This is a genomic window from Thermomonas sp., assembly GCF_047606765.1.
In the GTDB taxonomy this organism is placed as follows: domain Bacteria; phylum Pseudomonadota; class Gammaproteobacteria; order Xanthomonadales; family Xanthomonadaceae; genus Thermomonas.
The window spans coordinates 1-56,767 of sequence record NZ_JASGED010000012.1 but is presented as its reverse complement, the minus strand read 5'-3'; the positions used below and the strand labels follow the sequence as shown (position 1 = coordinate 56,767).

Sequence of the window (56,767 nt, the reverse complement as noted above, 5' to 3'; positions counted from 1 at the left end):
CGCTTCGGCGTGCTGGCGGGCTCGCCCGCGCTGGAAGGCCGCGACCTGCCGCTGGGCCCGCACGCGCTGTGCCGCGCGCTGGCCAGTGCGATGGATACGCTGGAAGTGTCGCAGCAGGCGCGCAGCGAACTGCTGCGGCAGTTCGAAAAAATGCTGATGACCGCCTACCCGGCGATCCTCGACGCATTGAACGTGACGCTGGTGCAGGAAGGCATCCTGCCGCACCTGAGCTTCGTGCCGTACCGGTTGCGGCAGCCTTCGGCGCATGTCGCGCCGGGTCAGGGCACACCGGGCGCAGCCACCGGTGCGGCGGGAACCCCGGGCGCAGTGGGCGTACCGATTGCCGGCGTTGCCGGTGTTGCCGGCACGGGGACCATGGTCGCCGGTGTGCCGATGGTGGGTGGTGTTGCGGGCGGCGTGGGCATGCCCGGCGGCGTCGGTGTCGGCATTCCCGGTGGTGTTGGCGGCATTGGCATTGCGGGTGCCGGCGGCGGTGTGGGTGGCATCGGCATCGCTGGCGGCGTTGGCGGCGTCGGAATTGGTGGTGGTGGTGGTGGTGGTGCCGGTGGTGGCGGTGGCGTGGGCGGCATCGGGATTGGTGGTGGCGACGGCGGCGCTGGCGGCATCGGCATCGCAGGTGGCGTGCCCGGCGCGGGTGGTGGTGGCAGCGCCGATCAGGTGGTCACCCTCGTCTTCACCATGCTGCAGCAGTTGCTGCGGCGGCGCGGCAAGCTGCTCACCAAGCTGCGCCAGCCGGGTCAGGGCGAAAACCTGCCGCCCAGCCTGGTCGGCAAGGATGAGCGCAAGCGCGAAATACTGGATCGCGAGGAAGTGCTGACCACGCTGCGCCGCATGCGCAGCACCGCCACCCGCGCCGACACCATCGCCGGTTATCGGCAGATCCTGCTGGCGCAGGCTCGCCAGTTGCACGGCCGCGGCGTGGCGCTGTCGGAAGCCGACAACGACATCTTCGAACTGCTGGCCCTGTTCCTGTCGCAATTGCAGCGCGAAATGCGCAAGCCCAGTCCGGGCGACGCGATGGTCGATCACCTGCGCCTGCCGCTGCTGCAGATCGCCCTGCGCGACCAGCGCTTCTTCGAGGATGCACGCCATCCGGCGCGCCAGTTGCTGGCCGCGGTCTCGCTGGCGGGTGCGCGCTGGCTGCCGGAAGATGACCTTGATCCGCAGTGGTTAGGCCTGCTGCAACGCGCCGTGGCCGGCATCCAGGAAGACAACGAAAGCAATCTGGACAGCTTCATCGAAGCCAACCACGCGCTGCAGTCCGGCCTGCAAGCGCTGCTGCGCAAGGCCGAGATGGCCGAGCGCCGGCAGGTGGACGCTGCGCGCGGCCGCGACAAGCTGGAAATCGCCCGCCAGCGCGCCGCCGCCGAAATCAAGCGTCTGCACAAGGGCCGTGAACTGCCGCGCTTCCAGAAAATCCTGCTGGAGCAGGCCTGGGCCGATGTGCTGTCGCTGACTTTCCTGCGCAACGGCGAGCAATCCGATGCGTGGCAGGACGCACTGGATGCAACGGCGCGCATCGTCGATGCCAGCACCGGCAACGCGCAGAAGGCTGCATACGCCGGCTTCATCGCGCGCCTGCAGGCATCGCTGGAGCAGGTGGGCTACCACGCCGACGATGCGCTGGCGATCGCCCGGCAGCTGGCCAACGGCAATGCCGAAGACGCCGGGCTGGCATCGCGCACCGAACTGCTGATGCAGCTGCGCGCCCGCGCGCGGCTGGGCGAAGGCAATGCCGCAGGTGCCGGCGCAAGTGCGTGGCGTGCGCGCACGCAGCCGGAACAGGACGCGCGTGATCGTCTGGTCGCCCTGCAGGATGCCGTCTGGGTTGACCTGCATGACGAAGCCGGCAAGCCAGTGCGGCGGCGTCTGGCCTGGGTCAGCCCGCACACCGGGCAGGCGCTGCTGGTCAACCGGCGCGGCATCCGCATTGCCGGCGATGATCTGGATGGACTGGCGCGCAGGCTGGCCGAGGGCCGCATGCAATTGCTGGATGACGACACCTCGCCCGCCGAAACCGCGTGGCAGGCCACCACCGTCAACCTGCAACGCACCGCCGATGAAGCGGAAGCGCCGCCGGAACAGGCCGAAGCCGGCACGCAGCCACCGGCTGCAACCGACGCACCGGCAACCCAGGCACCCGCAGAACAGCAGGCACAGCAACAGGATCAGGCGGAGAACGGCAATGGGGATTGAAGCGCGCCGCCAGCCACGCCGTGCCGTGCCCGGCATGGTGGACGTGTTCGACACCATCACCGAGCAGACCGTCGGCTACCTCGGCAACCTGTCGGTGGGTGGCATGCTGCTGATCGCCAACCGCGCGCTGGTCGATGACGCGCTGTACCAGTTCCGCTTCATCCTGCCGGACGAAGTCGGCGCAGCGCAGCCGCTGGAAACCGGCGCGCACGTGCTGTGGCAGGACGCCGCCGGCGCACCCGGCCAGCACTGGATCGGCCTGCGCTTCCTTGGCCTGTCGGCGGACGCCACCGGTCGCCTGCGTCGCTGGGCGGAACAGGCACCGAACGAGCCCGCATCCAACAAGGAAGACTGACAGGGCTTCCGGCACCTGCGGTGGTGGCGGTGCTGGGCGACAATTGCGGCTTCGCCACCAGACCATCGGGCCCGCCGCCATGCTTCCATCCCTCGCCAGCCTCTACCCGCAACACCTCGACACCCTGCAGGCGCGCACCGCCGAAGCCCTGCGGCGCGGCGGCTTCGACCACCTCGTCGTCCCCAGCGGCAGCTTGCACTACCAGTTTTTCGACGACCGCGACTATCCCTATGCGGTGAACCCGCAGTTCAAGGCCTGGCTGCCGCTGACGCGCGCACCGGGAAGCTGGCTGGTCATCACTCCCGGCGCCAAGCCAAAATTGCTGTTCCTGCAGCCGCACGACTACTGGCATGTGGTGCCGGCAGCGCCCAGCGGCTACTGGGTGGAGCAGTTCGACATCATCGTCATCCGCACGCCGGAAGAGGCCGCGCAGCACCTGCCGGATGCCGCACGCTGCGCCATCCTTGGCGAGCCGCAGAGCGCGCTGGGTGGCTACGCGCCGAACAATCCCGCGCCGGTGGTGCAGTACCTCGAATACCACCGCGCGTACAAGACGCCGTATGAAGTGGCGATGATGCGCGAAGCCAGCCGCATCGGCGCGCGCGCGCATCGCGCCGCCGAGCGCGCCTTCCGCGCGGGCAGCAGCGAGTTCGGCATCCATCTGGCCTATTGCCAGGCCGCAGGACAGGACGCCAACTACCTGCCCTACGGCAACATCGTCTGCCTCAACGAACACGGCGCGGTGCTGCATTACACCGACCGCGACCGCGTGCCGCCCAAGCCGGTGCGCAGCTTCCTGATCGACGCCGGTGCCAGTTTCGGCGGCTATGCCTGCGACATCACCCGCACCTATTCGGCACAGGACGACGAGTTCGCGGCGATGATCGCGGCGCTGGATGCCGCGCAGCTGAAGATGTGCGATGCGGTGCGCGCCGGCTTCGATTACAAGCAGTTGCACATTGATGCGCACATCGCGCTGGCAGCGATCCTGCGCGACTTCGGCGTCATCAAGGTGTCGCCGGAAGACGCGCTGGCAAGCGGCGTGAGCAGCGCGTTCTTCCCGCATGGCATCGGCCACGGCATCGGCCTGCAGGTACACGACGTAGCCGGTTTCGCCGCCTCCGATGCAGGCGGCACCATCGCGAAACCCGAAGGCCATCCCTACCTGCGGCTGACCCGCGTGCTGGAACCGGGCATGGTCGTCACCATCGAACCTGGCATCTACTTCATCGACATGCTGCTGGACGAGTTGAAGCAGAAGGGTTTGAGCGATGCCGTTGACTGGGATCGCGTCGAGGCGTTCAAGCCCTATGGCGGCATCCGCATCGAGGACGATGTGGTCTGCACCGAAGGCGAACCGCTCAACCTGACGCGCGAGGCGTTTGCGGCATAGCCGGGCGTTTCTCCTCCCCCTGCCTGCAGGGGGAGGCCGGGAGGGGGTTCGCACGTCGCAGCAAATCAACCCCACCCCAACCCTCCCCTTCAAGAAGGGGAGGAAGTTGGTCACCCCGCCATCAACGCTTCCACTTCATCCGCACCGCGCTCCAGCGCATCGGTCAGCACGCGGTGGCCAGCTGCGGTGATGAGGACGTCGTCCTCGATACGGATGCCGATGCCCCGCCACTTGGCAGGCACGCTGGCATCACCTGCTGGCACGTAAAGACCCGGCTCGATGGTGAACACCATGCCGGGTTCGAGCAGGCGCGATTCACCGTCGATGCGGTATTCGCCAACGTCGTGTACATCCAGCCCCAGCCAGTGCCCGGTCTTGTGGCGGTAATAGCGCTTGTAGTCACCACTGCCCAGCGCCGCCTTCAGCGTGCCTTTCAGCAGGCCCAGTGACAGCAGGCCTTCGGTGAGCGTGGCCACCGCCGCTTCGTGGCCGGCTTCATAGCGAACACCGGGCCGTGCCTGCGCCAGTGCAGCGGCCTGCGCCGCGCAGACCAGATCGTGCAGGGCGCGCTGCTCCTTGCTGAAACGGCCGTTGACCGGGAAGCAGCGGGTGATGTCGGCGGCGTAGCCGCGAAACTCCGCGCCGGCATCAATGAGGACAAGATCACCATCGCGTGACTTCGCCCGGTTGGCCTTGTAGTGCAGCACGCAGGCGTTGGCACCGCTCCCTACGATGCTGCCGTAGGCCGGCTGTGCATCGTGCATGCGGAACACGTGCTCGATCTGTGCCTGCAGTTCGTATTCGTGGATGCCGGGACGCGCCGCGCGCATCGCCGCCCGGTGCGCGGCCACGCTGATGTCGGCGGCCTGCTGCATCAGCTTCACTTCTTCCGCCGACTTGAACAGGCGCATCTCGTCCAGCAGATGCCCCAGTTCCAGGAACTCCTGCGGCGGCTGCGCACCCTGCCGCGCCTGCGCACGCACGCGGTTGAGCCAGCCGATCAGCTTGAGGTCGAAGTCGGCATCGCGGCCCAGGTGGTAATGCACGCGGCGGCGGCCTTCCAGCAGGCCAGGCAGGATGTCGTCGATGTCCGACACCGGATAGGCATCGTCCACGCCCAGCACATCGACCACACCTTCCGGGCCAAGGCGCGGGCCGTCCCAGCCTTCGCGCTCCGGGTCGCGCTCGCGGCAGAACAGGATGGATTCGCCGTGACGACGGCCCGGCACCAGCACCAGTACGGCCTCGGGTTCGTCGAAGCCGGTCAGGTACCAGAAATCGGAATCCTGCCGATACGGGTAATGGGTGTCATGGCTGCGGATGCGTTCCGGCGCGGCGGGCAGGATCAGGATCGCGCCGTCGCCTGCAGCCTGCATCAACTGCCTGCGCCTGCGCGCCAGCAGCTTGCGCCAGGTGGCGGTCATCGGCTGCATGCAGCGCGCTCAGTGCAGGCGCTGGCGGCTGCGCGGCCCCAGCGCGCAATCGGCGTGCAGCAGCAAGACCGCCACCCGCAGGTATTCCTCGATCTCGGCCAGCGATTCCTCGTCACTTTCCGGATCCACCTCGTCCACCTGCGCAGCGGCCAGATTGGCAAGGTCACCCAGCGCCTCCTGCCCTTCCTCTGACAGCGGCTTGTCGCCCACCGCCAGCCCGAAGCCGCCCAGGAACGCCCGGCACCACGCAAACAGCGCGCCGGCCCGCGCCGTCACGTCGGCATCGTCCGGCAGCAGCATCTGGAAGCCGAAATCAGGGTCGGAGAGCTGCGCGGCGGTCACGCTGCGCAGGCGGTCCAGCGCATCGCCCTGTACTGGCTGCGGCAGCGCCGGGTCGGCCAGCACCTGCGCCAGCCAGCCGGCCACGTCCTCGCCGCCCGCCGCCAGCCAGCCGCACAGCGCGCCGTGCAACTCGGCGGGGCTGCTGGCAAGGGTCAGCGCATCAGAGGCAGCCGCTACCTCGGCCCACTGCGGCAGGTCGGTTTCACTCATTGCGAAGGTATTCGTGCAGGCGGGGTGCCAGTTTACGCGCGCGGCGGGTTGTTGCGCTTGCCAGCCCGCGCCTACACTGCACGGCGATGAAGACTCACGCCATGCCTGCCCGCCGCCTTGCGCGCGTCGGACTTTCTGCGCCGGCATTGCCTGCATCGGCCTCGGTGCCGGACATCAACTCCAGCTACGTTCTGGTGATGCTGGTGGCGCTGCTGGTGCTGGCACTGGCATGGCTGGCCATCGCCACCCACCGCAGGCGCGAACGCGAGCAGCGCGAACACATGGAAGCGCTGCGCAGGCGCGAACATCACCTGCACCTGGCGCTGTGGGCCTCCGGCGAGCTGTACTGGCAGTACGACCTGGAAAAACACGAACTGGAACGCACCCTGGTGGCACCGGGCAGCAGCGATGAGCTGACCGTGCTGGTGGACCTGGACAAGGATCACGAGATCCACCCGGACGACATGCCGCTTGTTATCGAGCGGCTGCGCGACTACGTGCGCGGCAAGACGTCGATCTTCCTGTCCGAGCATCGCATCCGCGACAACGAAGGTGAATGGCTGTGGATGCGCGCACGCGGGCGCGCCGTCATGCGCAGCGCCGAGGGCCGCGTGGTGCGCATGGCCGGCACTGCCCGCAACGTCACCAACATCCGGGCGAAGGAACGCGAGCGCCGCATTGCCGGCGAGGTCATGCGCAACATGGCCGAAGGCGTGGTGGTGGTCGATGCCGATTTCCGCTTCGTCGCGGTCAACCCCGCCTTCACCCGGATCAGCGGCTACGAGGAAGCCGACGTGATCGGCAAGGACGCCTCCCTGCTGAACAGCGACCGCCACTCGCCCGAGTTCTACGCCCAGTCACGCGGGCAGATAGAAGCCAACGAGCACTGGGCCTGCGAGATGTGGCAGCGGCGCAAGGACGGCCACGAGTTCCTGTGCGCGATGCAGGCCAACGCGCTGCTGGAACCGGGCACGGGTCGCCGCCTGTACGTGCTGGTTGCCGCCGACATCACCGAGCGCCGGCGGATCGAGCACGAGCTGCGCTATCTGGCCAACTACGACACCCTCACCAGCCTGCCCAACCGCACCCTGCTGTCCGAACGTCTGTCGCGCGCCATCGTCCGGGCGCGCCGGCAGAACGCGCGGATGGCGCTGCTGTTCCTTGACCTGGATCGCTTCAAGGATGTCAACGACTCGCTGGGCCATGCCATCGGCGACCGCATCCTGCGCGCAGCGGCGCAGCGCCTACTGGACGTGGTGGGGCCATCGCACACCATCGCCCGGCTTGGCGGCGACGAGTTCACCGTGATCCTGGAGGACATTGCCGACTATAGCGAAGCCGAAGACTGCGCGCAGCGCATCATCGACGCCTTCGACGCGCCACTGGAACTGGACAACCGCCACGAAATCCCGATCACGCCCTCGATCGGCATCAGCCTGTTCCCCGAACACGCGCAGGTGCCCACCGACATGCTCAAGCATGCCGACACCGCGATGTACCAGGCCAAGGCCGCAGGCCGGCGCACCTACCTGCGCTATGCCGACACCATGGACGGCGACATCCGCCGCCGCGCCAGCCTGGTCGCCTCGCTGCGCAAGGTGGTGGAGCGCGGCGAACTGCATCTTGTCTATCAGCCGCAACTGGCACTGCGCGAAGGCCGCATCTGCGCAGTGGAAGCCCTGCTGCGCTGGAACAGCCCGGAACATGGCGAAGTATCGCCAGCCAGCTTCATCCCGCTGGCCGAGGAAAGCGGGCTGATCGTCTCCATCGGCGAATGGGTGCTGCAACAGGCCTGCCGCACGCTGGCGCAGTGGCGACGCGACGGCCTGCGCGAGCTGGTGGTCTCCGTCAACGTGTCTGCCGTGCAACTGCTGCACAGCGACCTGCTGGGCACGGTGCGCAAGGCGCTGGACGAAAACGGCCTGCCGCCTTCGGCGCTGGAACTGGAACTGACCGAAAGCGTGCTGATGGCGAATGCGGAACTCGCCACCGCGCGCCTGCAGGCATTCCGCGAGCTGGGCGTGTCCATCGCGATGGACGATTTCGGCACCGGCTATTCCTCGCTGGCCTACCTGCGCAAGCTGCCGATCAACACCCTGAAGATCGACAAGGCCTTCATCGACGATGTTGACAGCGCCGGCGACAGCGACGACGCGGCGATCACCGCCACCATCGTCGCCATGGCCCATTCGCTGGAACTGAAGGTCATCGCCGAAGGCGTGGAAAGCGCCGAGCAACTCGCCTTCCTGCGCCAGCACCATTGCGACACGGTGCAGGGCTACTGGCTGGCGCGGCCGCTGGACGATGCCGCATGCCTGGGCTTCATCCGTGGCTGGCAGGCTGACCCGGTGGCAGCCGCCGCACGGCTTGACCCCACTTCCACGCCTGCCTAAGGTGCGCGCATGAGCAACCGCGACCTGCAAGGTGAACTGCACAAGCTGCTGGCGCGGATCGACCTGCTCGCCACCCGCATGCAGCGCCTGAACGACGAGAACCGCAGCCTGCGCCATCAGATCGAACAGATGGCCGGCGAACGCGCGCAACTGCTCGCAAAACAGGAACAGGCGCGCAGCCGCGTCGAAGCCATGATCAGCCGGCTGAAATCGCTGGAGCAGCACACATGAGCGAGCCGGTCACCGTCCGCATCCTCGACCGCGAATACACCGTGGGCGTGGAAGAATCCGAACGCGCCAGCCTGACCACCGCCGCGCGCCTGCTGGACTCGCGCATGCGCGAACTGCGTGGCGGCAACAAGCTGGTCGCGCCCGACCGTCTGGCGGTGCTGACCGCGCTCAATCTTGCGCATGAGCTGCAACAGGTGAAGGACACCGGCGGCGGGCACGGCGCAGGCGTGTTTGGATTGATCGACGAAGCCAATCGCAAGCTCGACGCGCTGCTGACGCCGTAAGCACTTCCGCTTTTGCCCGTCATCCCCGCGAAGGCGGGTATCGTTCCGCAGACCTTGTGTCTGCGTATCCATGGACTTTGTTTTTCCAAAGCTCAACGTCCTTGGATTCCCGCCTGCGCGGGAATGACGGACGGATTCCGACATTACCCAAGACGCCATGTTGTGTATTCACCTGAATCGCATCCGACAAACGGGCGTTGCCTTTGCGCGATGCGCGCCTATACTGGCCGCGTCCTCTGCTGTGTGCGACGGCGTGCGCAACATTCGCCTTGTCCCTTAATGACGACTGCGGGGGCGTACTGGAGGCCGGGAGTGCAAGTCCGCCACGAGCGGGAAGCCCGAAGGCCACCACGCGCTCCCACTTGAACCCCGGGTTCAAGGTCGTTTCGCATGCATCGCCACGGCGGAGACATTTTTCCCACACGATGCGCATCGCGTGATTGCACAGATGGATCGACACGCCTTGCGCCGTGAGCTGCGCCAGCGCCGCCGCGCACTTCCCGCCGCCGCCCGCATCGCCGCCGCCGAAGCGCTGGCAACTCGCCTGCTCGCCCTGCCCTTCCTGCCTGCATCCGGCTACGTCGCCGGCTATTGGGCGATGGATGGCGAAATCGGCCTGCATGTTTTGCAGATGCGCCTGCCGGCATCGCTGGTCTATTGCCTGCCGATGCTGCACGCGGACGGCAGCCTGCGCTTCGCGCCTTGGCGCGCGGGCGATCCGCTGGTGACCAACCGCTACGGCATCCCCGAGCCGGACATCGCTCCCGATGCCGCGCTGACTGCCGCCGACATGGCCCTGATCGTGCTGCCGCTGGTCGGCTTCGACGCAGCCTGCCACCGGCTGGGCATGGGAGGCGGCTGGTACGATCGCAGCCTCGCCTTCCGCAGTCATCAGCCCGCACCGCCTTGGCTGGTAGGTGCCGCGTTCGAGGCCCAGCACCTCGACGCCATCGCCACGGAACACTGGGACGTGCGGCTGGACGCGGTCTGCAGCGAACATGCCACCTACGAGCAGGCCACTTACATCGCCGGGAACATGGAATGAGCACGCGCAAGCGCTACTGGATGATGAAGTCCGAACCGGACGCCTTCTCCATCGACGACCTGCAGCGGGTCGGCACCGAGCCGTGGAATGGCGTGCGCAACTATCAGGCGCGCAACTTCATGCGCGACGGCATGCGCGTTGGCGACGTGGTGATGCTCTACCACTCCAACTGCAAGGTGCCCGGCATCGCCGGGCTTGCCAGCGTTGCCAGTGCGGCCTATCCGGACAGCACCCAGTTCGATCCGAAATCGCATTACTTCGACCCCAAAGCCACGCCGGAACAACCGCGCTGGTTTCTGGTCGATGTCGCCTTCGAGCGCAAGCTCAAGCGGGTGATCCCGCTGGAGGAAATCCGCCAGCACGCCGATGCACTCGGCGAAGGTTTCGCGCTGACCGCGCGCGGCAGCCGGCTGTCGGTGTTCCCGGTCACCGCTGCGCAATGGAAACTCCTGCTCTCACTGGAATGAACACATGAGCGAAGCCAAGAAACTCGCCGCCGAAAAGGCCATCGACTACGTCGAGGACGGCATGATCGTCGGCGTCGGCACCGGCTCCACCGTCGCCTACTTCATCGACGCGCTGGCAGCGTGGAAAGACCGCATCCAGGGCACGGTGTCCAGTTCCGAACAGAGCACCGCACGGCTGAAGGCGCACGGCATCGACGTGATCGACCTCAACGCCGCAGGCCCGTTGTCGCTGTACGTCGATGGCGCGGACGAATGCGACCCGCGCAAGCATCTCATCAAGGGTGGCGGCGCAGCGCTCACCCGCGAGAAGATCATCGCCGAGGCCAGCGAAAAGTTCGTCTGCATCATCGATCCCAGCAAGCAGGTGCCGGTGCTGGGCAGGTTCCCGCTGCCGGTGGAAGTGATCCCGATGGCGCGCAGCCTGGTCGCCCGCGAAATCCTGCGCATCACGGGTGGCCAGCCGGTCTGGCGCGATGGCGTGGTCACCGACAACGGCAACGTCATCCTCGACGTACACAACCTGTCCATCGTCGATCCGGTGGCGATGGAACGCGAACTCAACCAGATTCCCGGCGTGGTCAGCGTGGGCCTGTTCGCGCGCCGCCCGGCGGACGTGGTCATCATCGGCGGGGAGCCGCCACGGGTGTTGTAACCGCACGCGCCGTCTCCGGATACGAGACGGCAGGCTGGCATCGTTAGTCGAATCGTGAAGCCTCGCAGCATGCGCTGCGACGGCGTGATCCGATACTGACCGCCCTGCGTGGAGCGATGCCGTGACCCTGCGTTGCCTGTTCGTCGATTTCGATTCCTTCTTCGCCTCGGTGGAGCAGCACGACGACCCGCGCCTGCGCGGCAGGCCGGTGGCGGTGATCCCGGTTGCCAGCACCACCACCTGCTGCATCGCCGCCAGCCGTGAGGCCAAGCGCGACTTCGGCATCAAGACCGGCACGGGGGTTGCGGACGCGCTGGAACGCTGCCCGCACATCGCCCTGCAGGTCGCAAGGCCTGCACGCTATGTGCAGATCCATCACCAGTTCCTGGAGACCATCGCCACCTGCATCCCGCATGGCACGCCGGCTTCGGTCGATGAAGTGCCGTGCTGGCTGATCGGGCGCGAACAGCAACGCGGCAATGCCGAAGCCATCGCCCGCAACATCAAGCAGGCGCTGCGCAAACGCTTTGGCGAAGCGCTGACCTGCTCGATTGGCATTGCCCCCAACAAGTTCCTCGCCAAGACCGCGTCCGACATGAACAAGCCGGACGGGCTGACCGTGATCGAACAGGACGATCTGCCGCATGCCTTGCACGCGCTGGCACTGCGCGACCTGTGCGGGATCGGGCCGTCGATGGAAGCACGCCTGCGCCGCGCCGGCATCGATACCGTGGCGCAGCTGTGCGCCGCTTCGCGCGACCAGTTGAAGCGGGCCTGGGGCAGCATCGAAGGCGAACGCTTCTGGCTGCAACTGCGCGGCTTTGAATTGCCGGAACGCAAATCGGTGCGCGCCTCGATGGGGCATTCGCATGTGCTGGCGCCGGAACTGCGCGACGTGGCCGGCATGCGCTCGGTGCTGTGCAAGCTGCTGGCGAAGGCCGCGATGCGGCTGCGCGATGAAGGATTGCAGGCCGGCGGCATGGCGATCCGCATCCGCTTTGTCGGCCATGACCGACGCTTCGAAAAAGACCTGCGTTTCGCGCCTCTGGATGATTCCCCGGCATTGCTGCGCATGCTTGCCGATGCGCTTGCACCGCTGGAACGCGCCGCCCAGCGCGGGCGCTGGAACCCGAAGCGGCACCCGCCGCTGTCGGTCGCGGTGACGCTGGTGGACCTGTCCGAACGCGGCATCGCCTGCGGCCAGCTGATGGCAGGCCGTGAACGCGCGCAAGCCGCCAGCCGGCTGCTGGACAAGGTCAACCGCCGCTACGGCAACAGCGCGCTCTACCTCGGCTCGATGGCGGCGGCGGTGAAGCTGGGTGCCGCGCCGATGCGCATTCCGTTCCAGGCCATTCCCGATCCGGCGCGCGACGAGGAAACCGGGCTGCACGGCATCGACCAGCAACCGATCAACGCCGCCGACCTGCTGCAGGTGCGGATGAACCAGTTCAAGGTGCTGGCCGAGAAGACCCATCGCGGGCAGTCCGCGCCGCATCGCCCCTCCGGCGCGGGCGGCTGGCATGCAGGCACGCCGGAAGAACCGGCATCGCCGCAGGCATCGCTGTTCTGAGGTTGCGCTAACCGCTGCGCCGGTGGAACAGCAACCAGGACACCGCCAGCATGATGAGCGGCGGCATCGCGTAGGCGATGCGGTAATCGAAATCGAACACGCCGGCCATCTGGGTGGACATCTTCTGCAGCAGGAAGAAGCCCAGCGCATACACGATGCCGATGAAGATGCGCTTGCCCTGCCCGCCACTGCGCAGCGAGCCGAACGCGAATGGCACCGCGGCCAGGCACAGCGCCAGCACGTTCAACGGATAGAACCAGCGGCTCCAATAGACGTTCTCGAAGTCGCTTGCCTGCAGGCCGTTGCGCTTGCGGTATTCGATGCTGGAACGCAGCGCGGCGCTGTGCATGTGGCGCGGCTTGGTCACGCTGGAGGCCAGCGCGGTTTCGTCCAGCTGCGAATCCCAGCGCTCTTCGGCCACCTTCTGGCGGCTTACCGACTTGGCGCCGAAGGTGGTGCGTTCGACATTGCGCAGCAGCCAACCGCCGGGGCGGTGTTCGGCCATCTCGACGCTGGCAATCGACTTCAGCCGGCCATCGTCCTCGAACTGGAACAGGCGCACGCCGCGCAATTCCAGCCATCTGTCGTCACCGCGCTGCTTCTGCTCGCCGCTGCGCGCATTGAGGAACATGTCGCCTTCGCGCGCCCACAGGCCGCTGTACTGCGCCATCACCATGTTGGTATTGCGCACCGAGCGGATCGCCTGCGCGCGTTCCTCGCCCCAGGGCGCAAGGGTTTCGCCATTGACCGCCATCAGCGCCGTCAGCAGCGCCAGGGCCAGCGCCACTGACACGCTCAGGCGCAGGCGCGACAGGCCCAGCGCACGCAGCGCGGTCAGCTCGGACGATGCCGCAAGCTGGCCCAGCCCAAGCAGCGAACCGATCACCGCCGCAGTCGGGAACAGGTTGTAGGCGCGCCACGGGATGCTCAGGCCCACGGCGGCGATGGCGTGGTTGGCGGTGTACGCGCCCTTGCCGATGTCGTCCAGTTCGTCGGGGAAGGCCAGCACCACGTCCAGCCCCAGCAGCACCGCCCAGGCCAGCAGCACGCTGGTCACCACCGCGCGCGCGATGTAGCTGTCATGCAATCTCGGCCAGTGCTTCATCGACGCCACCATGCACGGGCCACGCGGCCATCACGCGCGTACAGCCAGATGCCAAGTGCCAGCAGTGGCAGCAGCAGCCACCACAGGCCTGCGGCAATCGGCAGCTTGCCGGTGGCTAACCACTGGGTGCCCAGCAGCATCATGAACACACCGACCAGATAGGCAAGGAAGGCCAGCAGCACCGAGCCGTAGCGCGCCTGCCGAGGCGAGCTGCGCGCCAGCGGCACCGCGATCAAGGCGAACGCCAGCGCCAGCAGCGGCGGCGCGATGCGCCCGTGCAGCTCGGCGCGGGCGGGCGCACTGGCATCGCGCAGCAGTTCCGGGGTTGGCTTGAACACGGGGTCTTCCAGCTTGCGCTGGTCGTCGGCCTGCGGCAGTTGCAGCTCGTTGCGGGCATAGCGCATCAGCCGGAAATCCAGATCGCCGCCGCTGGCCGGGCCTTCCACCCGGAAGCCATCCAGCAGCGCCAGCATGCGCGCGCCCTGCTCGCGGTACAGCTCGCCGCTGCGGGCGGTGGCCACGTCCATGCGGTCGTCCTGCTCGCGGAAGATGAAGATGCGCGACAGCTTGGTGCCATCGGCAGACATCTCGCCGGCATAGGCCACGCCACCACCCGACATCGGGGTGAAGCGGCCCGGCTCCAGCCCCGCCACCAGCAGGTTCTTGTTGGCTTCGATCACCATGCCCTGCGCCATGCGGTCGGCCCACGGCCCCAGCCACAGCGAACAGGCGGCGATCACCGCCAGCACCGGTGCCACCACCAGCAGCAGCGGCCGCAACAGCCGGCGCGGCCCGACACCCGCCGCCGCCAGCACGTGCATTTCCGAATCGCGGTACAGCCGGCCCGTTGCCAGCAGCAGGCCCAGCAGCAGGCCCAGCGGCAGGATCAGCGGCAGGTAGCGCAGCAGGCGCAGGCCCAGCTGTGACAGCAGCAGGCCGGGCGGCACCTTGCCGCGCGCCATGTCGCCCAGCAGGTCGGCGAATACCCCGCCCAGGCTGACCATGCCCAGCACGACCAGCGCGGCAAACACCGCGCGGGCAAACTCGGTACTGAGGTAACGGTCCAGCTTCGGCATCGGGCCTGCTTGCTTTAGAATTGGGGGTTCATTTCGCGCCGTGACCATGCCGGTCGCAGCTGCGCATTGTAAGCGACGCCAACCCTGAGACCGCCGGCAACCGCTGCGGTCGCCCGCCCGTCTTCGGACACACCGTACCGGACACTAGCCCGATGAGCCTCGAACTGCGCCTGAACTCCGTTTCTCCCGTTGCCGCCAGCGTTGATTGCGTGGTCGTTGGCGCCTTCGCCGACGGCAGCCTGACCCCGGCAGCAGCGGCCATCGACACCGCCAGCGGCGGCAGGCTGAAGGCGCTGGCCGAACGCGGCGACGTGTCCGGCAAGAGCGGCAAGACCGCCCTGCTGCACGACCTGCCGGGCGTGACCGCGCCGCGCGTACTGGTGATCGGGCTGGGCGATGCCGACAAGTTCGGCGTGCCGCAATACATCAAGGCGGTGGGCGATGCCGCACGCACGCTGAAGACCGGCCCGGTCAGCTCGGCGCTGTTCACCCTTGCCGAAGTCGCGGTCAAGGGCCGCGATGCCGCATGGAACATCCGCCAGGCCGCGATCGCCGCCGATCACGCCTGCTACCGCTACGTCGCCACCCTGGGCGAGAAGAACAAGAAGCGCGAAGAGAAAGGTCTTGCACGCTTCGAAATCAGTGGCAGTGACGAAGCCGCATTGACGCAAGGTGTAGCGATTGCCGCCGGCGTCGCCTTCACCCGCGAGCTGGGCAACCTGCCGCCGAACATCTGCAACCCGGCCTACCTCGCCGAGCAGGCGCAGCAGTTCGCCGCGCGCAGCGAAGGCGTGCAATGCGAGGTGCTGGACGAAGCCGCGATGCAGGAACTCGGCATGGGCTCGCTGCTGGCCGTGGCGCGCGGCTCCGCCAACCGCCCGCGTCTGGTGGTGCTGAAGTACAACAACGGCGGCGATGCCAAGCCTTATGTGCTGGTCGGCAAGGGCATCACCTTCGACACCGGCGGCGTCAACCTGAAGACGCAGGGCGGCATCGAGGAAATGAAATACGACATGTGCGGCGCGGGCACCGTGCTTGGCACCTTCGTCGCCGCCGTCGGCATGCGCCTGCCGGTGAATCTGGTGTGCATCGCCGCTGCGGTGGAAAACGCCATCGACGGCAATGCCTACCGCCCCAGCGACATCATCACCAGCATGAGCGGCAAGACCATCGAGGTCGGCAACACCGATGCCGAAGGCCGCCTGATCCTGTGCGATGCGCTGACCTATGCGCAGCGCTTCGAGCCGGCTGCGCTGGTCGATGTCGCCACCCTGACCGGCGCCTGCGTGGTCGCGCTGGGCAAATACGCCACCGGCGTGATGACCAAGGAGCACGACGACCTTGCGCGCGAGCTGATCGACGCCGGCGAAACCGTGTTCGACCGCGCATGGCAGCTGCCGCTGTGGGACGAATACCAGGGCCAGCTGCAGTCCGCCTTCGCCGACGTCTACAACATCGGTGGCCGCTGGGCCGGCGCGATCACCGCCGGCTGCTTCCTGTCGCGCTTCACCGAAGGCCAGCGCTGGGCGCACATGGACATCGCCGGTGTGTCCAACGGCGACGGCAAGCTGGGCATGGCCACCGGTCGCCCGGTTGGCCTGTTGAGCCAGTGGCTGCTGGATCGGGTTGCGTGATATCCCTGTAGGAGCGCCGCTTCGGCGCGACCCGGTCGCGGCAAAGTGCCGCTCCTGCAACAACCCATCTCCATGCCTAGAGCCGACTTCTACCTGATCGACAAACCCCGCTTCCGCGAGGAGCCGCTGCTGCTCGTTTGCGAGCTGGCGAAGAAAGCCCTTGCCGCCAACCTGCCGACGCTGATCCTCGCCCGCGATGCGGCGCAGGCCGAAGCGCTGGACGACTTGCTGTGGTCATTCGATCCCGACGAATACCTGCCGCACCAGATCGCAGGCATGGATGAGGACGAGGACGAGGCGCCGATCCTGATCGCCACGCCCGACGCCGACGTGCCCACCCGCCCGCTGCTCATCAACCTGCGCGATGAGGTGCCGGGCGGCAGCTTCGAGCGTGTGCTGGAAGTGGTGCCTGCCGACCCGGCCGCGCGCGACCCGCTGCGTGAGCGCTGGAAGCATTACCAGTCGCTCGGCTTCGAGTTGAAGAAATACGATATGTAGTGGCTGTCATTCCGGCGAAAGCCGGAATCCAGCTTTTGTCTTGGAAGAAATGGATTCCGGCTTTCGCCGGAATGACGAGCAGAAAGCATGACCACCCTCGCCTCCGGCTTCGACCCAAAATCCTTCGAATCCCGCCTGTACGCCCAGTGGGAAGCCAGCGGCGCATTCGCGCCCAGCGGCGACGGCCCGGCCTACACCATCCTGCTGCCGCCGCCGAACGTCACCGGCACGCTGCACATGGGCCACGCCTTCCAGCACACGCTGCAGGACGCGCTGATCCGCTACCACCGCATGCGCGGCTACCGCACGCTGTGGCAGATGGGCACCGACCACGCCGGCATCGCCACCGAGATGGTGGTGAGCCGCAACCTTGCCATCGAGGGCAAGGGCGAGACCCGCGACTCGCTGGGCCGCGATGCCTTCATCGGCAAGGTCTGGGAATGGAAGCAGCAATCCGGCGACACCATCGAGCGGCAGATGCGCCGCCTTGGCGCGTCCGGCGACTGGTCGCGCAGCGTGTTCACCATGGACCCGATGGCGTCGAAGGCGATCACCGAAGCCTTCGTGCGCCTGCATGAGCAAGGGCTGATCTATCGCGGCCAGCGGCTGGTCAACTGGGACCCGGTGCTGAAGACCGCGATCTCCGATCTCGAAGTGGCGAGCGAGGAAGAAAACGGCCATCTGTGGTCGATCCGCTATCCGTTGGCCGACGGTGCCAGCTACGAGCATGTCGAGGTCGATGCCGACGGTAACGAGACCCTGCGCGAAACCCGCAACTATCTGGTCGTCGCCACCACCCGCCCGGAAACCATGCTGGGCGATACCGCCGCGATGGTGCATCCGGAAGACCCGCGCTACGTCGCGCTGCACGGCAAGTATGTCGATCTGCCGCTCACCGGCCGCCGCATCCCGGTCATCACCGATGACTACGTGGACCGCGCCTTCGGCACCGGCGTGGTCAAGGTCACGCCTGCGCACGACTTCAACGACTACGCGGTGGGCCAGCGCCACGATCTGCCGCTCATCAACATCTTCACCGACGAGGCAAAAATCATTTCCTCGCGCGATGACATCGCGGAACACTATCGCGGCCTCGACCGCTTCGAGGCGCGCAAGCGGATCGTCGCCGACCTCGAAGCCGCCGGTTTGCTGGAAGACATCAAACCGCACAAATTGCAGGTGCCGCGTGGCGACCGCAGCGGGCAGGTGATCGAGCCATTCCTGACCGACCAGTGGTTCGTGAAGATGGACGGCCTCGCCAAGCGTGGTTTGGAGCTGGTGGAATCCGGCGAAGTGAAGTTCGTCCCGCCGAACTGGATCAACACCTACCGCCACTGGCTGGAAAACATCCAGGACTGGACGATTTCGCGCCAGCTCTGGTGGGGTCACCGCATTCCGGCGTGGTTCGACGGTTCCGGCAACGTCTATGTCGGTCGCAGCGAGACCGAAGTGCGCGAACAGCACGGCCTCGGCGATGCGCCCTTGCGGCAGGACGCCGATGTTCTTGAAACATGGTTCTCCTCGGCCATGTTCCCGTTCAGCACGCAGGGCTGGCCGGACGAAGATGCGATGGGCGAACTCGGCTTCGACATCGCCCTGCCGACCAGCGTGCTGGTGACCGGCTTCGACATCATCTTCTTCTGGGTGGCGCGGATGATCATGATGACCGACCAATTGGTCGGCCGCGTGCCGTTCCGCGATGTCTATATCACCGGCCTGGTCCGCGACAAGGACGGCCAGAAGATGTCGAAGTCGAAGGGCAACATCCTCGACCCGCTGGACATCATCGACGGCATCGGCATCGACGAACTGGTCGCCAAGCGCACCTTCGGACTGATGCAGCCGAAGATGGCCGAGAAGATCGAAAAGGCCACCCGCAAGGAGTTCCCGGACGGCATAAACGCCCACGGCGCGGATGCGCTGCGCTTCACCATGGCCGCGCTGGCCGGCCCGGGCCGCGACATCAAGTTCGACCTGTCGCGCGCCGAGGGTTACAAGAACTTCTGCAACAAGCTGTGGAACGCAACCCGCTTCGCGTTGATGAACATCGGCGATTTTTCCCTTCTCCCTCCGGGAGAAGAGCCTGCCCCCGAAATGCTCCTGATCGGGGGTGCCCGAAGGGCGGATGAGGGTACGCCTGTGCCGAACCCTCACCCCAACCCCTCTCCCAAGGGGAGAGGGGCTTTGTGGCCCATCACCGACGCCGAAAAATGGATCCTCGCCCAGCTCGACCGCACCTGCGCCGAAGCTGCCGGACACTTCGCCGACTACCGCTTCGACCTGCTCGCGCAATGCCTGTACGAATTCGCATGGAACCAGTTCTGCGACTGGTTCGTGGAACTGGCGAAGCCCGCGCTCAATGGTGACGATGCCGATGCCGCCAACAGCACCCGCCACACCCTGCTGCACGTGCTGGACACGCTGCTGCGCCTGCTGCATCCGCTGATCCCCTTCGTCACCGAGGAGCTGTGGCAGGCGGTCGCGCCGAAGCTCGGCAAGTCCGGCAGCATCATGACCCAGCCGTATCCGCAGGCAGGCGAACTGGACGCCACCGCCTACGCGCAGGCCGAAGCCGACATCGAATGGCTGAAAGCACAGGTCAGCGCGATTCGTCGCATCCGCAGCGAACTGGGTGTGTCGCCCGCAAAACAGGTCACGCTGCTGCTGCGCGGCGGCAATGCCGACGATGCATCGCGCGTGGCCCGCTTCGACGCGCAACTGCGCTTTTTGTGCAGGCTGGAACGCATCGAGGCCATCACCGGCGAACCACCCGCCGCAGCGCCCGCCGTGGTCGGCGAATTGCAATTGTTCGTGCCGCTGGAAGGCCTGGTTGATCTGGACGCCGAACGCGCGCGACTGGACAAGGAAATCGCCAAAATCGCCGCCGAGAAGGACAAGAGCGAAGCCAAGCTGGCGAAGTTCGGTGCTGGCGTGCCGGCGGCGGTGGTCGAACAGGAACGCACGCGGCTGGCCGACTGGAGCGCGAGGCTGGACGCGCTCACCGCGCAGCGCGCAAGGCTGGGGTAATCACGCAACGCATGCACCTGTAGGGGCGAACCCCCGTGTTCGCCCGTTTCGTGCTCACCTGTTCCGGGTTCGCCCAGGGCAGACACGGGGGTCTGCCCCTACGTTATTTCGTCATCGGGCAGCAGTTCCATCGCCATCACGATGGCATCCTCGCGGCCGTCGCGGGCGGGGTAGTAACGCGGGCGGCGACCAATCTCGTTGAAGCCGTTGCGCTCGTACAGGTCGATGGCGCGTGGATTGGACGGGCGCACTTCCAGGAACACCCGCTGCGCGCCGTGGCCGCGCGCGATGCGCAGCAGGGCGTGCAGCATGCGCCTGCCCAGGCCCTGCCCTTCGTGACCTGGTGCGGTACACAGGTTCAGCACATGCGCCTCGCCGGCGGCGATGCTGAGCACGCCATAGCCGGCGATGCCGCCATCGCGCTCCTGCAACCACATCGGGTAACCGGCCTGCAGGCAATCGCGGAAGATGCCGCGCGTCCACGGGAACGGGTAGGCGCGCACTTCGATGTCCATCACCGCGTCGAGGTCGGCTTGGCGCATCGGGCGCAGGCCCGGCAAGGCGTCCACATCCTCCACGCGCACCGCGCTCATTGCCGGTTCCGTCGCAACGCGCGCAGGTGCGGCCACAGCGCGCGCTTGGCGCGGGCATCATCGCGCACGGACAGCATGGCGCGGTCGTTGAACGCGGCCAGCAACACATCCGGTTCAACGCCGGCCACGCGCGCCAACCGCTGCAACATCGCGGCATCGACCTCGGCATGCGCGTGCGCATCACCGGTGCCCGCCTCAACGGGCTGCGGCCCGCGATACAGCACATGGCCCAGTTCGGCCAGCACCGCGCGCTGGAACGGATCCCAACTCACGCAGCGGAATCCTGTTGTTTGCGGCGACGGAACCACAGCAACGGCCCGGACAGTGCATACAGCGTGGCGGCAACCAGCAACGTGACCGGTGGCTCGATCCACAACGCGATCAGCACCGCCACCGCGATCAGCAAGGCGAAGAACGGCACCCGGTCGGACTTCGGCCCGCTGCCGCCCTTGAAGCTGTTGTAGCGGATGCGGCTGACCATCAGCAGGCCGGCGACCACGGTCAGCGCCAGCGCGCCGTAGCGCAGTTCCTCGCCGCTCCAGCCAAACTCGTGGCAAGTCCAGACGAAACTGGCCATCAGCCCCGCCGCCGCCGGACTGGCAAGGCCAATGAACCAGCGCTTGTCCACGATGCCCACCTGGCTGTTGAAGCGGGCCAGCCGCAATGCCGCGCAGGCGGCGTACAGGAAAGCCGCCAGCCAGCCGATCTTGCCCAGAGTGTCGCCGTCCATCCGCATCGACATCAGCGCCCAGTGATACATCACCAGCGCCGGGGCCATGCCGAAGCTGACCAGATCGGCCAGCGAGTCGTACTGCACGCCGAATTCGCTCTGGGTATTGGTCAGGCGGGCCACGCGCCCGTCGATGCCGTCCAGGATGCCGGCCACGAAGATCGCCACGCAGGCGGCGGTGAAGCGCCCCTGCGAGGCGGCGATGATGGCGAAGAAGCCCGCAAACAACCCGCCGGTGGTGAACAGGTTGGGCAGCAGATAGATGCTGCGGCTGCGGGGACGGTCGTCGCGGTCATGTGCGTTCGGTTCCATGCCCCCAAGTGTACGGACTTGCGGCGGCGGCGGCTCGGTGCTGCAATCGGCATGGATTTCCCCGGAGCACGCCATGAACACCATCCGTCCCCTCGCCGCCGGCCTCGTCCTGGCCCTCGTGGCCATGCCCGCACTGGCCCAGCAGCAGCGCGTCTATCAGTGGAAGGATGCCAAGGGCGTCACCCACTACACCGACCAGCCACCCAGCCAGGCGCATCAGACCCGCGACATCGCCTACCGAGACGGCACGCCCGCCCCAGCGGCCAAGGCCAGCCCGGAAAGCACCCAGTGCAAGGATGCCCGCAGCAATGTGCAGCGCCTGCAAAGCGACCAGGGCGTCAGCATCGACAATGACGGCGACGGCAAGCCAGACCGCACGCTGGACGCCAATGAACGCAAGACCCAGCTGGAGCTGAACCAGGCCGCAGTGAAGGCCTACTGCCCGGCGACCTGACGCGCATCCCCGCGTTCCGGCACCAAGGCAACCTGCACATCGACCTGGAACCGCCGCAGGGCGTGCAGTACGAGCGGATCTGCCGCGCGCCGCAGGGCGGCATCGATATCAACGGCAACCGCGATTGGCACCTCCCCCTGCTTGCAGGGGGAGGTTGGGAGGGGTGTGAGGCGCGCGGTGCCGAGCCCCAACGCGAAAGGCGACACCCTCCCCAACCCTCCCCTGCAACCAGAGGAGGGAGTGGGGCGTGGCAAAATGCACGCTTTCCGTCCTCGTCGATCCCCATGCGCCTTTCGCAGTTCCACCTCCGCACCGAAAAGGAAACCCCCGCCGACGCCGAAATCATCAGCCACAAGCTGATGCTCAAGGCCGGCATGATCCGCAAGCTCGCCGCCGGCCTGTACACATGGTCGCCACTGGGGCTGCGCGTGCTGCGCAAGGTGGAAGGCGTGGTGCGCGAGGAAATGAACCGCGCCGGCGCGATCGAAATGGCGATGCCCTCGATCCAGCCGAAGGAATTGTGGGAAGAAACCGCGCGCTGGGCGAAGTTTGGCCCGCAGCTTCTGAAAATCCGCGACCGCAAGGAGCAGGAATACTGCTTCACGCCCACCGCCGAGGAAGCCGTCACCGATTTCTTCCGTCAGGAAATCGCCAGCTACAAGCAGTTGCCGGTCAATTTCTACCAGGTGACGACCAAGTTCCGCGACGAAATCCGCCCGCGCTTCGGGGTGATGCGTGCGCGCGAGTTCATCATGAAGGATGCCTATTCCTTTCACATCGACGATGACTCCCTGCATGCCGAATACCGCAACATGTACGACACCTATTCGCGCATCTTCACCCGGCTGGGGCTGAAGTTCCGCGCGGTGGCGGCAGATACCGGCGCAATCGGCGGCAGTGCCTCGCATGAGTTCCACGTACTGGCCGAATCCGGCGAGGACGCATTGGCGTTTTCCGAATCCTCCGACTACGCGGCAAACGTGGAACTGGCCGAAGCCATTGCCCCCGGCAATGCGGGCACCGCCACGGAAGCACTGCGTGACGTGGAAACGCCCACCCAGAAAACCTGCGAGGACGTGGCCGCATTGCTGGGCATCCCGCTGACGCGCACGGCGAAGTCGGTGGCGATCATGGGTGTCGATGCCGACGGCAATGACCAGTTCGTGCTGGCGCTGGTGCGCGGCGATCACATGGTCAATGAAATCAAGCTGGCGAAACTGCCGGGGCTTGCCGAATACCGGCTGGCAACCGAAGCGGAAATCGCCGAATACCTGGGCAGCGAGCCGGGTTTCCTTGGCCCGCTCCATGCGAAGAAACCCATCCGTGTGATTGCCGACCGCAGCGTGGCCGCGATGAATGATTTCGTGGTCGGTGCCAACAAGCCGGGTTTCCATATTGCCGGCGTGAACTGGGGCCGCGACCTGCCTGCGCCTGAAACCGCCGACATCCGCAACGTGGTGGAAGGCGACCTTTCGCCGGACGGCAAGGGCGTAATCGCGCTGGCACGCGGGATCGAGGTGGGCCATGTGTTCGCGCTGGGCCGCAAGTATTCCGAAGCGATGCAATGCACCGTGCTGGATGCCACCGGCAAGGCCGTGCATCCGGCGATGGGCTGCTACGGCATCGGCGTGAGCCGGATCGTGGCCGCCGCCATCGAACAGAACCATGACGAAGCCGGGATTATCTGGCCGGCGGCGATGGCACCGTGGCAGGCGGTGGTTTGCGTCATCAATCCGAAGAACGACCCGGCGGTGTCCGCAGCCGCCGAGGCGCTGTATTCGGAATTGAATGCCGCCGGCATCGATACCGCGCTGGATGATCGCGGCCTGCGCCCGGGCGCGATGTTTGCCGATATCGAGCTGATCGGCATCCCGCACCGCATCGTGGTTTCGGGCCGCGGGCTGGAAGCCGGCACCTTCGAATATCGCGCGCGCTGTGCCGCCGAATCCGAAAATCTCGACCGGGAAACCCTGCTGGCGAAACTCCACGGCTGATCCGGAAAACCAGGGAAAACCGGGCCTGTTTTGCACTGGATAATCTCCGGGGTTAACATGCGCCGTCCGCGCTGCGGATTCCCTCATCGTTTTCCCTCTCGTTATCCTGCAAGGAAATATCGAATGTCCGTGAATATCGAAGGCCTGAGCAGCCAGCAACTGGCCGAACTGATCGCCCTTGCCAGCAAGCGCAAGAAAATCCTCGCCAAGCGCAAGCCCGCTGCACAGGTGAAGGCCGCCGTCGCCAAGTTTCTGAAAAACACCGGCTGGACCTTCGAAGAGCTGTACGGCAAGGCCGGTGCCCGCGCCGCTGCCCCGGCAGCCAAGTCGCCCGCCGCACCGAAGAAGGGGCGCAAGTCCACCAAGGGCCGCAGCCTGGGCAAGGTGGCGCCAAAGTACCGCAACCCGGCCAATCCCAAGGAAACCTGGACCGGTCGCGGCAGGCAGCCACGCTGGATGGCGGCAGAAACCGCCAAGGGCAAGAAGCAGGAAGATTTCCTGATCAAGTAAGCCCGGCCGGAAAATCCCGCCTGACAAAAACGCCGGCGTTGCCGGCGTTTTTTGTTTACGCAGAACACCAATGCGGCGAAGCCCGGGGCGTTCGCTCCGTGCTCGAAATGCACTTCCGCGACCCGCCCCGGCCTTTCCGCATCTCATCGCCCATCACTTCAAGGCTAGGGCGGGGTGTTTGCGCAGCGGCATTTCGAGCCGCAAAGCAAATGCCCCGCTGTAGCCTGATCGGTTACAGATTGCGCCGCGCACTCACCAGCAGGTTGCCGAACAACAACCCCGCCAGCAGCGCCATCAGGGTATTCAGCGCCAGCATGGCGGCTTCCTGCCCTGCGCCCAGATCCTGCGCCTGCACCAATGTAATCACGCTGCGCAGCGCGGTGCTGCCCGGCACCAGCATGATGAGGCCCGGCAGGCGCACCAGCGCACCGGGGCGGTTGCGCCAGCGCGCATAGATATTGCCGGCAGCCGTGGTCATCAGCGCCGACAGGAACAGCCCGGCCTGCGCGCCAACCCATTCGCCGCCGAAACGCGAAATCAGATAGCCCGCGCAGGCGGCCACCATCACCAGCAGGTAATCACGGCGATGCGCGCGGAACAGCACTGCAAAGGCATACGCACCCACCGGCAAGGCACACCAGACCACCCATTCCGGTTGCGGGCGCAGCGCGCGCACTTCCGGGTGGATGCCCAGCGCACCGGCAATCGCCAGGGCAATGGCCGTGCCGATGGTCAGCTTGATGATGGTGGTCAGCGCACCGGCAAAACGCGCCGTGCCGGACACCAGATGCCGGCTGGTCAGTTCGTTCATCGCATTGGTCAGCGCCATGCCGGGCAGCAGCACGATCACCGCGGCGATGATGACGGTATTGAGATTGAGCGGCCCGATCAGGCTGGATACCGCAATCGCCACGCCACCCGCAATCAGCCCGGCCACCGCCTCGAAGGCTTCCTGCAGGCGCGGGCGCTGCTGCGCGGCGATGTCCAGCAGGCCGATCAACAAACCGATGGCGGCTGCCGTGCCGATGTCCAGCCACGGCAGTTGCAGCAGGCCGGCCACGGCGGCAGACGCCAGCGCGAACCCCAACACCTGCATGATCTTGCCGCGCTGGCTGACGGGCCGATCCAGCGCACGCAGCGCGGCCAGCCCGTCGGCGATCTGCATGCGCCCGGTCATCACGTCCTCGGCGATGCGGTCGGCCTCGCACAGCTTGTAGAGATTGGTATCGCCCAGGCCCAGCCGGATCACCCGGGTAGTGTCCGATTCGCCGGCGGGCCGCGTCGGGTCGCTGAAGGCCAGGATCATGCCAGTGGGATTGACCCAGGGCTCACATTCCAGCCCCAGCCGCCGCGACACGGATTCGATGGCGCCTTCAAGCCGCTGCGCCGTGGTGCCGTAGGTATGCAGATGCTCGGCCACCTCCACCACGAAGGCGATGCGTTCGGTGTATCCGGCTTGGCGGGCGGCGTCGCGCATGGGCATCCGGATAGCATGGCATGCGCACCGGCTTTTCACACTGCGGGCGCACATTGCGTAAGCTTGCCCGGCGCATGAGCAAGGCTCCCAACCACCATCCGCCCGCCGCCACGGGCGACGACCGCACGCTCCGCCTCAGCGGGCGCTGGACGCTGCGCTTTGCCGGCGAGATCGGCGATACCCTGCGCAGCGCGCCTGAAGGGCTGGAGATGATCGACGCGCGCGGCTGCGAGCGGCTGGACACGCTGGGCGTGCTGCAACTGCTGCGCTTCGCCGAGCGGCGCGGGCTGGACTTCACCGCCCTGCAGCTGCGCGATGACCAGAGGCCACTGGTCGATGCCATCGAGAACGTCCACGACCAGCGCCCCCGGCGCAAGCCGGAATACGGCGTGCATGCGGCGCTGGGCCGGCTCGGTTTCGCGGTGGTGGACAACGCGCGCGAGGTGGTGGCGCTGGTCGGCTTCCTCGGCGAGGTGCTGGCCAAGCTGCTGCGCCTGTTCAAGGAACCCTCGCGCTTCCGCATCACCGCCACCGTTCATCACATGGAACAGGTCGGGCTGGATGCCGCGCCGTTGGTCGCCCTGCTGTCCTTCATGGTCGGCGCGGTGATTGCCTTCCTCGGCGCGATGGTGCTGCGCGATTTCGGCGCAACGATCTTCGTGGTGGAACTGGTCAACGCCGCCTTCCTGCGCGAATTCGGCGTGCTGCTGACCGCGATCCTGCTTGCCGGCCGCACCGCCAGCGCGTTCACCGCGCAAATCGGCATGATGGTGAACCGCGAAGAGGTCGATGCCATCCGCGTGCTTGGCCTTGATCCCGTTGACCTGCTGGTGATCCCGCGCGTGCTGGCGCTACTGGTAATGCTGCCGCTGCTGACCTTCATCGCCATGATTGCCGGCCTGCTGGGCGGCATGGCCGTCGGTGCGTTCAGCCTGGACATCCCGGCGGTGGCCTACATGGCGCGCATGCACGAGATGATGGAGGTGCGGCATTTCTGGGTAGGCATGTCGAAAGCGCCGGTGTTCGCGCTGGTGGTCGGTCTGATCGGCTGCCTGGAAGGCTTGCAGGTCCAGGGCACCGCGCAGTCGCTGGGCGAGCGCACCACCTCCAGCGTGGTGCAGGCGATTTCGATGGTGATCGTGATTGATGCGCTCGCCGCGCTGTGGTTCATGCAGATGGACATCTGAGATGAAAGGCAGCTGAGATGACCGACAGCGACCCCAACCGCACACTGGATGGCGTGGTCATCGGCGATGCGCCGCTGATCCGCGTGCGCGGCATGGTCAACCAGTTCGGCGAACAGCTGATCCACGACGGGCTGGATCTTGACGTGCAACGCGGTGAAATCCTCGGCGTGGTCGGCGGCTCTGGCACGGGCAAGTCAGTACTGATGCGCTCGATCCTCGGCCTGCGCACACCGGACGCCGGACGCATCGACGTGCTCGGCGTGGATGCGCGTTCGAGTGACCCGGTGATCCGCCGCCACATCGAGCGCAATTCCGGCGTGCTGTTCCAGGACGGCGCGCTGTTCTCCTCGCTGAGCGTGGGCGAAAACGTGCAGGTGCCGTTGAAGGAGTACTACCCCGGCCTGCCGGAATCGCTGCGCCATGAACTCGCACTGCTGAAGATCAAACTGGCCGGCTTGCCCGCCGATACCATCGACAAGCTGCCCTCGCAACTGTCCGGCGGCATGCGCAAGCGCGCCGCACTGGCACGCGCACTTGCGCTGGATCCGCCGCTGCTGTTCCTGGATGAACCCACCGCCGGGCTGGATCCCATCGGCGCGGCAGCCTTCGACGAACTCATCCTGACCCTGCGCCGCGCGCTGGGCCTGACCGTGTTCCTCATCACCCACGACCTCGACACGCTATACGCTATCTGTGACCGCGTGGCGGTGCTGGCCGACCGCAAGGTCATTGCCACCGCACCGTTGGCTGAACTGGAAAAGCTGGAGCACCCCTGGGTGCAGGCGTATTTCAATGGGCCGCGTGGGCGAGCCGCGCGTGCCTAGCAAACGCCCTCAAGGTGTTTGCTGCGCGGCGAGCGCCTTGCCACGGACGGCCGGGCCGGAGTATGTGATTCGGTGTTGCAGCGCCATGGATGGCAACCTTGTATCCAATCCGCGATTCATCAGTAACTTGACGTAAGCGAGAAATGCCGATGGAAACCCGTGCCAACTACGTGCTGATCGGCGGCTTTACCCTTCTGGCCTCGCTGTGCCTGCTGCTGTTTGCGCTGTGGGCGGCGAAGTTCTCCTCCGACCGCAGCTGGCGCGAATACCGGGTGATTTTCTCCGAGCCCGTCACCGGCCTGACCGAAGGCGGCAGCGTGCAGTACAACGGCATTTCCGTCGGCACCGTGGACAAGCTCAGTCTTGACCCGCAGGACGCGCGCAAGGTGATTGCCGGCCTGAAGCTGAAGGCCGACGCGCCGATCAAGGCCGACACCCGCGCCAAGCTGTCGCAGCAGGGCATTACCGGCGTGCCCTTCATCCAGCTCACCGGCGGCAGCCCGAACGCACCACAATTGCAGCCTTCCGATGATGGCGAAGCACCCATCATCGCCACTGAACCCTCCGCGCTGCAGAACATCGCCGACACCGCCAACCGGCTGGTGGCGCGCATGGACCAACTGCTCAGCGAGGAGAACATCCGTCGCATCTCGGCCACGCTCGACAACCTCGAACAGGCCACCGGCAGCATCGCCGGGCAGAAGCAGGACATCGCCAAGCTCATCGTCAATGCGCGCGAAGTGACCGACGCACTGAAAGTCACCGTCGGCAATGCCAACGGCACCATCGAGGGCATTGACCGCAATCTGGTCGCGCGCCTGCCGGCGCTGATGGACAAGCTGGACGCCACCGTCAGCAAGCTGGATTCGGCGGCGGGCAACGCGGATGCACTGATCGCCGAGAACCGCCCCGCCGTGCAGAGCTTCGCAAGCGACGGCCTGGGCCAGCTTGGCCCCACGCTATCCGAACTGCGCAGGCTGATCCGCGACCTGCGCAATCTTTCCGACCGGCTGGAAGACAGGCCCGCGCGCTTCATCCTCGGCCGCGACGCGCCGAAGGAGTTTGAACCCAAATGACCGCCATGTTCCGCATCCTCATCTTCGTCGCCCTGCACGCCGCACTTGCCGGCTGCAACAGCCTGCTGGGCCCCAAATCATCGTCCACGCTGTACGCGCCAACGCCGCAGCTGCATGCCGATGCCGCATGGCCCACGGTCAACTGGCCGCTTGGCATGGTGCGGCCCGCCGCGCCGCGCATCCTGGACAGCACGCGCATCGCGGTGCGGCCCGTGCCCGGCGAATTGCAGGTGTACAAGGACGCGATGTGGGCCAGCCCACCACCGGACATGCTGGAAGACGCCGTGCTGCGCGCGCTGGAAGACAGCGGCAGGATTCCCGCCGTTGCGCGGCAGGGCAGCGGCATCGCCGCCGAATACCGGCTGGCGATGGAGATTCGCCATTTCGAAGCCGACTATCAGGGCGACGCCACGCCATCGGCCATCGTCGAAGTCAACGCCAAGCTGCTGCATGCGCGCGACCAGTCCGTCGCCGGCAATCGCACCTTCCGCCATGCGCAGCCTGCTGCCAGCACCGAGGTCGCAAGCGTCGCCGGTGCATTCGAGCAAGCGCTGGGCGCGATGGCGCGTGACATCGCCGGCTGGACGCTGGCAACCGGCGAGGCGCATCGCAAGCAGGCGCATCCCTGAATCTTTTGCTCGTCATCCCCTCGAAGGCGGGAATGACGAACCTTGAATCCAAACCGGATCTGCAATCCATTAGATTGCCGCCTCTAGCCAAAGCCCGGACAATCCAGGTCAGCCAGAGGAGAGCCGCATGAGCCAACCGAGCCAGGAGACCATCGAACGCGAGTCGATGGAGTACGACATCGTCGTGGTGGGCGCAGGTCCGGGCGGGCTTGCTACCGCGATCCGGCTGAAACAGCGCAATGCCGACATTTCCGTCTGCGTGCTGGAAAAAGGCTCCGAGCCTGGCGCGCACATCCTGTCCGGCGCGATCATCGACCCGAAGGCGCTGACCGAACTGTTCCCCGATTGGGCCGAACGCGGCGCGCCGCTGAAACAGGCGGTAACGAAGGACGAGTTCCTGTTCCTGGATGAAACCGGCGCGAAGGCCACGCCAAACTGGCTGCTGCCGCAGTGCTTCCACAACGAAGGCAATTACATCGTCAGCCTGGGCGCGGTCACGCGCTGGCTGGCGCAGCAGGCGGAAGCGCTGGGCGTTGAAATCTTCCCCGGCTTCGCCGCCGCAGAAGTGCTTTATGACGAAGCCGGCGCGGTCAAGGGCGTTGCCACCGGCGACATGGGCATCGGCAAGGACGGCCAGCCGACCGAACAATTCCAGCGCGGCATGGAACTGCATGCCAAGTACACGATCTTCGCCGAAGGCGCGCGCGGGCAACTGGGCAGGCAACTCATCGCCAAATACAAGCTGGATGCAGGCAAGGACCCGCAGAGCTACGGCATCGGCATCAAGGAACTGTGGCAGGCCGATCCGGCCAAGCACCAGCCCGGCCTTGTCGTGCATACCGCCGGCTGGCCGCTGGATGGCGATACCTACGGCGGCTCGTTCCTGTACCACTGTGATGACGGCAAGATTTCGATTGGTTTTGTTGTCGGCCTTGATTACAAGAACCCGTGGCTGAGTCCGTTCGAGGAGTTCCAGCGCTTCAAGACGCACCCGGCCATCCGCAAGCACCTGGAAGGCGGCAAGCGCATCGGCTACGGCGCGCGCGCGATCACCGCAGGCGGCCTGCTCTCATTGCCGAAGCTGGTGTTCCCCGGCGGCGCGCTGGTCGGTTGCGAAGCCGGCACCCTCAACGCCAGCCGCATCAAGGGCAGCCACGCCGCCATCAAGACCGGCATGCTGGCCGCCGAAGCCGCGTTCGCCGCGCTTGGCGAAGGCCGCCAGCGTGATGAGTTGTCTGCGTACCCGGACGCCTTCGAAAAGAGCTGGCTGCATGCCGAATTGTTGCAGGCCAAGAACTTCAAGCAGTGGTTCAAGAAGGGCCGCACGTTCGCCTCGTTGATGACCTTCATCGAACAGGGGCTGCTGCCGAAGCTCGGCATCCGCAACCCGCCGTGGACGATCCATCGGCAGAAGCCCGACCACGCCTGCCTTGAACCGGCAGCGACCCAGCCGAAGATCGAGTATCCGAAACCCGATGGCGTGCTGACCTTCGACCGCCTGAGTTCGGTGTTTCTGTCCAGCACCCATCACGATGAAAACCAGCCGGCGCATCTGACCCTGAAGAACCCGGCCATTCCAGTCGAGGTGAACCTGCACGAATACGCCGGCCCCGAGGCGCGCTACTGCCCGGCAGGCGTCTATGAATTCGTCGGTGAGGCCGGCAGCGAACGGCTGCAGATCAACTTCGCCAACTGCGTCCACTGCAAGACCTGCGACATCAAGGACCCGACCCAGAACATCGTCTGGGTTGCACCGCAGGGTGGCGGTGGGCCGAATTACACGGGGATGTAATCCTCGCCCATCCTTTTGTAGAAGCGGAGCTTGCTCCGCTTTCTGCATCAATATCGCTCAAGGCCGTTTCCATGCCGAGCAAGCTCGGCATCTACTACCAGCGCCCCGCGAGTGCCTCAATGCAACGGCACGCCCGTCTTCGCCACCGCTTCCTCACGGCTCACGCCTTCGGCCAGTTCCACCAGCTTCAAGCCGTCCGGGGTCACGTCGAACACGCCCAGTTCCGTGATGATGCGGTCGATCACGCCCACGCCGGTCAGCGGCAGGGTGCATTCGGGGATGATCTTGGGCGCGCCTGTCTTGGTGGTGTGCTCCATCAGCACCACCACGCGCTGCACGCCGGCCACCAGATCCATCGCGCCGCCCATGCCCTTGACCATCTTGCCGGGCACCATCCAGTTGGCGAGATCGCCCTTGTCGGTCACTTCCATCGCGCCCAGGATCGCAAGGTCGATGTGACCGCCACGGATCATCGCGAAGGAATCATGGCTGCCGAAGTAGCTGGCACCCGGTACCGCGGTGACGGTCTGCTTGCCGGCGTTGATGAGGTCGGCATCCACCGTGTCCTCGGTGGGGAACGGGCCGATGCCGAGCAGGCCGTTCTCGCTTTGCAGCCACACATCCATGCCATCCGGGATGTAGTTCGCCACCAGCGTCGGCAGGCCGATGCCGAGGTTCACGTAAGCGCCGTCGGTCAATTCCTGCGCGGCGCGCTGCGCCATCTGGTCACGGTTCCAGGCCATGTCAGTTGCCCTCCGGCTGGCGAATGGTGCGTTGTTCGATGCGTTTTTCCGGCGTCGGATTCACCACGATGCGCTGCACATAGATACCGGGCAGGTGGACGTGATCGGGATCGATCTCGCCGATCTCCACCAGTTCTTCCACTTCCACCACGCAAACCCTTCCCGCCATCGCGCAGGCCGGGTTGAAGTTGCGCGCGGTCTTGCGGAAGACCAGATTGCCGGCCTTGTCGGCCTTCCACGCCTTGACCAGCGACACATCCGCCTTCAGCGCGGTTTCCAGCACGTACCAGCGGCCATCGATCTGCCGCGTCTCCTTGCCCTCGGCCACCACCGTGCCGTAGCCGGTGGCGGTGAAGAACGCCGGGATGCCCGCACCGCCGGCGCGCAGGCGCTCGGCCAGCGTGCCCTGCGGGTTGAACTCCAGTTCCAGCTCGCCGCCCAGATACTGGCGCTCGAACTCCTTGTTCTCGCCCACGTAGGACGAAATCATTTTTTTGATCTGGCGGGTGGTCAGCAGCTGACCCAGGCCGAAGCCATCCACGCCGGCATTGTTGGAAATGACGGTCAGATCCTTCACGCCGGAATCGCGCAACGCGGCGATCAGCGCCTCTGGGATGCCGCACAGGCCGAAGCCACCGACGGCGAGGGTTTGTCCATCCGCCACCAGCCCGTCGAGGGCGGCTGCGGCGCTGGCGTACTGTTTGCTCTTGGCGGAAGCCACGGGCATTGCTCCAATGCGGGGGAGAACGCCCATTCTAGCGGGCGGCGGCGTCCTGCCCAGCGTACTTTCGGGCAACCGGCGAGAACGTGGCGAGGTTGCCGGGTGTTCGCGCAACCGCATTTCGAGCGGCGCAGCGAATGCCCGGCAGCCTCGCAGACCACGGCTGGAGCGCTTGGAGCAAATACCCGGATCGCCCTCGGGTAAAATGGCGGTCTTGTCCTCTTCAGGATTCACCGCACGATGAAAATCCTCGTCGGCTACAAGCGCGTGGTGGACTTCAACGTCCGCATCCAGGTCAAGCCGGACGGTTCCGGCGTGGTCACCGACGGCGTCAAGCTGTCGCCCAACCCCTTCGACGACATCGCGCTGGAAGAAGCCCTGCGCCTGCGCGACAAGGGCATCGCCACTGAAGTCGTGGTTGCCACGATTGCACCCGCCGACGCCCAGCCGCACCTGCGCAACGGCCTGGCGATGGGAGCCAACCGCGCCATCCACGTCGTGGCCGATGGCCCGGTGCAGCCACTGACCGCCGCCCGCGCCCTGCTCAAGCTGATCGAGAAGGAATCCCCGGATCTCGTCATCCTCGGCAAGCAAGCCATCGACGACGACGCCAACCAGACCGGCCAGATGCTTGCCACGCTGTGGGGCCGCCCGCAGGCGACCTTCGCCTCCAAGCTCGACATCGCAGAGGGCAAGGCCACCGTGGTGCGCGAAGTCGATGCCGGCCTCGAAACGCTGGAGGTCGATCTGCCCGCCGTGGTGACCACCGACCTGCGCCTCAACGAGCCGCGCTTCATCAAGCTGCCGGACATCATGAAGGCCAAGAGCAAGCCGCTGGAAACCATCGCCTTCGCCGACCTCGGCGTGGATGCCAACGATTCGCTCAAGACCACCCACCATGCCGCGCCAGCCAAGCGCAGCCGCGGGGTGATGGTGAAGGATGCGGCGGAACTGGTTGCCGCGCTCAAGCAGAAGGGGCTCCTGTGATGGCCAAGGTTCTCATCGTTGCCGAACACCTGGACGGCAAGCTCAACGCCGCCACCGCCAAGACCGTCTCCGCCGCGCAGGCGCTGTCGCCCGAGGCCATCGACATCGTGGTGCTGGCTGCCGATCCCACCGCCATCGCCAGCGAAGCCGCGCAGATTGCAGGCGTTGCGAAGGTGCTGACCATCGCCAATGCCGCCAACGCGCACGCCATCGCACAGGTGCAGGCCCCGCAGGTCGCCGCGCTGGCGAAGGGCTATACCCACGTGTTCGGCCCCAGCACCACCTTCGGCAAGGACCTGATGCCCTGCGTGGCTGCGCTGCTGGGCGTCAACCAGATTTCCGACCTGATGGCGGTCGAAGGCACGCACACCTTCAAGCGCCCGATCTACGCCGGCAACGCGATCATCACCGTGGAAGCACCGGCCGACCAGATCGTGGTCGCCACCGTGCGCACCGCCTCGTGGCCGGAAGCTGCGAAGGGTGGCAGCGCCGCCGTTGAAGCAGCCAGCGTGGATGCCGCCCTGCCCTCGCATACCCGCTTCGTGGGCCTTGCCGCCGGCAAGTCCGACCGCCCCGACCTGCAAAGCGCCAAACGCGTGGTATCCGGTGGTCGCGGCGTTGGCTCCGAGGAAAACTTCAAGGTCATCTACGCGCTGGCCGACAAGCTGGGCGCTGCGGTCGGTGCCTCGCGCGCGGCAGTCGATGCCGGCTACGTGCCGAACGAACTGCAGGTCGGCCAGACCGGCAAGATCATCGCCCCGGAGCTGTACATCGCCGTCGGCATCAGCGGCGCGATCCAGCACCTCACCGGCATCAAGGACGCCGGCACGATCGTCGCCATCAACAAGGACGGCGACGCGCCGATCTTCGAGATCGCGGATATCGGGCTGGTGGGAGATCTGTTCGCAATCCTGCCGGAGCTGGAAGCGGCGCTGGGTTGACGCGCAATCACATGCGACAGGGGGCATGTGCGCCCCCTGTCAGCAGTGCAGCACACTGCATCTCTTCGGCAACCTGATTCGTTCGCGCATCCCACGTCACAAAAGAAGCATGGGACGAGAGTGATGCGCTTGCCGGTGATTACTCCCGGAAGCCCGCCACCGTGATGACGCGCTTGTCGGCCTGTCCCTTGCGTGCTTCGTTTGAAAGCAGCCGGTAGCAACCGGGTGCAACATCTTCGAACAATTGCATCCAGATTTCCGGCGGGAAAATCGAAAGATGGCTATGGCCATCGTCATAACAGGCGATGCGATGGAAGTGCCGCCTGCCGAAGCCATGGAAGCGCGTCAAAAGTGCGGGCAAGCGGTCTGGCGGCAGGTGCTCCAGGAAATCGGCGGACGCCACGATGTCGAAGGGCTCATCCGGCGACCACTGCATCGCATCCGCCTGGACGAACCCGATACCCGGGTGGCGGGCACGAACGTCCTCCAATACTGGTGATGCCGCCCAGTCGAGGCCCATCACCTGCGGCCAGATCGCGACAGCCCGTTCCAGGAACAATCCATTGCCACAGCCCAGTTCAAGGATCGAAGTCCCCCCCCATTCCCGCAGGAGGGGCAGGTCCTGTATCAGCCAGTTGTTCCCCTGGAAGGCGGGGTTGGCATCGTGCAGGGACTGGTAATAGGCCGCGTCCAGCCGGCTTCGTTCGTTCATCGCTGTCCACTCGTTTCAGTCCAGACGGCCATGGGTTGCACGCGGGTCGAGCCGAAGTAGTCGCCAACGACCCGGAACCTCAGCGGCCGGCTCAGGAAATGCTGGGTGCCGTCCGGGCCGAAGCCCACCAGCACGAATTGATAGTAGCCGGGACATAGCTGTGCCGGCCCCAACTCGACCTGGAACTCGCCGCCCGGGGACGCCATGAAACCGCTGCGGCCCGAATGCCAGTCCGCCACGGTTGGCCCGTTTGCTTCATGCAGGATGGCGCTGACCTGCACCGGGAAGTCGAGCGAATGCCGCGCCCGCACCCAGGGGACGAGCCAGCACAGCAGTACCGAGACTCCCAGCAAGATGACGTATTCGAACGAGTTGAACAGCATTCCGCTTCACCTCTCCGGATATGGCGCTACGGCTTTCTCAGGGGCATCGAACTCCGACCCGCGCCATCGCTGTGCGTAGTTGCGCCTCGAGCAACTCCGGCGCAAAACGCGACCTGCAGTAATTGCGCGCTGCCTTGACCATCTCCACGCTTTTTCCGGGAGATTCGAGCATACCGTCAATGGCTGTTTCCCAATCGTCGCCGACCAAGACACCACCTCCCGATTCCGAAACGACATCGCGATACACGACGACATCGCTTGCCACTACCGGAATGCCGGCGGCCGTGTACTCGATGAACTTCGTGGGCGCCTTGCAGCGATTGAAGGGTTCATCAACGAGTGGCGCAAGTCCGACCGCCCACGAAAGCCGGGAGAGCTGCTCCAGGAACGCCCCGTAGGATTTGCTGACCGGGTGCGAAGTAACCCTGGGACCGAAGGGCGCGAGTGCCTGTGGCATCGCGATCGTGCCGAATGTCTCGAAGCGCAATTCCGGCATGCGGGTCATCAACCGGCAAAGGGCGGGAACCACCAGTTCCAGATCCTGCGCATGCCCCCGCGATCCCATGTAGCCGATGACGCGAGCAGCATTGCCCGATGCGGCATCCACATCCCCGGGATAGGACGCATAGATGCCATGGAAAATGTCCCGATGCGGAAACCTTGTTCGCATCCGTTCAGCCAGTGCCGCCGTCGATGCGTAAACCAGATCTGCATTCGACAGCAGTTCCCTGCGGGCTTCCTTGACCTGCAGCGAACCATTCCGCTGCATGATGTCGGCGCCGAGGGAATCGGGAAGGTCGAGAAGATCGTCGTCGATGTGATACACGACCGGGACGCACTTGTTCCGCGCCAGCCGCATGAACGCCACGCCCGAAGGCAGGCCAAAGCGCGTGAACACGACAAGATCGGGGCGGAAGCGGCTGCGGATGATATCCCAGGCCTGCAAGCCGAAATCATCCACCCGCGCCTGGCTCGCCACCGCAAAATTGAGTTCGCCGCGCCCGTGCATCGCACCAAGCGGCCTGTCAAAACTGATGAAGTACGTGGCGTTGACGTGCTCGGTCAGGACGAGGATGTTGGGCTTGCCCGTGTTGCCCTCGCGCAGAATGTCGAACACCCCGTTGGCCAGCGATGTCATGCGTCCGGCATTCCGCTGCCGCTCGCCTGTTGGCGCGCCAGTTCGGCCTCGTATTTCTTGATCGCGGCAGCACGCATTCGCTTTGCCTCGTACACCGCCTTGTGCGGGATATATCCCGATTTCTTGTCGGACCAGGCGTTGTATCGATCCCAATGGCGCTGCAGCGGAGCAGGAATGAAATGCCGGAAACGGATATCGCGGATCAGCGATGGCCGGAAATAGCCGAGCTCGATTTCCTTGCGGATGTCGGCAACCTTGAGCTTGCCTTCGCGCAACATGTGGCGCACCTCGGCGAACCAGAGATGCCCGTTGCGATTGCCGCACGCCGTCCAGGGCTGGGTCGCGACGTCGGTGTAATGCAGCAGGCAGGTGTCTTCGTCCCAATGCTCCAGGCTGTTCCACTCGAAGGGGACGCCGTACTTCACTTCGGATTCGTCGAGGATGCAGAACTCCATCATCAACTGTTCGTAGTCGTACTCGCCCCTGTCCATCCCGGCGATGATGTCCTCGATCTTCCAATCGAGCCTGTCGCAATCGAGCAGCATGACCGCGCATTGCTTCTTGCGGGCCTTCGGTGCCCCGGCTTTCCGGGTCGTCTCGTCCTCGAACTTCACTTCCTTCTGGACGATGACCTTGGCACCGTCGAACGGGATGTTCCAAAGGTCGAGGATGTCCTTGAAGACCATCATGTCGGCGTCCATGTAAATGGCACGCCCCTTGTAACCCGCCAGTTTCGGGATGCAGAAACGACTGAAGGAGAAACCGGTGCGCTGGGTGTTCCGGGGATCCTTCGGCACGGGTACGGGCAGGTCGAGCATCGGGACCACTTCCACCTTCGCGGTGGTATGGCGCTTGATCGAATATTCGAGGACGGGAACCGCCAGCAACTGCGACCTGTCGACGCCGACGAAAACACGAACCGTTTCGTTGTCCATCATGTCCTGATTCGCCATCAATTTCCTCTCCGACATTATGCCCCAGCCCATCGGGCCAGTTGACCCAGTCCATCGGCGAGCCGCACGCGCGGCTCCCATCCCAGCAACGCCCGCGCCGCGCTGATATCGGCGCGGGCGTGGCGAACATCACCAACACGGAACTGACCACTCACGCTGCAGGCATCTGCCGGAGCACCCAGTGCCTCCATCAATGTCCGGGCCACTTCCAGGATCGTCACCGCTTCTCCGCTGCCAACGTCCAGCACGGCACCGTGCGGCAGATCCGCACTGCCCGCGCGAACCAGCGCGTCCACCACGTCATCGACGAACACGAAGTCGCGCGCGATGTTGCCGTCTTCGAAGATCGCAAGCCCCTGCCCCGCCAGCAACTGGCTGCAAAAGATGGAGAGCACGCCCGTATAGGGGTTGCGCAAGGATTGCCCGGGGCCGTAGACATTCTGGAAACGCAGCATCACTGCATCCCAGCCAGCCCCCTCGCCCGCCTGCTGCAGCAGGTATTCCTGCATCAATTTCGTCGATGCATAGATGGACGCAGGTGCCGGCGGCAACCCGGCATGGCTGGCGATGGCCTGGTACGGCGGCTCGAAGCCTGGTGGTGCCCCGACCGAGAAATCTCCTCGCGCCATCGCGGCAGGATCGCGCGGCAAGCCCACAAACTCCCGGCCCTGCGCATCCCGGTAACCGCCTTCCCCGTAGACCGCGCGCGACGCAGCAAGCACCACGCGCCGCGTGCCAGCGTGGCGGCGAATGGCCGCAATCAGGTTGGCCGTTCCGGCCACATTGGCCCTGCAATACCGCACGACTTCGTCGTAGGACTGCCCTGTACCGGTTTCCGCCGCAAGGTGGTACACAAGTGCCGGACGCGACTCGGCAACAGCATGTTCCACCACTTCCTGCTCGCCGACGTCTCCCATCAGGAAGCTGCAGCCTTCCGGAAGCACGGGCGGCGATGCATCGGGGCCGTGAACCTGTGGATGCAGGTTGTCCAGCACCATGATTCGTGCGTCGGGATGACATTGGCGCAGCGCTTTCACCAGCCGGCTGCCGATGAAACCCGCCCCACCGGTTACCAGAATGCTGCTGGCATCGTCGTTTCGCATTGCGTTTTCCTACTTCTTGAGATCGTCGAGGATCAGCGCGGCGGCATCCCCGGACTTGATGGCCGAATCGACGAATGCGCTGGCACGTGCCTGGAAATCCTGCCCGTTCTCGCCTGCAATCGCCGCTGCAACGAATGCATGCCAGTCCGCCTGGTCGCGGATCTGCGGCAGCGGGTTGTAGCGGTCGAGTGACAAATCGTGTGCCACCACGGCAACCGGAAGACTGCGCCGTGCTGCATCCAGCGCCACCGTGGACGGCGTGGTGATGACGGCATCCATGTGGCCGAGCAGTTCGCCGGCCGTGTAAGGCTCCCAGCGCGGGTCCGCCGGATCGGCGATGACGATGTTCGACTGGCCTGGACGCTCCCCGGTGAAGCGCGAGGTCAACCACATCCCCGCGTGGTGTGGCTTGACCAAGAAACATGTCTCCGGGAATGCATCTGCCAGCGATGCGATGCCATCCAGAAAGAACGTTCGATACTCGTCGGAATAGCGGTGCCAGTGCAGGTTCTCGAACACGCCGACGACGCGCTTGCCATCGGGCAACAGGCATCCTGCACCATCGGCAGCAGGCACAACCGCAGGCTTGGTGCAACCCATGCTGATGCAACGCGCGCGCGTTGCAGGGCTCACATCGGGATGCAGCGTGTCCAGCCCACCCCACAGATAGATGCGATCCGCCAGTATTTCGATGCCTGAAACCGGGTGCACCTCATCGCTGTAGGTCAGCGCAACGTTTTCCAGTCCGTGCTGCATGGTCGCAGTACGGACTCCGGCAGCCTTCGCCAATCGGGTCAGCCTATTGGTGAATTTGTGCGGGCCAAGGCTGGTCTCGGTGATCGTGAGCAGGGCCTTGGTGTTGCGCGGAAAACCGCTGGAAGCGATGGACTCGGTGACGATCGGAATCGGCTGCAGGTCGCAGGTTGCAAGTTCACGCGCGACACGCGGCGACTTCCGCAACAACGCGATGCTGCACCACACCTCGAGTGCCAGACCTCGTTCGCGTGCCTTGCGGATCAAGGGGAGGGCAAGATCCAGGTCTTGAATCAGATTGAGCGCGATGACCAGATCCAGCGACTTCGCATCGGACTGCTGGTGACGATGCGCTTCCGCCTTGTTCAGCGCACCGATCCAGCCGCCGGCGATTTTTTGCGGCCCGAACTCCTGCACGATCAAGTTGCGCGCCTTTGCAACATGCGCCTTGGCGATTTCGGCATCACGCAGATAACCGCGAATGCCCTCACGGAATCCGTCCAGTGCCACGCATCCGGCAAACGCACGCATGGCCGGCGTCGGCGTCGCCACCACCGGGACACCGGCGGCCAGCGCATGGATTGCACGGTTGGCCGACTTGCAGATGCTGAACTCATCGAGCGAATTGGGGATCAACACCACATGGCTCTTTGCCAGCCACCGGGCAACGACCTCGGGCGACCATTCCTCGTAACGGGTCGTGATCTCGAAATCGCAGATGTGTTTCTCGTATTTTTCGCGATTATTGCTGACGATGATCAGCTCCGCTGGAAACTCTTCGGCGATGGCCTCGATGTCTTCGCGGATGGCAAGCAGATCGAGCATCCCGAACTGCGCATGCGGGGCACCATGCGATCCGAACCAGAGCAACCGCGCTGGCCGCTCGGCCGTGAAGCGCCCTTCTGGCGCACGGCTTTCGACGATGCGCTTCGAGTTCCCGGTTCGCCCGGCGGGTTTCTTCTTGTTGCCCGAAGGCGACGGCGTTTCATCCTGGCCGCGGTTTCCACGCAGGCGCCGCCACAGGCTGCGCGCCGCCAGTGCGAGGACACGTGGCTGGAATGCATCCTGTCGCTGCAGGTAGAGTTCAAGACGATCACGAAGCGGCGGGTTTTCCGCCCGCCTGCGCGCCAATGCCAGGGCATGCTCACCATGGCGCTGGCTGGCTTCGTCGTCCATCCCGTCCGGCACCACCAGAACGGGCACGCCACCCACTTTTCCGCGCACGACATCGGCCAATGCTTCGGTCGTGACCACGATCGCATCGGCGCGCGCCGCCATCGACAGGAAAAAATCGCCGGGCTTGATGCTTCTGCCCTTGCCGTAATCCTCAATGAAGATGTTGTCGCACAGGTCGAGGATGACCGGCTTGCCCAATGCCCTCGCTTGCTGGGCAAGGTTGGCGCATTCCAGCGAGAAATTCTTGACGAAGACGAGGGCATCCAGCTCCCGCAATCGCGGACTCGCGCCGGCTGTGAACACCACGCTTCTGCAGCCAATCGCCTCGAGCGCCACCATCGGCAATAGTGCCCGATAGCGGACACTCGCCACCCTGGCGTCCAGCGACGAAACACACCAGCCGATCCTTGCCTGCTTCATGTCCTGCACGCCATCGTCCATGACCATCCGCACACGATGTCAGCGGATGTCGAGCGCCGGCATTCCCTTGACCAGATCGTCGATTGCCTTGATCTGGGAAAGGAACGGTTGCAACTGGTCGAGTGGAAGCGCGCTGGGACCGTCACATCGGGCCCGGTCGGGATCCGGATGCGCTTCCAGGAACAAGCCCGCCAGCCCAACCGCCATCCCGGCCCTTGCAAGCTCGACGACCTGCCGACGACGCCCGCCCGATGCGGCTGCGCCGGGATCACGCATCTGCAGGCTATGCGTCACGTCGAAAATCACCGGTGCGCCGTTGCATGCTTCCGCCATTTGCCGGAACCCGAGCATGTCCACCACCAGGTTGTCGTAGCCGAAGCATGCCCCGCGTTCGCACAGGATGACCCGCTCATTGCCGGACTGGAAACATTTGCGGGCGATGTGGCCCACCTGCGACGGGCTCATGAATTGCGGCTTCTTGACGTTCACCACGCGACCGCTGCGGGCCACCGCAACGACCAGATCGGTCTGGCGCGCGAGGAATGCCGGAACCTGCAACGCGTCCACGACTCCGGCGACAGGCATGACCTGCGCTTCCTCGTGGACATCGGTAATCACCGGTACGTCGAAGCGACGCTTCACCTCCTGGAAGATCCGCAGCCCCACCTCCATTCCGACGCCCCGGTAGGAATCGACCGATGACCTGTTCGCCTTGTCGAACGAGGCCTTGAACACAAACGGGATCGACAGCGCCGTCGTCGCCTTCACGTAGGCTTCGCAGGCGAACAGGGTCGAGTCCAAGTCTTCAAGCACATTGATGCCACCGAACAACACGAATGGCAGGTCGTTGCCGACCGTGACGCCCTTGACGATTTCAACCTTCATGGCCTTTCGGCTCCTTCCATTGTCTTGTTGTATTTATCCTGCAGGTACGACTCGACGGTCATCAGGGATGACGCCACAACCGAGCTTTTCCTGCTGAACGCGGCGAAGCTGCGGCTGACCTGCACGCCCTGCAACATCATTCGCAGCTGCTCCACCTCGTTCATGGCGTCTGCATCGACCGCGGAAGTCGGCACGGAGCGCGCTTCCTCGCACATGGAGACAAGCGTCTGCCAGTCAGCGATGAACCGCTTGCCGGCATCATCAATCTCCTCGCCCTGGTATTTCTTCTGCCAACCTGCGGCCCGCCGGAAAAATTCGATCGCCCCTGTCCAGTTCCCGGCATCAGCCTGCGCGGGGAGCTCGACGCCATGCAGGACCTCGAAATCCGGCCAGTCGCCCGCCAGTCCATTCGGCGCGTGACGCTCGAACAATCGCTGCATGAGGCGAGCGAACTCTTCCTGCCGCCTTGGCTCGGATGTACCCGGCTCGTGGAAAACCGACATCGTGCCCACGTACAGGTGACGATATCCGTGTTCCGACATCCGCAGGCACAGGTCGGCATCCTCGTACTGGCAGGGGAACGCCCAGGTATCCATTCCGCCGACTGCGTACCACGCGTCCCGGCTGATGGCCGCACAGGCGGTGCAATTTGCGGCCGTCCAGCGCACCAGCCCCGACAAGGGCGTGAATTCACACTCCCAGATCCGCTGCGCGCCGGTCACGTAATCGATGCCCGCATGCACGCCCGCGCTCACGAGCCGCCCACCCCGTCCCACGATCCTCGGCGAGACGGTGCCGATGCCCGGCACCAGTGACCAGTTCGCAATCGTCTGCAGGCAACCCGGATCCAGCATGAAGCAATCGTTGTTCAACAGGACAACCGCTTCGGCAGACGTCAGCGCAACGCCAAAATTGTTCTGGTAACTCAGGTTGTAGGGTGCGTCGTACAACACATGCTGGACGCGAACCGAACGCCCGCCGCCACGGAACCATCGCGACAACGCTGAACGACGGTCGCTTGGGAACAATCGCGACAGCGCCGCATCCACACGCTTGTGCTCGCCGGGATCGGAACGATTGTCGATCACGACCAGTTCCAACTCTGCATCCAGCACCTGCGCCGCCAGATGCTCAAGGCAGGTGATCGTGACATCGGCGTGGTTGTGATAATTCAGGATCACGGCGATGGTACGCGCGCGCGTATCCGGCGCGATCCCATCGCTGGATTCATGCCGCCGCTCGAACGAAGGGCCGGCGAAGCGGTAATGACCGGGGAACCTGGCAACCGTTTCCGGCCCATGTTGCAGCAGCCAGGCCAAGCCTTCGCCGAGCGACGCATCGGCACCCACGCATCCCGTCTGCCGAAGCGCTTCAAGCCGCTCCGCGCTGATCGCACCACGACCCGGACCATGCAATTGCGATTGCAACCTGGCATCCCGGATCGGCGTTGCAACGCGAAGCGTGCGCAAGCGGCGGTGCCGTGGATAGAAATCGATGTAGACCTCGTCCCAGAGCCAGGCATCCGGGGTCATTCCGAGGGCAGATGCTTGCTCGATCGCGCCCTGCGGTGGCTCGTAGCCGCCATCGACCAGATACGCCTTTCCGAGCAATTCGAACACCACGCTGCTCTCGTCGCTCATGCCAGTTGCCTCGATGCGTGACCATCGTCCACCGACCATGCGCCCATGGGCTGCAGGCGCGTGGTGCCGAGGTGCAGGCCGTTGACCTTGAACCGCAGCGGGGGGCTGAGGAAATGCTGCGTCCCGTCGGCAGCCATGCCTACTGCCACCCACTGGTAGTAGCCGGGGCAGAGCTCGGCAGGCCCGACATCCAGCCTGAAAGACTCACTGGAGCGCGCGAGGAAACCGCTGCGCTTCGAGTGCCAGTCAGCAATCGTGGGCCCATTGCTCTCGTGCAGCAGGAAACACATGTGCAATGGCTCATGGTGCTTGTGGGTTCCCACCAATGACACCACATCACCATAATTGACGACGTCTCCATCCAGCGGCACGCCGTTGCAGAGCATCCGGAACTCGATCAGCTCCGGATTGTGGCTGGACACCTTCGCCGGCGACTTGCTGCCGACAAGTTCCTGATAGCACGCGATCCCGCCCTGCGTGCTGCCCATGTAGGCAGGTCGCCCCTTGTGCATGACCAGACAGGACGTCGCCATGCGGGAAACATGATTCATCCCGTGCGTCACCAGCACGACTGCGGAACTGCGGCGCATCTCGTCCACGCGCTCGTAGCACTTCATGCGGAAACCCAGGTCACCGACCGCGAGGACTTCATCGATGATGAGGATGTCCGGGGACATCACCACGGTCGTGGCGAAGCCCAGCCGTGCCTTCATCCCGGAGCTGTAGTACTTGACCGGCGAATCGATGAACTCGCCAAGTTCGGCGAAGGCGACGACTTCTTCAAGACGCTGCGCCGTCTCACGCTTCGACAGGCCAAGAAGGCGGCAGCGCAGGGCAACGTTCTGACGTCCGGTCAGCGTAGGCGACATGCCGGACGACAGCTCGATCATCTTCTCTATGCGGCCGTTGCGCTCGATGGTGCCTCGGTCAGGCGACAGGATGCCGGAAAGCGTCTTGAGCAGGGTGGACTTGCCAGCACCATTGCCACCGATCACTGCAAGGCATTCACCACGACGCAGTTCGAAACTGACGTCGCGCAGGGCCCAGAACTCATCCTCACGCAAAGTCTCTGTCTTGCGCGTGCCAAGCGCTTCCGCCACCACGTCACGCATGCCGTAGCTGATCGACCGCCGCAACGAACGGGTGTACTTCTTGCCCAATCCATCGGCACGCAGCAGGAGTTCGGACATGCTCAGTTCCCGATGCGTTCGATGAGGATGGGCATGACGCGTCGGCCAAGCAGGAGCACCACTGCCAGCAGCAGGAACGTGACCGCAATCCAGACATACGAGGCAAGCGGAGCCACCGGCGCTTCCCCGAACAGGGGCGCTCTGGCCAGATTCAACAGTGCGCCCATCGGATTGATTCCGACGATTGCCACCAATGTTGGTGGCTGTTCAGCTGGCAGGCGGAAAAACACCGCGCCGGTGATCAGCAGGCCAAGCGAAATGCTTTGTATTCCCTTGCCGAAATCGGGGGACAGCGTCGAGAACGGCTGCAACAGTGCGCCGATGACGGCGCCATTGAGCAACGCGACCAATGCGAACGCCACGAAGCCAATGATCGCCCACGCCCCGGATTTCAGCAGGAATACCGCGAACAACGTGGCGAATACCAGCCGTAGTACCAATTGCGCCCCGGTGTAGAACAGGGTGATGAGGAACAGGGTGGAGGATCCGATCTCCGCGCGTGTCACCAGCGACTTGTTCGCCTTGACGGCATCCATTTGCCGGCGCAGGACTTCGAACCACGAATGCCAGATGCAGAAGCCGACGAACACGTACATGCCAAACTCGGCGTGGGATCCGATGAAGCCGCCACCGAACACCGGACGCATGAACACGACCAGCAAGGTATAGGCCAGCGGATAGCCTATGGGCCACAGCAGGCTCATCCGCGACACCTCGAAATCCGCGACCAGTTCGCGCCGCACCAGCATGGCCGCGACTTCGATTGATCTTGCGGCCCGGCGCAGGAACATGCGGATGCCCTTCGTCGGCTCAGGCATCCTGCCCATCCTCGATCCTGTCCATCGCCCTGGAGATGATCTTGTAAAGCGTCTGGCTGGCTGCATGGGGCCTCGACAGGTCCACCGCATGACGAGCCAGGAACCAGTCAACGAACCTGGAATAACGGGTCATGCGGATATCGGGGTCCTCGGTCACCGCCGCCTTCCATGCCTTCCAAAACGTGGCGGGCGTCGCGTGATGGGTAACCGCGTCGTACTCCACCCGCGCGAACGTGACGACCGGCCTGCCAACGATCAGCGCCTCGAAGCCAACCCCACTGTTCAACGTCACCACGCCGTGCGAGCAGCGCACCAGGTCATGGACGTTCGCATCGCTCCAATGGATGTGCGGCTGCCCCGACAGCGCCATGCGGTACTCATTGGCGCTCGCCCTGTTGGCGGGGTGCTCCTTCAACACCATCGCCATGCCTGCTTTGCCAAAGGCTTCGGCGGCGGCGAGCAACGCATCCAGTTGCGAAACATCGCTGAAGTTCCGGATCGACTGGTCATGCGGGATCTGCAACGGGAAGAATGCATATTTCCCGCTCGGGATCATGCCCTTCGAGAGCAGATCATCCCGCGACATCGATGGTGCCTGCGCCATCTTCGAGGCCAGTTCACCGCGGGCAAACCGCTCCCTGTAGTCGTCCCATGCACCGAGCACGGCACCCGGCAACCGATCCGCATCCACCGGATAGACCGAAGACGCCGCGCTCCAGCCGTCCTCATCAACGACGAACACGTGCCGGAAGAACTCCTGCATGTAGAAGGCCACGGGCGTCCGGCTGGTCTGGAACTCGGAACGACAGCGATGCGGAATGAACGCGAAGTCGAAACCATCCTGGTCCACGCGCGCAGGCGTGATATCCCATGCCGGTATCTCGATGGTGCTGACGAAATAGCCACTTCGGGTCAGTGCGTGGGACAGCGCCATCGTGAAGCGCTTCCACCACAAGCGCAGTTCGATGGCGTCCTCCGTCTGCGCCTGCGGGCCACCACGCCCCATCGCGCCTTCCTTCCACGGCAAGTCCAGTCGTGGCAGGTAGATGGCGAAGCTGCGCTTGCCACCCTTGCGGTCGAGCTTGAACATGCGGCCAAGAACCGAGTCAGGCTTCATCGCGGCGGTCCGGCTGATCGCGTCCCATTGCGCGTGCGCCCGCATCCTCAGCTCGGGATCGGGGTCGAAGCAGTTGCGCAACAGCATGTAGCCGAGATCGAGATCCTTGCGCTTGCCCTTGCCCGTCCAGATGACGGCGTCCTTCGCGAAATCCCAATCCACGTACTTCTGCTTGATGTTGCGCGCGACCACGTTGCCGGTGCCGGACTGCAGATGCCTGGCGAGGGCTTCCTGATCGGCATACCAGGTCGCTTCTCCCTTGCCGAACAACCCGAGCAAGTCATGCGCGACTGCCGAGAAGAACGCACGGGTCGAATCCAGCGGCCTCACCCACACCGCTCCTGCAGCAACGCGCAGATGCAGCGGATTGTTGCCGTCCTCAAGGCCGCGAATCGGCAGACACAGCTGGGCGTCTGCCTTGTCGGTGAAGTCCAGATCAATCGGGGCAACGAACACCCCGTCCGCATCCAGCACGAGGAATGGGGTTTCCGTTCGCTCCAGCAACTCGGCCAGGCGCACAAACCTGGCGCATGCGTAATAGGTGCGCATGGCCTCCGGGTCATCGAGCGTCACCGCCTCGCCGGTGACATGCAGGCGCGTTCCGGTGAGTGCATCGCCGAAATCAACCGCGCCCTGCAGTTCGTCTTCGCTCGCATTGACGATGTGCAGCACGAAATCGTAGCCGGGAGAGACAAGATCCATGCTGCTGATCAACGCCTTCGCATGCCGCAGGTAGGCAACATCGCAGGCGGCAAAGACCACCAACGGCGCGCCTTTCCACGCATCGACATCGCAATCCCGAACGAGCGTCCGCGAGAAATGCGTTCGTGCGGGAGATGGTGCTTGCGAAACTTGCTTCATGCGAGGGCATTCCCGAGATCGCGTTGCAAGTCTTCCACATCCTCCACCCCCACGCTCAACCGCACCAGTTCGTCGCCGATGCCGAGTTGTGCGCGGCGCGCGGGTGGAATCGACGCATGCGTCATCACCGCAGGATGATTCACCAGTGATTCCACGCCACCAAGGGATTCGGCCAGCGTGAACAGTTCAAGACGTTCGCAGAAGCGTTTGGCGGCATCGAAGCCGCCCTTCAGGCGGATGCTGAGCATGCCGCCAAAGCCGTCCATCTGCCGCTTCGCGAGTGCGTGGTGCGGGTGCGTTGGCAGACCCGGATAAATCACATCCTGCACGGCATCGTGGGTCTGCAACCACTGCGCCAGCGCCAGCGCATTGTCGCAGTGCGCGCGCATGCGCAGGTGCAGGGTCTTGAGGCCGCGCAGGGCGAGGAAGCTGTCGAACGGCCCCTGCACCGCGCCCACCGAGTTCTGCAGGAAGGCGAGTTGTTCCGCCAACTCAGTATTGTCACCGACCACCAGCATGCCGCCGACGATGTCGGAATGGCCGTTGAGGTATTTGGTGGCCGAGTGCATGACGATGTCGGCACCGTGTTCCAGCGGGCGTTGCAGGATCGGCGAGGCGAAGGTGTTATCGACGGCGACCAGCAGGCCGTGCTTTTTCGCGATGGCGGCAATCGCGGCGATATCGACGAGTTTCAGCAGCGGGTTGGTGGGCGTTTCGATCCAGACCAGCTTCGTCTTCGACGTGATCGCGGCTTCAAATGCAGCCGCATCGGTGAGGTCAACGAAGCTGAAATCCAGCCCGGCGCTGCGCCGGCGCACGCGCTCGAACAGGCGATAGCTGCCGCCGTAGAGGTCGTCCATCGCGATGACGTGGTCGCCGCTGTCCAGCAGTTCCAGCAGGGTCGAAGTGGCTGCAAGTCCGGACGCGAAGGCGTAGCCGCGCGTGCCGCCTTCAAGCGAAGCCACGCAGCGCTCGTAGGCGAAGCGCGTGGGGTTGTGTGTGCGCGAATACTCGAACCCCTGATGCACGCCCGGACTGGACTGCGCATAGGTGCTGGTGGCGTAGATCGGCTGCATCACCGCGCCAGTGGACGGGTCTGGCGACTGGCCACCGTGGATCGCCAGCGTGCCCTGCCCCATGTGCTTGTTGTTGCTCATCGCGCTTTCCTTGCGGTTACTGCACGCGGCGGCGCAGGAAGTTGAGCAGGTCGATGCGGGTAATCAGGCCGATGAAGCGTTCGCCTTCCATCACGATGGCGACGTGGCCGCGATCAAACACCGGCAGCAGCGATTCGATCGGTGCCTGCACGCCCACCTTGTCCAGCTTGCTCACCATCGCGGTGGAGACCGGATCGCGGAAGCGTGCTTCATCGCCATAGACATGCAGCAGCACGTCGGACTCATCGACGATGCCGACGATGCGCTCGCCTTCCATCACCGGCAACTGCGACACGTCGTACAGCTTCATGCGCTGCCATGCAGTGATGAGCAGATCGTTCGGGCCAACCACCACGGTGTCGCGCGCGGCGAACGGGCGCAGGATCAGGTCGCGCAGGTCGCCGTATTGCGCGCGCTCCAGGAAGCCGTTGTCCAGCATCCAGTAGTCGTTGTACATCTTCGACAAATACTTGTTACCGGTGTCGCAGACGAAGGTGAGCACGGACTTCGGTTCGGTCTGCTCGCGGCAATACTTCAACGCGGCGGCCAGCAACGTGCCGGTGGAGGAACCACCGAGGATGCCCTCCTTCGCCAGCAGTTCGCGCGCGGTCAGGAAGCTTTCCCTGTCGCTGATTGCGTACGCCTTCCTGACGCGGCTGAAGTCGGATACCGGCGGCAGGAAATCCTCGCCAATGCCTTCCACCATCCAGCTCGCCGACTTCTCGCTCAGCGTGCCGCGATTGATGTATTCCTCCAGGATCGAGCCGACCGGATCGGCCAGCACCAGTTCGGTCTCCGGCGATGCCTTGGCGAGGTAGCGCGACAGCCCGGTCATGGTGCCGCTGCTGCCGCAGCCGAACACGATGGCATCCAGCTTGCCGCCAAGTTGTTCCAGCAGTTCCGGGCCGGTGCCGGCCTCGTGCGCGGCGGGGTTGTCGGGGTTGCCGAACTGGTTGATGAAGTAGGCACCCGGCGTTTCGCGCGCAATGCGCTCGGCCATGTCCTGATAGTAGTCAGGATGCCCCTTGGCGACGTCGCTGCGGGTCAGCACCACCTCCGCCCCCATCGCCTTGAGGTTGAAGATCTTTTCCCGGCTCATCTTGTCCGGGACAACGAGGATCAGCTTGTAGCCCTTCTGCTGGGCCACCAGCGCAAGGCCAATCCCGGTATTGCCGGCGGTGCCTTCCACCAATGTGTCGCCGGGCTTGATGTCGCCGCGACGCTCCGCCGCTTCGATCATCGACAGGCCGATGCGGTCCTTGATCGAACCACCGGGGTTCTGGCTTTCCAGCTTCAGGTACAGCGTGCAGAGGCCGGCATCGAGGCGGCGGGCACGGATGATCGGGGTGTCGCCGATCAGTTCAAGGACGGAATCGTGGATCGCCATGGAACCCTGCGGCAGTGCGGCGGAGCCGGCCATTCTACCAGCGGGCCGAAACAGGCCCGTCAGCGTGATGGCGGGCAGCGGCGACCGACGAGGAGGCCGCGCGCCGCCCGCACAGGGGGTCAGTGGATGCTTTCGTACATTCGCAGCAGGCGTTCCTTGGCGGCGAGCTTCTCGCGCTTCATCTGGCCAAGTGTGGCGTCGTCAAGCGGCAACACGCCCAGTTCGGCGTCCAGCACCTGCTTGTTCAACTCCTGATGCCGGTAGTAGAGCTGCCTGAACTCGGGGCTCGCCTTCATCTTCGCTTCGACTTCGGCCTGCGGCTGTCCTTCGAACATGGAAACCTCCTGGTTCAACGATGCGCCGGGTGGCCCGTGGGCCTTGCCGGCGCGGGTGATGGCAGGTGGGGGCCTGCCGGGAATCCGCGACCGCAGATGCGGCCGCTGGAGAGCAATGGGGATGCAGAAACACGAACGCCCCGGCTGTGCGCAGCGCGGGGCGTTACGGGCATTGGGGGATTGCAGGGAGCCGGCCTTTCGATGCCACCGCCCCCTGCCGCCGCGATCCTGGCCTGCGGCGGCGGTCTTCGGGTTGTTGTCCAGCGGATCATGCATGGGCCGGTCTCCGACCGGGTGGCGAAGCGGCATCGCATGCCCCCGGGTATCCGACACTACGCCCGCCCTCGCCCGCCTGCAAGCCTTGGCGATGAACGGTGACGGCGCTGCTGCGGAACCGTGAAATCCCGGTTAAATATCTGTTTTTTCAGGGATTATCGGCCACGATGATCTCGACCCGGCGATTCTTCGCCCGGCCTGCGGCGGTGGTGTTGTCGGCCACGGGCTGCGCCTCGCCCATGCCCTGCGCACTGCTGCGATCACGCGCCAATCCGGCCTGCACCAGCGCCGCCCGCACCGCCTGCGCCCGGCGTTCGGACAGGGACTGGTTGGCTGCTTCCTCGCCCTGGCTGTCGGTATGGCCGATCACCTGCACCGCGCCGCCCGGCAGCGCCGCCAGGTAGATGCCCAGCGCCTTGACGCTGGCTGCCGCCTTTGCCGTCAGCTGCGCCTGCCCGGACGCAAACGCATCGCCGGCCAGCGTGAACACGTCGCCGCGCTCATCGCGACGCGCCGGTGGCAGGGAGGCGCCGGCCACCAGCTCGGCCTCCTTGCGTGCCAGCGCGGCTTCCTTTTCGCGCGCGGCGGCGACCTGCGCGCTGCGGTCGATCTGGGCACTGTCCAGCACCGCTTCGGCCTGCTCCGCCTGCGCCCGCAGGCGCGCGGCTTCCTCGGCCTGGATCTGGGCTTCGATGCGCAGGCGCTCGGCTTCGGCGCGGGCGCGGTCGGCGTCACGGCGGCTGGCTTCCACCAGCAATTCGGCGCGTTCGCGTTCCTGCCGCTCGATCTCGCGGCGTGCGGCTTCGACCCTTGCCGCCTGCTCGGCGATGCCGACCCGGCGCTCGGCCTGTGCCAGCGCCGCCGCCAGCGCACTGCGACGCGCCGCAGCCAGCGTCGCCAACGCCTGCCGGGCCTGCAGGCGCTCGTACTGTGCGAAGGGATTGAGCCGGTTGTCGGCATCCAGCGCCTGCATGCGCTGCTCCGCCGGCAGCGCCGGCACCGGGATGTCCAGCGGGTTCTGCGGCTCCGCACCGGCATCCAGCTGCAGGCGCGAACGCAACCCTGCGACCTCGGCCTGACGCTGCCGCAGTTCCGCACCGGTGCGCTCGGCACTGCTGCGCACCCGCGCCAGATCGGCCTCGGCGGCGGCAGCCAGCGCGGCCTCGCGGGCCTCGTCCGCACGCTTGCGCGCCATCGCGTCCTGCGCACGCTGCAGGGCGGAACGGGCGCGCTGCAATTCGGCGGGCGCGTACTGGTCGGCATCGGCTGCCTCTGCGCGGGAAACCGCCTGCGCGGCGGATTCCAGCTCGGCGGTGGGCGGAGGCAGGCTGGCGCAAGCCGTGACCAGCAGCACGGTAGCGGCATACAGGGTTGCGAACCGGGCAAGCCGGGAGGTACGCGAGTGTGCGAAGCTTGTCTGCATGGGAGCGCGGCGTCCTGGGTGTCCGCGATCATTGTGGGAAGCTGCCGGCCCCAGTGCAATGCCGGTCACGCAGGAGCAGGCATGGACATCGAGTATTTCCTCAAGCTCATGTCGGAGAAGAACGCCTCCGACATGTTCCTGACCACCGGCGCGCCGGTGAACATCAAGGTCGAAGGCGAGCTGATCCCGCTGGGTGATGCCACGCTGCCGACCGGCATGGTGCGCAAGATCGCCTACGCGCTGATGGACGAGGCGCAGACCGCCGAGTTCGAGCGCGAGCTTGAACTGAACATGGCGATTGCGCTGCAGAACTCGGGGCGTTTCCGCGTCAACGTGTTCCAGCAGCGCGGCGAAGTGGGCATGGTGATCCGCGCCATCCGCAGCGACATCCCCAGCATCGAGGAACTGCAACTGCCGCAGGTGCTGAAGGACATCATCATGGCCCCGCGCGGGCTGGTGCTGATCGTCGGTTCCACCGGCTCGGGCAAATCGACCACGCTGGCCTCGATGATCGACTATCGCAACACCACCAGCACCGGCCACATCCTCACCATCGAGGATCCGATCGAATACCTGCACCGGCACAAGAAATCCATCGTCAACCAGCGCGAGGTCGGGCTGGACACGCACAGCTTCCACGCCGCACTGAAGAACGCGATGCGCGAAGCACCCGACGTGATCCTGATCGGCGAAATCCGCGACGAACGCACCATGGAAGCGGCGATTGCCTTCGCCGAAACCGGCCACCTCTGCCTTGCCACACTGCACTCCAACAACGCCGACCAGACCATCGAGCGCATCCTCAACTTCTTCCCCGAGGGCGCGCACAAGAACGTGCTGATGAACCTGGCGCTGAACCTCAAGGCCGTGGTCAGCCAGCGGCTGGTGCTGGGCATCGACGGGCGGCGCATGCCGGCCACCGAAGTCCTCATCAACACGCCACTGATCCGCGACCTGCTCCGCCGTGGTCAGGTACACGAGGTCAAGATGGCGATGGAAGAATCGCTGCAGGAAGGCATGCAGAGCTTCGACCAGTGCCTGTTCCGCCTGTACAAGGAAGGCAAGATCGAGATGGAGGAAGCACTGAAGGCTGCCGACTCCCGCGACGGCCTGGCCCTGAAGTTCCGCCTGTCCGAAGGCGGTGGTGCCGAACACGACCCCTACGCGGACGTGTTCGCCTCGCATTGATCCGCGCGAGGTGCCGAGCTTGCTCGGTGCTGCTGGTGCGGGAGGTAGGTGCCGAGCTTGCTCGGCACTGGTGTTGCGGGGAGCAAGCTCCCCGCCTACACGGCACCGCCGGGAGCGTCCGGCTGATTCTCCGGCCGCGCGGCATCGAATGCGGGCAGCGCAAGGCAGGCTGCCTCGATCCGTTCGATGGCCGGGAACTGCGTCATGTCCACGCCGAAACGGCGCGCGTTGTAAACCTGCGGGATCAGGCAGCAGTCGGCAAGACCTGGCGTATCGCCTTCGCAGAAATCACCGGTGGATGGATGCCCGGCCAGCATCGCCTCCGCCGCGCGGAAGCCGGCTTCGATCCAGTGCTTCACCCATGCGTCGCGTTCCGGCTGCGGCACGCTCCACGCGCGCTCGAAGTGCTGCAGCACGCGCAGGTTGTTGAGCGGATGGATGTCGCAGGCCACCAGTTGCGACAGCGCGCGCACCCGGTGACGCTCGCGCGCGGTGGCCGGCAGCAGCGGCAGGTCGGGCCAGACTTCGTCCACGTATTCCAGGATTGCCAGCGACTGCGACAACCGCCGCTTGCCGTGCAGCAGCAGCGGCACCAGTTCCTGCGGATTGAGCTGGCGGTATTCCTCCGAATGCTGCTGGCCGCCGTCCTGCACCAGATGCACCGGCACGATCTCATGCACCAACTGCTTCTGGTTCAGGCCGATGCGCACGCGATAGGCCGCGCTGGAGCGCCAGTAGGAATACAGCCGCAGCGTTTCGGTCATCGCCATCCCATCGTATTCGCCTGCGCGAAACATTAGCGGCCACGCGCGGCGCGCGGAAGGCCGTTCGCCGGCCCGCCGCGACCGCCCGTGCAATCAGGGCGCAGGTTGATGCTCGATGCGCTGTTCGATGGCACCGAAAATGCTGTTGCCGGCCTTGTCCAATACTTCGATGCGGACGGTGTCGCCGAAGGACATGAACGGTGTCGATGGCTTGCCGTCGCGCAGGGTTTCCACCGTGCGCCGCTCGGCGAAGCAGGACGCGCCCAGCGCCGTGTCCTCGTTCGCCACCGTGCCCGATCCAACAATCGTGCCGGCAGACAGCGGCCGCGTTTTCGCGGCATGCGCCACCAGTTGGGCGAAGTCGAACTGCATGTCCACGCCGGCTTCCGGTGCGCCGAACCATTGCCCGTTGATGTGGGTGACAAGCGGCAGGTGCAGCTTGTTGCCCTGCCACGCATCGCCCAGTTCATCGGGCGTGACGAACACCGGGCTCAGCGCGCTGCGCGGCTTGGATTGCAGGAAGCCGAAGCCCTTGGCGAGTTCCGGCGGAATCAGGTTGCGCAGGCTTACATCGTTGACCAGCCCGACCAGCTGGATGTGCGCTGCCGCCTGTTCCGGCGTTGCCGCCATCGGCACGTCATCGGTGACGATCACGATCTCGGCTTCAAGGTCGATGCCGTAGTCCTCGCTGACCACCTTCACCGGATCGCGCGGGCCGTAGAAGCCGGCGCTGACCGCCTGGTACATCAGCGGATCGATGTAGAAACTTTCCGGCACCTCGGCCCCGCGCGCACGGCGCACGCGCGCGACGTGCGGCAGGTAGGCGCTGCCATCGACGAACTCGTAGGCACGCGGCAACGGCGCGGCCAGCGCCTGCATGTCGAGGTCGAACACGCCATCGGCATCGCCACCGTTCAACGATTCGTACAGCGCGTTGAGTCGCGGCGCAGCGGTTTCCCAGTCTTCCAGCGCGCGCTGCAGCGTCGGCGCGATGCCGGTCGCGCGTACCGCCTTCGACAAGTCCTTCGACACCACGATCAGGGTGCCGTCGCGCCCGCCTTCCTTCAGTGAACCCAGCTTCATTGCGGCCTCGCCATTGCGTGTTGCGTTTCGATGGTTGCAATTGTAACTGTATCGCGATCAATCGTCGCCCAGAAACGCCGACGCCCGGAACGTGACCACCAGCGTGTCGCGATACCCATAGTCCCCGACCGGCTGGATCGGGGTGGATTCGTGGATCACCCGCGCATCGTCCAGCAGCATCAGCGACCACGGCTCCGACAGGGTGAAGCGCTGGCCGTCCGGGCCACTGGCATCGAACACCCGCGTTTCCCCGCCCTTGATGCCATGCCGCCCGACCAGCAGCACGGCGACGAAATCCACGCCATCGCGATGCGCGCCTTCCGGCGTGGGCCGGCCCAGGCCATCGGCGGTGTCGATGCGGAACTGGTGGGCTTCGACATGCCACTTTGCGACCGGCATCCGCGCCGAGCACGCACCGGCCAGCGCCAGCAGCAATTTCGCCCACGCGGGCTGCGCGAGTGTGGACACGTCGATGGGCTCGAACCAGCGCTCCATGCCGCCGTGCAGGGCGTTGTACTCGACCGGCTGCCAGTGCCGGCGATGCGGCACCTGCGCCAGCGTTGCGCCTTCGACGATGAAGCAGGCATGCCGGCGCTTGCGATAGCGCCCGCCGTCCTTGAGGTAGTCGTCCTGCCGCAACTCATCCCAACTCGGTTCCAGCGCGCGCAGATCCTCCTGCGCAACACCCGCCAGCGTGGCGACGTCGGCAGCGGAAAGGATGGCGAAGCCCCGCGCGCACAACGCGGCATCAAGGCCGGCAAGCGGCACGCAGGGCGGCGGGAAACTGGTCACGGGCGGCATCAAACACGGCTCCAATCGATGGGGGATTGTCGCATCGCACGCGGTCGCAACGTGCATCCGGAACCATGTTCCAAAAACGCATGTCCGGAACATGGTTCCGGAAAAGACAAAACCCGCCTTGCGGCGGGTTTTGTCGTGTATGGCAGCCCCGGATGGATTCGAACCACCGAATGCCTGAGTCAGAGTCAGGTGCCTTACCGCTTGGCGACGGGGCTATGGAGCAAATTGTAACGCTGAACTTGATTCCGGATGAACACTGCGCCGAAGCGTTGTGTTCATTCGTCTTCTGGCTAAGGCGCGGC

The 56,767-nt window shown here is 65.3% G+C and carries 52 protein-coding genes, 1 tRNA gene and 1 other RNA gene (1 of these 54 cut by a window edge); 25 read left to right on the top strand and 29 right to left on the bottom strand.

Annotated features, from left to right (window positions below; all coding sequences use genetic code 11):
- The 3 genes from QM612_RS01585 to pepQ form a co-directional block, all read left to right on the top strand.
- A protein-coding gene (locus tag QM612_RS01585; protein ID WP_415252143.1) for a DUF1631 family protein crosses the window boundary here: on the top strand, positions 1-2,217 show its 3' portion. It extends 456 nt beyond the left edge of the window; the window shows 2,217 of its 2,673 coding nt (coding positions 457-2,673); the start codon falls outside the window, past its left edge; the stop codon is at positions 2,215-2,217.
- Positions 2,207-2,572, top strand: coding sequence for a PilZ domain-containing protein (locus tag QM612_RS01580; protein ID WP_415252142.1), 366 nt, complete (start codon positions 2,207-2,209; stop codon positions 2,570-2,572). Before QM612_RS01585 ends, QM612_RS01580 begins: the two co-directional genes overlap by 11 nt.
- A 79-nt stretch (positions 2,573-2,651) precedes the next feature.
- On the top strand, positions 2,652-3,965 hold the full coding sequence (gene pepQ, locus QM612_RS01575) for a Xaa-Pro dipeptidase (RefSeq protein WP_415252141.1): 1,314 nt from the start codon (positions 2,652-2,654) through the stop codon (positions 3,963-3,965).
- Positions 3,966-4,075: 110 nt separating this feature from the next.
- Here pepQ and QM612_RS01570 read toward each other — a convergent pair whose 3' ends face one another.
- Entirely contained in the window at positions 4,076-5,398 is a 1,323-nt protein-coding gene (locus QM612_RS01570; RefSeq protein ID WP_415252140.1) for an aminopeptidase P N-terminal domain-containing protein, read from the bottom strand.
- A gap of 9 nt (positions 5,399-5,407) precedes the next feature.
- Positions 5,408-5,950, bottom strand: a complete 543-nt coding sequence (locus QM612_RS01565) for a UPF0149 family protein (RefSeq protein ID WP_415252139.1) — start codon at positions 5,948-5,950, stop codon at positions 5,408-5,410.
- Positions 5,951-6,051: 101 nt separating this feature from the next.
- On the opposite strand from QM612_RS01565, the gene QM612_RS01560 reads away from it, so the two are divergent.
- The 8 genes from QM612_RS01560 (at position 6,052) to QM612_RS01525 (ending at position 12,592) form a co-directional block, all read left to right on the top strand.
- Positions 6,052-8,343 (top strand): putative bifunctional diguanylate cyclase/phosphodiesterase, encoded by a 2,292-nt coding sequence (locus tag QM612_RS01560; RefSeq protein ID WP_415252138.1) that lies wholly within the window; start codon positions 6,052-6,054, stop codon positions 8,341-8,343.
- A gap of 9 nt (positions 8,344-8,352) precedes the next feature.
- Positions 8,353-8,574, top strand: coding sequence for a TIGR02449 family protein (locus QM612_RS01555; RefSeq protein ID WP_415252137.1), 222 nt, complete (start codon positions 8,353-8,355; stop codon positions 8,572-8,574).
- Positions 8,571-8,858, top strand: coding sequence for a cell division protein ZapA (locus QM612_RS01550; protein WP_415252136.1), 288 nt, complete (start codon positions 8,571-8,573; stop codon positions 8,856-8,858). The genes QM612_RS01555 and QM612_RS01550 overlap by 4 nt, the downstream gene beginning before the upstream one ends.
- A gap of 230 nt (positions 8,859-9,088) precedes the next feature.
- Positions 9,089-9,271, top strand: a non-coding RNA gene (gene ssrS / locus QM612_RS01545) — 6S RNA.
- Positions 9,272-9,306: 35 nt separating this feature from the next.
- Positions 9,307-9,903 (top strand): 5-formyltetrahydrofolate cyclo-ligase, encoded by a 597-nt coding sequence (locus tag QM612_RS01540; protein ID WP_415252135.1) that lies wholly within the window; start codon positions 9,307-9,309, stop codon positions 9,901-9,903.
- On the top strand, positions 9,900-10,370 hold the full coding sequence (locus tag QM612_RS01535; RefSeq protein WP_415252134.1) for an EVE domain-containing protein: 471 nt from the start codon (positions 9,900-9,902) through the stop codon (positions 10,368-10,370). Before QM612_RS01540 ends, QM612_RS01535 begins: the two co-directional genes overlap by 4 nt.
- Before the next feature lie 4 nt (positions 10,371-10,374).
- On the top strand, positions 10,375-11,022 hold the full coding sequence (rpiA, locus tag QM612_RS01530; RefSeq protein WP_415252133.1) for a ribose-5-phosphate isomerase RpiA: 648 nt from the start codon (positions 10,375-10,377) through the stop codon (positions 11,020-11,022).
- A gap of 121 nt (positions 11,023-11,143) precedes the next feature.
- Entirely contained in the window at positions 11,144-12,592 is a 1,449-nt protein-coding gene (locus QM612_RS01525) for a DNA polymerase Y family protein (RefSeq protein ID WP_415252132.1), read from the top strand.
- A 7-nt stretch (positions 12,593-12,599) separates the two neighbouring features.
- Here the strand turns inward: QM612_RS01525 and lptG are convergent, their stop codons facing one another.
- A complete protein-coding gene (gene lptG / locus QM612_RS01520; RefSeq protein WP_415252131.1) occupies positions 12,600-13,697 on the bottom strand; it encodes an LPS export ABC transporter permease LptG in 1,098 nt (365 codons plus the stop codon).
- Entirely contained in the window at positions 13,694-14,773 is a 1,080-nt protein-coding gene (lptF, locus tag QM612_RS01515; protein ID WP_415252130.1) for an LPS export ABC transporter permease LptF, read from the bottom strand. The genes lptG and lptF overlap by 4 nt, the downstream gene beginning before the upstream one ends.
- 152 nt (positions 14,774-14,925) lie before the next feature.
- On the opposite strand from lptF, the gene QM612_RS01510 reads away from it, so the two are divergent.
- The 3 genes from QM612_RS01510 to QM612_RS01500 all read left to right on the top strand — a co-directional run bounded on the left by QM612_RS01510 (position 14,926) and on the right by QM612_RS01500 (position 19,932).
- Positions 14,926-16,407: a leucyl aminopeptidase gene (locus tag QM612_RS01510; RefSeq protein ID WP_415252129.1), complete on the top strand. Its 1,482-nt coding sequence runs from the start codon at positions 14,926-14,928 to the stop codon at positions 16,405-16,407.
- A 72-nt stretch (positions 16,408-16,479) separates the two neighbouring features.
- Entirely contained in the window at positions 16,480-16,905 is a 426-nt protein-coding gene (locus QM612_RS01505) for a DNA polymerase III subunit chi (RefSeq protein ID WP_415252128.1), read from the top strand.
- Positions 16,906-16,992: 87 nt separating this feature from the next.
- Positions 16,993-19,932 carry a valine--tRNA ligase gene (locus QM612_RS01500; RefSeq protein ID WP_415252127.1) on the top strand — a complete coding sequence of 980 codons (2,940 nt, stop codon included), beginning with the start codon at positions 16,993-16,995 and terminating at the stop codon, positions 19,930-19,932.
- 98 nt (positions 19,933-20,030) lie between these two features.
- Here QM612_RS01500 and rimI read toward each other — a convergent pair whose 3' ends face one another.
- The 3 genes from rimI to pssA are packed head-to-tail and all read right to left on the bottom strand — an operon-like array spanning position 20,031 to position 21,567.
- Complete coding sequence (rimI, locus tag QM612_RS01495) at positions 20,031-20,525, bottom strand: ribosomal protein S18-alanine N-acetyltransferase (RefSeq protein ID WP_415252126.1); 495 nt, start codon at positions 20,523-20,525, stop codon at positions 20,031-20,033.
- On the bottom strand, positions 20,522-20,797 hold the full coding sequence (locus QM612_RS01490) for a hypothetical protein (RefSeq protein ID WP_415252125.1): 276 nt from the start codon (positions 20,795-20,797) through the stop codon (positions 20,522-20,524). Before QM612_RS01490 ends, rimI begins: the two co-directional genes overlap by 4 nt.
- The gene (pssA, locus tag QM612_RS01485; protein WP_415252124.1) at positions 20,794-21,567 is read right to left on the bottom strand and encodes a CDP-diacylglycerol--serine O-phosphatidyltransferase; all 774 of its coding nucleotides are present in this window, start codon (positions 21,565-21,567) and stop codon (positions 20,794-20,796) included. Before pssA ends, QM612_RS01490 begins: the two co-directional genes overlap by 4 nt.
- Positions 21,568-21,640: 73 nt before the next feature.
- On the opposite strand from pssA, the gene QM612_RS01480 reads away from it, so the two are divergent.
- The 3 genes from QM612_RS01480 (at position 21,641) to QM612_RS01470 (ending at position 24,525) form a co-directional block, all read left to right on the top strand.
- A complete protein-coding gene (locus tag QM612_RS01480; protein WP_415252123.1) occupies positions 21,641-22,021 on the top strand; it encodes a DUF4124 domain-containing protein in 381 nt (126 codons plus the stop codon).
- A 284-nt stretch (positions 22,022-22,305) separates the two neighbouring features.
- Positions 22,306-24,015: a proline--tRNA ligase gene (locus tag QM612_RS01475; RefSeq protein WP_415252122.1), complete on the top strand. Its 1,710-nt coding sequence runs from the start codon at positions 22,306-22,308 to the stop codon at positions 24,013-24,015.
- A 123-nt stretch (positions 24,016-24,138) separates the two neighbouring features.
- The gene (locus QM612_RS01470) at positions 24,139-24,525 is read left to right on the top strand and encodes an H-NS family nucleoid-associated regulatory protein (protein WP_415252121.1); all 387 of its coding nucleotides are present in this window, start codon (positions 24,139-24,141) and stop codon (positions 24,523-24,525) included.
- Positions 24,526-24,757: 232 nt separating this feature from the next.
- Here the strand turns inward: QM612_RS01470 and QM612_RS01465 are convergent, their stop codons facing one another.
- On the bottom strand, positions 24,758-26,008 hold the full coding sequence (locus tag QM612_RS01465) for a threonine/serine ThrE exporter family protein (RefSeq protein ID WP_415252120.1): 1,251 nt from the start codon (positions 26,006-26,008) through the stop codon (positions 24,758-24,760).
- 68 nt (positions 26,009-26,076) lie between these two features.
- Here QM612_RS01465 and QM612_RS01460 point away from each other — a divergent pair, with 68 nt between their 5' ends.
- The 5 genes from QM612_RS01460 (at position 26,077) to QM612_RS01440 (ending at position 31,510) form a co-directional block, all read left to right on the top strand.
- Positions 26,077-27,189: an MlaE family ABC transporter permease gene (locus tag QM612_RS01460; protein ID WP_415252119.1), complete on the top strand. Its 1,113-nt coding sequence runs from the start codon at positions 26,077-26,079 to the stop codon at positions 27,187-27,189.
- A gap of 17 nt (positions 27,190-27,206) precedes the next feature.
- The gene (locus QM612_RS01455; RefSeq protein WP_415252118.1) at positions 27,207-28,013 is read left to right on the top strand and encodes an ABC transporter ATP-binding protein; all 807 of its coding nucleotides are present in this window, start codon (positions 27,207-27,209) and stop codon (positions 28,011-28,013) included.
- A gap of 149 nt (positions 28,014-28,162) precedes the next feature.
- Positions 28,163-29,089: an MlaD family protein gene (locus QM612_RS01450; protein WP_415252117.1), complete on the top strand. Its 927-nt coding sequence runs from the start codon at positions 28,163-28,165 to the stop codon at positions 29,087-29,089.
- Complete coding sequence (locus QM612_RS01445; protein WP_415252116.1) at positions 29,086-29,718, top strand: ABC-type transport auxiliary lipoprotein family protein; 633 nt, start codon at positions 29,086-29,088, stop codon at positions 29,716-29,718. The genes QM612_RS01450 and QM612_RS01445 overlap by 4 nt, the downstream gene beginning before the upstream one ends.
- Before the next feature lie 127 nt (positions 29,719-29,845).
- The gene (locus QM612_RS01440; protein WP_415252115.1) at positions 29,846-31,510 is read left to right on the top strand and encodes an electron transfer flavoprotein-ubiquinone oxidoreductase; all 1,665 of its coding nucleotides are present in this window, start codon (positions 29,846-29,848) and stop codon (positions 31,508-31,510) included.
- Between the two features lie 116 nt (positions 31,511-31,626).
- On the opposite strand, the gene QM612_RS01435 is transcribed toward QM612_RS01440, so the two are convergent.
- Entirely contained in the window at positions 31,627-32,253 is a 627-nt protein-coding gene (locus QM612_RS01435; RefSeq protein ID WP_415252114.1) for a CoA transferase subunit B, read from the bottom strand.
- Between the two features lies 1 nt (position 32,254).
- Entirely contained in the window at positions 32,255-32,974 is a 720-nt protein-coding gene (locus QM612_RS01430; RefSeq protein ID WP_415252113.1) for a CoA transferase subunit A, read from the bottom strand.
- Between the two features lie 240 nt (positions 32,975-33,214).
- Here QM612_RS01430 and QM612_RS01425 point away from each other — a divergent pair, with 240 nt between their 5' ends.
- Positions 33,215-33,961 carry an electron transfer flavoprotein subunit beta/FixA family protein gene (locus QM612_RS01425; RefSeq protein ID WP_415252112.1) on the top strand — a complete coding sequence of 249 codons (747 nt, stop codon included), beginning with the start codon at positions 33,215-33,217 and terminating at the stop codon, positions 33,959-33,961.
- Entirely contained in the window at positions 33,961-34,902 is a 942-nt protein-coding gene (locus tag QM612_RS01420; protein WP_415252111.1) for an electron transfer flavoprotein subunit alpha/FixB family protein, read from the top strand. Before QM612_RS01425 ends, QM612_RS01420 begins: the two co-directional genes overlap by 1 nt.
- Positions 34,903-35,041: 139 nt before the next feature.
- On the opposite strand, the gene QM612_RS01415 is transcribed toward QM612_RS01420, so the two are convergent.
- From QM612_RS01415 to QM612_RS01345, 15 genes are all read right to left on the bottom strand, one after another.
- Complete coding sequence (locus tag QM612_RS01415; RefSeq protein WP_415252110.1) at positions 35,042-35,614, bottom strand: class I SAM-dependent methyltransferase; 573 nt, start codon at positions 35,612-35,614, stop codon at positions 35,042-35,044.
- Entirely contained in the window at positions 35,611-35,997 is a 387-nt protein-coding gene (locus QM612_RS01410) for a hypothetical protein (RefSeq protein WP_415252109.1), read from the bottom strand. Before QM612_RS01410 ends, QM612_RS01415 begins: the two co-directional genes overlap by 4 nt.
- A 37-nt stretch (positions 35,998-36,034) precedes the next feature.
- Positions 36,035-37,135 (bottom strand): glycosyltransferase, encoded by a 1,101-nt coding sequence (locus QM612_RS01405; protein ID WP_415252108.1) that lies wholly within the window; start codon positions 37,133-37,135, stop codon positions 36,035-36,037.
- The gene (locus tag QM612_RS01400; protein ID WP_415252107.1) at positions 37,132-38,073 is read right to left on the bottom strand and encodes a glycosyltransferase; all 942 of its coding nucleotides are present in this window, start codon (positions 38,071-38,073) and stop codon (positions 37,132-37,134) included. Before QM612_RS01400 ends, QM612_RS01405 begins: the two co-directional genes overlap by 4 nt.
- A 32-nt stretch (positions 38,074-38,105) precedes the next feature.
- Positions 38,106-39,191 (bottom strand): NAD-dependent epimerase/dehydratase family protein, encoded by a 1,086-nt coding sequence (locus QM612_RS01395; protein WP_415252106.1) that lies wholly within the window; start codon positions 39,189-39,191, stop codon positions 38,106-38,108.
- Positions 39,192-39,200: 9 nt separating this feature from the next.
- Complete coding sequence (locus QM612_RS01390; RefSeq protein WP_415252105.1) at positions 39,201-41,567, bottom strand: glycosyltransferase; 2,367 nt, start codon at positions 41,565-41,567, stop codon at positions 39,201-39,203.
- A gap of 12 nt (positions 41,568-41,579) precedes the next feature.
- Complete coding sequence (kdsA, locus tag QM612_RS01385; protein WP_415252104.1) at positions 41,580-42,425, bottom strand: 3-deoxy-8-phosphooctulonate synthase; 846 nt, start codon at positions 42,423-42,425, stop codon at positions 41,580-41,582.
- The gene (locus tag QM612_RS01380; RefSeq protein WP_415252103.1) at positions 42,422-44,065 is read right to left on the bottom strand and encodes a glycosyltransferase family 2 protein; all 1,644 of its coding nucleotides are present in this window, start codon (positions 44,063-44,065) and stop codon (positions 42,422-42,424) included. The genes kdsA and QM612_RS01380 overlap by 4 nt, the downstream gene beginning before the upstream one ends.
- Positions 44,062-45,255, bottom strand: a complete 1,194-nt coding sequence (locus QM612_RS01375) for an ABC transporter ATP-binding protein (protein WP_415252102.1) — start codon at positions 45,253-45,255, stop codon at positions 44,062-44,064. The genes QM612_RS01380 and QM612_RS01375 overlap by 4 nt, the downstream gene beginning before the upstream one ends.
- Before the next feature lie 2 nt (positions 45,256-45,257).
- A complete protein-coding gene (locus tag QM612_RS01370) occupies positions 45,258-46,046 on the bottom strand; it encodes an ABC transporter permease (protein WP_415252101.1) in 789 nt (262 codons plus the stop codon).
- Positions 46,047-46,065: 19 nt separating this feature from the next.
- A complete protein-coding gene (locus QM612_RS01365) occupies positions 46,066-47,952 on the bottom strand; it encodes a hypothetical protein (RefSeq protein WP_415252100.1) in 1,887 nt (628 codons plus the stop codon).
- 95 nt (positions 47,953-48,047) lie between these two features.
- Positions 48,048-49,208 (bottom strand): cystathionine gamma-synthase, encoded by a 1,161-nt coding sequence (locus QM612_RS01360; RefSeq protein ID WP_415252099.1) that lies wholly within the window; start codon positions 49,206-49,208, stop codon positions 48,048-48,050.
- Between the two features lie 16 nt (positions 49,209-49,224).
- Positions 49,225-50,595: a pyridoxal-phosphate dependent enzyme gene (locus tag QM612_RS01355; RefSeq protein WP_415252154.1), complete on the bottom strand. Its 1,371-nt coding sequence runs from the start codon at positions 50,593-50,595 to the stop codon at positions 49,225-49,227.
- A gap of 119 nt (positions 50,596-50,714) precedes the next feature.
- Positions 50,715-50,930, bottom strand: a complete 216-nt coding sequence (locus tag QM612_RS01350; protein ID WP_415252098.1) for a YdcH family protein — start codon at positions 50,928-50,930, stop codon at positions 50,715-50,717.
- Between the two features lie 424 nt (positions 50,931-51,354).
- Positions 51,355-52,629 (bottom strand): OmpA family protein, encoded by a 1,275-nt coding sequence (locus QM612_RS01345; RefSeq protein ID WP_415252097.1) that lies wholly within the window; start codon positions 52,627-52,629, stop codon positions 51,355-51,357.
- Between the two features lie 81 nt (positions 52,630-52,710).
- On the opposite strand from QM612_RS01345, the gene QM612_RS01340 reads away from it, so the two are divergent.
- Positions 52,711-53,817 carry a PilT/PilU family type 4a pilus ATPase gene (locus QM612_RS01340; protein WP_415252096.1) on the top strand — a complete coding sequence of 369 codons (1,107 nt, stop codon included), beginning with the start codon at positions 52,711-52,713 and terminating at the stop codon, positions 53,815-53,817.
- A 95-nt stretch (positions 53,818-53,912) separates the two neighbouring features.
- Here the strand turns inward: QM612_RS01340 and maiA are convergent, their stop codons facing one another.
- The 4 genes from maiA to QM612_RS01320 all read right to left on the bottom strand — a co-directional run bounded on the left by maiA (position 53,913) and on the right by QM612_RS01320 (position 56,680).
- Positions 53,913-54,581 (bottom strand): maleylacetoacetate isomerase, encoded by a 669-nt coding sequence (gene maiA, locus QM612_RS01335; RefSeq protein ID WP_415252153.1) that lies wholly within the window; start codon positions 54,579-54,581, stop codon positions 53,913-53,915.
- A gap of 93 nt (positions 54,582-54,674) precedes the next feature.
- Positions 54,675-55,664, bottom strand: a complete 990-nt coding sequence (locus QM612_RS01330) for a fumarylacetoacetate hydrolase family protein (protein ID WP_415252095.1) — start codon at positions 55,662-55,664, stop codon at positions 54,675-54,677.
- Positions 55,665-55,721: 57 nt separating this feature from the next.
- Positions 55,722-56,465, bottom strand: coding sequence for a 2OG-Fe dioxygenase family protein (locus tag QM612_RS01325; RefSeq protein ID WP_415252094.1), 744 nt, complete (start codon positions 56,463-56,465; stop codon positions 55,722-55,724).
- A 140-nt stretch (positions 56,466-56,605) separates the two neighbouring features.
- Positions 56,606-56,680, bottom strand: a tRNA-Gln gene (locus tag QM612_RS01320).
- Positions 56,681-56,767 lie beyond the last annotated feature (87 nt).

Excerpts from the sequence above, each read along its gene's own strand:
- QM612_RS01580 (WP_415252142.1), top strand. The coding sequence starts at position 2,207 with ATGGGGATTGAAGCGCGCCGCCAGCCACGCCGTGCCGTGCCCGGCATG.
- pepQ (WP_415252141.1), top strand. The coding sequence starts at position 2,652 with ATGCTTCCATCCCTCGCCAGCCTCTACCCGCAACACCTCGACACCCTG.
- QM612_RS01570 (WP_415252140.1), bottom strand. The coding sequence starts at position 5,398 with ATGCAGCCGATGACCGCCACCTGGCGCAAGCTGCTGGCGCGCAGGCGC.
- QM612_RS01565 (WP_415252139.1), bottom strand. The coding sequence starts at position 5,950 with ATGAGTGAAACCGACCTGCCGCAGTGGGCCGAGGTAGCGGCTGCCTCT.
- QM612_RS01560 (WP_415252138.1), top strand. The coding sequence starts at position 6,052 with ATGCCTGCCCGCCGCCTTGCGCGCGTCGGACTTTCTGCGCCGGCATTG.
- QM612_RS01555 (WP_415252137.1), top strand. The coding sequence starts at position 8,353 with ATGAGCAACCGCGACCTGCAAGGTGAACTGCACAAGCTGCTGGCGCGG.
- QM612_RS01550 (WP_415252136.1), top strand. The coding sequence starts at position 8,571 with ATGAGCGAGCCGGTCACCGTCCGCATCCTCGACCGCGAATACACCGTG.
- QM612_RS01540 (WP_415252135.1), top strand. The coding sequence starts at position 9,307 with ATGGATCGACACGCCTTGCGCCGTGAGCTGCGCCAGCGCCGCCGCGCA.
- QM612_RS01535 (WP_415252134.1), top strand. The coding sequence starts at position 9,900 with ATGAGCACGCGCAAGCGCTACTGGATGATGAAGTCCGAACCGGACGCC.
- rpiA (WP_415252133.1), top strand. The coding sequence starts at position 10,375 with ATGAGCGAAGCCAAGAAACTCGCCGCCGAAAAGGCCATCGACTACGTC.
- lptG (WP_415252131.1), bottom strand. The coding sequence starts at position 13,697 with ATGAAGCACTGGCCGAGATTGCATGACAGCTACATCGCGCGCGCGGTG.
- lptF (WP_415252130.1), bottom strand. The coding sequence starts at position 14,773 with ATGCCGAAGCTGGACCGTTACCTCAGTACCGAGTTTGCCCGCGCGGTG.
- QM612_RS01510 (WP_415252129.1), top strand. The coding sequence starts at position 14,926 with ATGAGCCTCGAACTGCGCCTGAACTCCGTTTCTCCCGTTGCCGCCAGC.
- QM612_RS01505 (WP_415252128.1), top strand. The coding sequence starts at position 16,480 with ATGCCTAGAGCCGACTTCTACCTGATCGACAAACCCCGCTTCCGCGAG.
- QM612_RS01500 (WP_415252127.1), top strand. The coding sequence starts at position 16,993 with ATGACCACCCTCGCCTCCGGCTTCGACCCAAAATCCTTCGAATCCCGC.
- rimI (WP_415252126.1), bottom strand. The coding sequence starts at position 20,525 with ATGAGCGCGGTGCGCGTGGAGGATGTGGACGCCTTGCCGGGCCTGCGC.
- pssA (WP_415252124.1), bottom strand. The coding sequence starts at position 21,567 with ATGGAACCGAACGCACATGACCGCGACGACCGTCCCCGCAGCCGCAGC.
- QM612_RS01480 (WP_415252123.1), top strand. The coding sequence starts at position 21,641 with ATGAACACCATCCGTCCCCTCGCCGCCGGCCTCGTCCTGGCCCTCGTG.
- QM612_RS01475 (WP_415252122.1), top strand. The coding sequence starts at position 22,306 with ATGCGCCTTTCGCAGTTCCACCTCCGCACCGAAAAGGAAACCCCCGCC.
- QM612_RS01470 (WP_415252121.1), top strand. The coding sequence starts at position 24,139 with ATGTCCGTGAATATCGAAGGCCTGAGCAGCCAGCAACTGGCCGAACTG.
- QM612_RS01465 (WP_415252120.1), bottom strand. The coding sequence starts at position 26,008 with ATGCCCATGCGCGACGCCGCCCGCCAAGCCGGATACACCGAACGCATC.
- QM612_RS01460 (WP_415252119.1), top strand. The coding sequence starts at position 26,077 with ATGAGCAAGGCTCCCAACCACCATCCGCCCGCCGCCACGGGCGACGAC.
- QM612_RS01455 (WP_415252118.1), top strand. The coding sequence starts at position 27,207 with ATGACCGACAGCGACCCCAACCGCACACTGGATGGCGTGGTCATCGGC.
- QM612_RS01450 (WP_415252117.1), top strand. The coding sequence starts at position 28,163 with ATGGAAACCCGTGCCAACTACGTGCTGATCGGCGGCTTTACCCTTCTG.
- QM612_RS01445 (WP_415252116.1), top strand. The coding sequence starts at position 29,086 with ATGACCGCCATGTTCCGCATCCTCATCTTCGTCGCCCTGCACGCCGCA.
- QM612_RS01440 (WP_415252115.1), top strand. The coding sequence starts at position 29,846 with ATGAGCCAACCGAGCCAGGAGACCATCGAACGCGAGTCGATGGAGTAC.
- QM612_RS01435 (WP_415252114.1), bottom strand. The coding sequence starts at position 32,253 with ATGGCCTGGAACCGTGACCAGATGGCGCAGCGCGCCGCGCAGGAATTG.
- QM612_RS01425 (WP_415252112.1), top strand. The coding sequence starts at position 33,215 with ATGAAAATCCTCGTCGGCTACAAGCGCGTGGTGGACTTCAACGTCCGC.
- QM612_RS01420 (WP_415252111.1), top strand. The coding sequence starts at position 33,961 with ATGGCCAAGGTTCTCATCGTTGCCGAACACCTGGACGGCAAGCTCAAC.
- QM612_RS01415 (WP_415252110.1), bottom strand. The coding sequence starts at position 35,614 with ATGAACGAACGAAGCCGGCTGGACGCGGCCTATTACCAGTCCCTGCAC.
- QM612_RS01410 (WP_415252109.1), bottom strand. The coding sequence starts at position 35,997 with ATGCTGTTCAACTCGTTCGAATACGTCATCTTGCTGGGAGTCTCGGTA.
- QM612_RS01405 (WP_415252108.1), bottom strand. The coding sequence starts at position 37,135 with ATGACATCGCTGGCCAACGGGGTGTTCGACATTCTGCGCGAGGGCAAC.
- QM612_RS01400 (WP_415252107.1), bottom strand. The coding sequence starts at position 38,073 with ATGATGGACAACGAAACGGTTCGTGTTTTCGTCGGCGTCGACAGGTCG.
- QM612_RS01395 (WP_415252106.1), bottom strand. The coding sequence starts at position 39,191 with ATGCGAAACGACGATGCCAGCAGCATTCTGGTAACCGGTGGGGCGGGT.
- QM612_RS01390 (WP_415252105.1), bottom strand. The coding sequence starts at position 41,567 with ATGGTCATGGACGATGGCGTGCAGGACATGAAGCAGGCAAGGATCGGC.
- kdsA (WP_415252104.1), bottom strand. The coding sequence starts at position 42,425 with ATGAAGGTTGAAATCGTCAAGGGCGTCACGGTCGGCAACGACCTGCCA.
- QM612_RS01380 (WP_415252103.1), bottom strand. The coding sequence starts at position 44,065 with ATGAGCGACGAGAGCAGCGTGGTGTTCGAATTGCTCGGAAAGGCGTAT.
- QM612_RS01375 (WP_415252102.1), bottom strand. The coding sequence starts at position 45,255 with ATGTCCGAACTCCTGCTGCGTGCCGATGGATTGGGCAAGAAGTACACC.
- QM612_RS01370 (WP_415252101.1), bottom strand. The coding sequence starts at position 46,046 with ATGTTCCTGCGCCGGGCCGCAAGATCAATCGAAGTCGCGGCCATGCTG.
- QM612_RS01360 (WP_415252099.1), bottom strand. The coding sequence starts at position 49,208 with ATGAGCAACAACAAGCACATGGGGCAGGGCACGCTGGCGATCCACGGT.
- QM612_RS01355 (WP_415252154.1), bottom strand. The coding sequence starts at position 50,595 with ATGGCGATCCACGATTCCGTCCTTGAACTGATCGGCGACACCCCGATC.
- QM612_RS01350 (WP_415252098.1), bottom strand. The coding sequence starts at position 50,930 with ATGTTCGAAGGACAGCCGCAGGCCGAAGTCGAAGCGAAGATGAAGGCG.
- QM612_RS01345 (WP_415252097.1), bottom strand. The coding sequence starts at position 52,629 with ATGCAGACAAGCTTCGCACACTCGCGTACCTCCCGGCTTGCCCGGTTC.
- QM612_RS01340 (WP_415252096.1), top strand. The coding sequence starts at position 52,711 with ATGGACATCGAGTATTTCCTCAAGCTCATGTCGGAGAAGAACGCCTCC.
- maiA (WP_415252153.1), bottom strand. The coding sequence starts at position 54,581 with ATGACCGAAACGCTGCGGCTGTATTCCTACTGGCGCTCCAGCGCGGCC.
- QM612_RS01330 (WP_415252095.1), bottom strand. The coding sequence starts at position 55,664 with ATGAAGCTGGGTTCACTGAAGGAAGGCGGGCGCGACGGCACCCTGATC.
- QM612_RS01325 (WP_415252094.1), bottom strand. The coding sequence starts at position 56,465 with ATGCCGCCCGTGACCAGTTTCCCGCCGCCCTGCGTGCCGCTTGCCGGC.